A 52,449-nucleotide genomic window follows, 5' to 3' on the forward strand; every position below is an offset into this window, starting at 1 on the left:
CGGCCGGCCGGAACAGGCTCTCCGGCAGTCCCGCGCGCGCGGCGGCGCGCGCCAGCCGGTCCTGGGCGTGGGGCATCTGGTCCTCCACGGTGGTGAGGACCGGCAGCGGGACCGGCCGTTCGCGCGCCGCTCCGCGGCCACGGCGGGGCCGCAGGTCCTCCAGGTGGACCGCGCGAGGACGGCCGCCGGCCGGGGCGGGGGACGCTTCCTCCGGCGCGCCGGCGGGCGGCGCGGACGCCAGGCCGAGCGGCACGCGCAGCGCGGCGTTCTCCGGGGGGACCCGCAGCAGCGCGTACGCCAGGGAGCCGTCGGCCAGGCCCGCCTCCCGCTGGTCCGGCGGCAGTTCGCGCACGCCGAGCGTGGTGCCGCGCTCGGCGCCGGCGCGGATGATCCGGGCCAGCGCGGCGGGTCCGCAGTCCGCGGGCACCGCGACGGTCCGGACCGCCGACCGGCGGGCCGACTCGGCGACGTGCCGCAGCCGCTGCGCCCGGTCCAGCACGTCCTGGGCGTACGGCAGGAGGAGCACGCCGAACTCGGTGGTCGTGACCTGGCGCCGCGAGCGGTCGAACAGCAGGGCCCCGTAGTGCTCCTCCAGGGTCTTGATGCGCCGGCTCAGCAGCGGCTGGGCGATGCCGAGCCGGTCGGCCGCGCGGGAGAAGCTCGCCTCGTCGACGGCGGCGACGTACGCCTCGAGGTGCGCGAGGAGATCCATCCTGCAGTCATATCAATACGTTATGGCGCGTTCAAAGTTCACTCTTGGACATGGGTGGGGTCCGGCTGTTTCGCTGTCCTCGTCGAAGGCCCCCGGCCGGTGCCGGGAGCGGCACCGGTATCGGCATCGGCGTCGATACGGCATCGACATTTCCCCATCGGACGACGGATCACCTGGGAGACCTGTGCGCATGACCAGTGCCACCCCACTGCCACGACGCGGCCTGTTCAAGGCCGGCCTCGCCCTCTCCGCCGCCACGCTCGCCCCCGCCGTCGCGGCCCCGGGCGCCTCGGCCGACGCCGGTGCCGCGGCGCGCGGCGCGGAAGCCGGGCTGCGCGAGCTGGAGCGCCGCTACGACGCCCGCCTCGGCGTGTACGCCCGCAACGTCCGCACCGGTTCGGTCGTGGCCCACCGGGCGCAGGAGCGGTTCGCGATGTGCTCGACGTTCAAGGCGTTCGCCGCGGCGGCTGTCCTGCGGGACCACGGCCACTGCGCGCCGCTGGACAAGGTGATCCACTACCCGGACCGGGACATCCTGCCCAACTCGACGGTCACCGAGCGGCACGTCGCCACCGGTATGACGGTGGGCGATCTGTGCGCGGCCGCGATCCAGCACAGCGACAACACGGCGGGGAACCTGCTGCTGCGCCAGATCGGCGGGCCGAGCGGTCTCACCCGGTTCTTCCGGTCGATCGGCGACCAGGTGAGCCGGCTCGACCGCTGGGAGACCGACCTGAACGCCGCCGTCCCCGGCGACCTGCGCGACACCACCACGCCGCACGCCGTCGCGGGGGGCCTCGAGCAGCTGACGCTGGGCCGGGCGCTGGACGACACCGCCCGCGGGCACCTCGTGACCTGGCTCGAGGGCAACACCACCAGCAGCAGGCGGTTCCGTGCCGGGCTGCCGCAGGACTGGACCGTCGCGGACAAGACGGGCACCGGTGAGTACGCGACCGCCAACGACATCGGCGTCGCCTGGACGACCGAGCGGACGCCGATCGTGCTGGCCGTGCTGTCGTCCCGGGCCGACCGGGACGCGGCCGTGGACGACGCGCTGATCGCCGACGCCGCCCGCATCGTCGCGCGGACCCTCGCTCCGGGCGAGTGAGGTCCCGCCGTGTCGCCGCCCGCCGGCCCTCGGCGTGGCGGCGTCCGGCGGCCGAGGGGGGCGAGCGGGACCCGTCCCGTGTCCGGGGAACGGTCCGGCCCCTCCCGCCTCCCGCCGCCGACGGCGGGAGGCGCCGGGGACGGGCCGTCCCGGGCCGGCGGCCTCTTCGGGGAGGGTGGGGGGCCGCCGGCCCGGGAGCGTGTCCGCACCGCGCGGGGTCAGGTCGCGGTGCAGGAGACCGTCGGCCACGTCCAGGTGCCGTTGGCCTGGATGGTGACGCCCCAGGTGTTGCCGCTGCCGTTGGGCCGGGCGACGAGCACCTGGCTGCTGGGGTAGGTGGCGCTGACGTTCCAGGTGGCGATGGCCTTCGCCGGGGACGGGACGGTCATGGTGACCGTCCAGTTCCCGGACCCGGCGACCGAGACGTCGAGGTTGTACCGGTCGCTCCACCGCTGGCCCGCGGACAGGGTCGCGGTGCAGCCGCCCTCGCCACCGCCGCCTCCGCCGGTGCCGCCGCCGTCGGGGGCCACGGCACGGCCGGTCTGCGGGGAGATCATGCCCGCGCACAGTCCCTTGGCCGCGAGGGTCTGCGCGATGCGCGGGATGGCGGCGAGCGTGTTGGCGGGCCACTCGTGCATGAGGATGATCTGGCCGTTGCCGAGCCGGTTGACGGCCTGGACGATCGCGTCGGTGCTGGCTCCGTTCCAGTCCTGCGAGTCGACGTCCCAGAGGACCTCGGTCAGGCCGTACTTGGCCTCGACCTGCCTCAGCGTCGCGTTGGTCTCGCCGTAGGGAGGGCGGAACAGTTTCGGCGTGCCGCCGCCCGCGCCGGCGATGGCCTGCTGGGTCCGGGAGATCTCCGAGTCGATCTGCGCCTGGCTCTGCTGGACGAGGTGCGGATGGGTGTAGCTGTGGTTGCCGACCCACATGCCGGCGGCGACCTGGGCCCGCACCTGCGCCGGGTGGGCGGCGGCGTACTGGCCCTGGTTGAACATCGTGGCCCGCAGCCCGTTCTGCCTGAGCGCGTTGAGCAGGGCGGGCGTGCGGTCGCTGGACGGGCCGTCGTCGAAGGTGAGCCCGACGTACCCGTTGCAGGGGGCGGCGTAGGACGGGGTCGCGGTGACGGTGAGGGCGCTCGCCACGGTCAGCGCGGCGACGGCCAGGGCGGTGATCAGGGAACGCAGGGACGGAAGTGGTCTGGTGCGCATACGGGACAAGTCCTCCTCGCGCCGGCTGGGGTGACGGAGAGGTCCGTCGACCAACCGCAGTGTTGGCGTGCCCTCATCAACTGTCAATGATTTCGGCAGGGATTTCGAAACCTTCTGTTTCGAACGGGCCGCGTTTTCCCTGATCACTTGAGGGCTCATAGGAACAGACCTCGGAATTGACGACCCGTCATCCGATGAACGGATCGCGGAGAATCCGAAACTTTCGATCCGTCTTCCGGTAAGCGCGCCGCCCGGCCGTCCCGGCCGGCTCCCCCGCGCCGCCGGTCCGCCGGCGCCGCGGCCGACCACGCCCCCGGGCGGTGACGGCCGGCCGTCACCGCCCGGCGTCAGCCCGGGGAGACGAAGCCGGACTCGTACGCCGCGATGACCGCCTGCGTACGGTCCCGCGCGCCGAGCTTGGCGAGCACGGAACTGACGTGGGTCTTGACGGTCTCGATCCCCACCACCAGGCGTGCGGCGATCTCCGCGTTCGACAGGCCGCGCGCCATGAGCCGCAGCACCTCCGCCTCCCGCTCGGTCAGCGCGGCGCGCCTCATGGCCGCCCGGGCGGCGGTGTCGCCGCGGTCCGCGCCGAACGAGGCGGCCAGTCGCCGCACCGCCGCCGGGAAGAGCAGCGAGTCCCCCGCGGCCACCAGCCGTACGGCGTGCACGATCTCCGCCGGCCGGGCCCGCTTGAGCAGGAAGCCGTCGGCCCCCGCGCGCAGCGCCCCGTACACGTACTCGTCGTTCTCGAAGGTCGTCACCACGACGATCTTCGGCGGGTCCGGCACCGTGCGCAGCACGGCCCGCGTGGCCTCGATGCCGTCCATCAGCGGCATCCGTACGTCCATGGCCACGACGTCCGGGCGCAGCCGCCGTACCAGGGGGACCACCGCGGCCCCGTCGGCGGCCTCGCCCGCCACCTCGATGTCCGGCTGGGCCTCCAGCACGGCGCGCAGGCCCGCCCGTACCAGCGGCTCGTCGTCGACCAGGAGAACGGTGAGCGGCATCCCGCCAGTCTGGATCACCGCAGCGGCAGGTCGACGCGCAGCAGCCACTGGCCGCCGTCCCGGCCCGCCCGGGCCTCGCCTCCCAGCAGCGCGGCACGCTCCCGGATCCCGCGCAGCCCGCCGCCGCCCGCGCCGGTCACCGGTGCCGTCGGGGCCAGCGGATTGCGCACCTCCAGCCGCAGCCGCGCCTCCTCCACGGCGATGCGCACGCCGACCGGAACCGGGCCCGCGTGCCGCAGCACGTTGGTGAGGGCCTCCTGGAGCATCCGGTAGCCCTCGCGGGAGACCGGTCCCGGTACGAGCTCCAGCGGCCCGGTCACCTCGGCGTCGACCCGCGCGCCCGAGGACCGCGCGGACTCCAGCAGCCGGTCCGCCTCGTCGAGGGCCGGCCGGGCGGCGGCCGGCCGCGCCGGTTCGCGCAGCACCACCAGGACCCGTTCCAGGTCCTCCAGCGCGGCCCGTCCCGCCTCCTCGATGGTCTCCAGCGCCCGGCCGGTGAACTCGGGGTCGGCGGCCGCCCGGGCGGCCCCCGCCTGCACCACGGCCAGGGTCAGGGCGTGGCCGAGGGAGTCGTGCAGCTCCCGGGCGATCCGGTTGCGTTCCAGCAGCCGCTCGGTGCGCTCCTCCAGCTCGGCCAGCCGCTCCTTGGCCGACGGTCCGAGCAGCCGGCGGGCGGCCCGGGCCATGAGCGCGCCCGCCCCGGCGGCCACCCCGAGCAGCACCAGCACGGGCACCGGCGCCGGCAGGGCGTACGCCCACCCGGTACCGGAGACGTCCAGGAGCAGGTCGCCGACACCGGGATCGCCGGCGGCGGCCCCGGCGAGCGACAGCGAGAGCGCCATCAGCTGCCCCGTCAGCAGCGCGACGGCGAGTCCCGCCTCCAGGCGCAGCACCAGCCAGGCACCGGTCCTGGCCCGATCGCTCCACGAGGCGGACGGAGCGACGGAGACGCCCGGGTCCTCCTCGCTCCGCACGCGTGCGTGCGGCCCGGAGAACAGCATCAGCCGCGCCTGCAGCCCCTCCGCCCGGCGCACCGAGGGCGCCATGGCCGCGCCCAGGCCCAAGGGGACCGGGACGGCCGCGATCAGCAGCCAGTCGGCCGGCGACGGGCTGCTCAGCCCCGGATAGATCATGGCGCAGACGAACGGCACGATCGCCCCCACCAGCAGGTGGAGCCAACGGGTGTACGTGACCGCACGAGTGAACGGCAGCAGGAGGCCCGGCATGGCGTCATCGTGGCAGAGCGGCCGGGGCCGGCGCCTCCCCCGCGCGGGGGAGGCGCTCCGCTCCGGCGGGGGAGGCCGGCCCGCCGCGCACCCGGCCACGCTGAGGCCATGACCAGCATCGACCTGAAGGACCTCACGAAGGAGTACGGCGGCACCCGGGCCGTCGACCGCCTGACGTGCACCGTCGAACCGGGCCGGGTCACCGGGTTCCTCGGCCCCGACGGCGCCGGCAAGTCCACCACCATGCGCCTCGTCCTCGGCCTGGACCGTCCCGCCTCCGGCGCCGCCACGGTCGGCGGCCGCCCCTACGCGACACTGCGCGAGCCCCTGCGCACGGTCGGCGCCCTGCTGGACGCGCAGGCGGCCCACGGTTCCCGCACCGCGCGCGACCATCTGCGCTTCCTCGCCGTCAGCAACCGCCTCCCCGCCCGCCGGGTGGCCGAGGTCCTCGAGGAGACCGGTCTCGCCTCCGTGGCGCGCCGCCGCCTGGCTTCCGGACCGCGCCGGACAGCAGGTCCTGTACCAGGATCCGGCGGGACCCCTCGGCCCCTGGGCGGGCCTGGCGGTGGCGGCGCTGTGGGCGGCGGCCGCGCTCCTGGCCGGCCTGCGCGCGGTGCACCGGCGCGACGCCTGACGCTCCGGCCCCGCACGCCCGCGGACGTGCCGCGGCGCCGCCCCGGAGGCGGACGGGGCCGGCCCGGCCGGGGCTCCGTGCCGCCGGCGCGTCCGGCCGGCGGCGCGGAATCGGATGGACACCGCTCGGCACGGTGGCTCATGATCCCTCACATGATCCGAGCCGCCACCGTGGACGACGTCGCCGAGATCGGCGCGATGATCCGCGAACTCGCCGAGTACGAACGGGCCGTCGAACAGGCCCTGGCCACCGAGGAGCAGCTGCGCGAGGCGTTGTTCGGTGAGCATCCCGCGGCCTTCGCGCTGATCGCCGAGGACGACAGCACGGGCGACACCGTGGGCTACGCCCTGTGGTTCCCGCGTTTCTCGACCTGGACCGGCACCCGCGGCATGCACCTGGAGGATCTGTACGTACGGCCGCACGCCCGGGGAGGGGGCCACGGCAGGGACCTGCTCGCCTCCCTGGCCGCGCTCTGCGTGGAGAAGGGCTACGAGCGCTTCGAGTGGTGGGTGCTGGCCTGGAACGAGCCGGCGATCGGCTTCTACAAGTCGCTCGGCGCGGAACTCCTGGACGAGTGGACGGTGTGCCGGCTGTCCGGCGCCCCCCTCGGGGAACTCGCCGCCCGGGCCCCGGGGACGGCCGGTCCGGGCCCTGCCGCGTAGGGCCGGCGCGTCACACGGCGTCGCCCACGGCAGCGGGCGGGCCCGTCGGGTCCGGGACGGGCCGCCGCCCGGACGGCCGGCGCGCGGAAGGGTCGCGCCGCCTGCGGACACCCGCGGTCAGCGGCCCGGCTCCCCGGCCCGGCCGCGTTCCAGCACCAGGAGCGCGGCGTCGTCGTCGAGGTCGCCGTCCGCGTGTTTCAGCAGGTCGGCGCGCAGGCCCGTGACCAGGGCGGCGAGGGGCTGGGTGGCGCGGATCCGGGCGCGGGCGGCCAGATCGTGGAAGCGGCCGTCGCGGTCCCGGGTCTCGATGAAGCCGTCCGTGTAGAGCACGAGGCGGTCGCCCGGGGCGAAGGGGACGGTCTGCTCGACCTGCGGGGTGCCGATCAGGTCGCCGAGGCCCAGCGGCGCGCCGGGCGGCTCGGCGACGTGGCCGTGGACACGCCCCGCGCGGATGGTCAGCGGCTCGGGATGGCCGCAGTGGACGAACCGCGCCACCGGCTCGTCCCGCGGGACCTCCACCAGCAGGGCGGTCGCGAAGCGCTCGGTGAACAGGGCGCGGGGCTCCGCCGCCCCCGCCCCCTCCTCCATGGTGGCGATCTGCCGCCCGGCGCTCTCGTCGAGCCCGCGGGCCAGTCCCGCCAGCGACGCCTCCCGGTACGCCAGTTCGCGGAACGCGCCGAGCAGCGCGGCCGACGCCCCCACGGCGGGCAGTCCCTTGCCGCGTACGTCGCCGATCAGCACCCGGATGCCGTGGGGCGTGGGCAGGGCCTCGTAGAAGTCGCCGCCGATCCTGGCCTCCGCCTCGGCGGGCAGGTACACCCCGCACAGCTCCAGCGACTCCAGCCGGCGGGGCAGGGGATGCAGCAGCGCGCGCTGGGCGGCCTCCGCCACCGAGCGCACCTGGCGCAGCTCCCGCTCCCGGCTCCGGCGCAGCGCGCAGGCGCCGAGGCCGACGAGGGCCACCAGGGACACGCTCATCAGGGTCATGTCGGAGGCGGGCCGCCCCCACAGCCCGTCGGACCACTGCAGCAGACCGGTGGCGGCGAGGGCCGTGCAGGCCAGGACGGCCGTGGCCCACACGGGCAGGGTCATGGCCGCCAGCACGGGGACGGCGGCCATGACCGGTGCGGCGTGCAGCCGGCCGGGGATGAGCAGGTCGGCGAGGACGACGGCGAGCAGCAGCAGGACGGGGGCGAGCCCGCGCAGCGCTCGAAGCCCTGTCAGGCGGATCGCGGCACGCGCGGGTGCGGATGCGGCCCGGGGATGCTGGGTGTCGAGAGGGGCGTCGTGCATGGTGCTGGTGGGTGCTCCTCGGGGCCGCAGGGGCGGGCACGGCGGTGGTGAGGCGGGGCGGCGTCCGGGTGGTGCGGGCGAGCCGCGCGGGGCCCGGGGCCGGAGCCCGGGGCGTCGGCGGGCCCCCGGAGGCCCCGGCGGGTGGCGCCCGGGGCGGGGTGCGGCCGTCCGCTCCGGCAGCCGTGCCCGGGTCCGGCGGTCCGGCGCGCGCCCCCGTCCGTCTTCCGCACGGCGGTACGCCCTCCGGCCGCCCGTGGCCCGTGGCCGGCGGTCCGCGCGGCAGGACAGGGGCGGGGTGCGCGGCTCGCTCTCGCTCGGCGCGCGCATGCCGCACATCCTCCCGGTCGTCCTGGCCCGCGCGGCGATCGCCGAGTCACCGGGCAACGACGACCAGTTTAGTCAGACAAATAGGACATAAGGCAAGTAAATTCTTTTTCGCCGGGCCGCGCCCCGACGTCGCCGGGTCCCGAGGGACCCGCTCTCCGGCGGCGCCCACCAGCACGGACCCGGCCCGCCGGGCAAGGTGCCGGGGCGGCGCCGCCCCGGCCGTCAGGGCACGTCGCCCCGCCAGTCGAACCGGCTCCCCCGCGCGGCCCGGGGCGTGTAGACGGCGCGGCCGCCCGGACCGTAGCGGCCTATCTCGGTGCGCAGCGCGACACCGTCGCGCAGCTCGTGCTCGGAGCGGTCGGTGATGTCCAGCAGCAGGCCGTCCAGGGGGCCGCCGACCAGTTGCGCGTACACCCGCCCGGGCCGGGGCCCGGGGTCGTCGTGGTCGGCGCCGTAGACGCGGCCGCGCATGAACTCCAGCTCATCCATACCGGGCAGCTTCGCAGCCGCCACTGACAACCGTGCCCGCCGCGGGAGGCGGCGCCCGTCCGGGGACGGAGGGGCGCCGGCGTACGCGGCCGGACCGCGGGCGTACCGGTCCGCTCGGGCGCCCCGCGGCACCCGCCCGCGCGGGCCGGGGGCCGGAACACCTCGCACCGGGCGCGTGACGGGCCGGCCGGCGGCGGCCGGTCACCCCTCGGGAAGCGCGTCGGCCGTCCGGTCCGACGCCGGCCAGACGTACGGCAGGTCGTCCGGCACGCCGGGGAACAGCGGCGCGTACGTGGCCGGGTCCTTGCGCACCAGCGCCGACCGGTGGCTGTGGTGGAAGGCGTCGTCACCGAGCCAGGGGGGCAGTTCCCCGGCGTCCGCCAGCTGCGGCTGCGCCCGGATCGGCCCGGGACGGAACGCGGCGAGACCGGCGACCAGCGAGGCCGCGCAGCTGTCCTGGTGGCCGTGCTCCCGCCACACCTTGCAGATCTCCAGGCCGTACCGGACGAGGGCCTCCTCGTACCCGGCCCACATCCGCACGGCCGGATGCCGGCGCCACCCGTAACCCGGCACGGTCAGACCGCGGAGGACCTGCAACGACTCGACCCGCTGCTTGCCGAGCCGGCGGCGGTCCAGGACCAGCGCCGAGGCCCTGAAGTCGGGATAGGGCAGGAAAGTCTGCATGCCGTCGTCCCTCCGGGGAGCAGAAGGGGTCCGGGGCGGCCCGCGGGCGACCGTCGACGGGCGCCCGTGTCACGAAACGCGTCACCTGCTCGCCCGGTACGGCGTGCGGCGGCGGGCGACCGCCCGACGCCGACGCGTCCCGGAACCGGTTCCCGGCGAGTACCACGCCCGGGGCGGACGTCACCTCGCCCGGCCGCGGCGGCCTCCCCGCCGCGTCACCCGCCCGCCGCGCGGTCGGCCTGCCCGCCGGCGCCCAGGAGGCCCGTGGGGCGGAGCAGTCCCCGGGCCTCCAGCTCCGGCAGCTCGTGGCGGGACACCCGCAGCACGACGGGAGGCAGCGCCGCCCGCGTCAGCTGCGCCAGGCGCAGCCACGCGGGTACGTAGACGGTGCCGCGGCGGCGCGCCACCGCGCGCACCACCCGGGCGGCGACGACGTCGGCCGGATACACCCGGCGGGCCGGTCCCGGCAGGTGCGCCCGCAGTTGGCGCATCACCGGGTGGTGGTCGGCGTCCCGGATCATGTCGGTGTCGGTCCAGCTCGGGTAGGCGATGCCCACGGCCACCCGCTGGTGGGCCATTTCGGCCCGCAGCGCCTGGGCGAACGCCTCCACCCCGGCCTTGGAGGCGCAGTAGGCGCTCAGCATGGGCACCGCGCCCACCGACGCCAGGGAGGCCATCTGCAGGAAGTAGCCCCTCGTCGCTCTCAGGTCCGGCAGGAAGGCGCGGGCCGTCAGCGCGCTTCCGACGAGGTTGACGTCGATGACGCGGCGCCAGGACACCGGGTCCACCGCGGCGAACGGGCCGCCCTCCGCGATGCCCGCGTTGGCGACGACGACCGACGGCGGCCCGAGGCGCTGCCGCACCGTCCGGGCCGCGTCGTCCAGGGCCGCGTCGTCCGTGACGTCGGTCTCCAGGGCCAGTGCCGCGGTCGGCAGCCCGGCGGCCACCGCTTCCAGCACCGGTCCCTCATGTCCCAGCAGTGCCAGCCGCGCCCCGTGCCGGGCGAACTCGCGGGCCAGCGCGGCTCCCAGGCCTCGGGCGGCTCCCGTCACCACGACGGTGCGGCCGGTGAGCGGATCGTCTGCCACGGGCTTCCCTCTCTCGCGGGTGCGGCCTCGGCCGGGTTCCCGGCCGCTGTCGCGGACGCGGCCTCGGCGGGGTCCCGGCCGCCTCCCCGCCGGCCGGCCGGGGATTCACGCGCCGGGACGCGCGGTGTGGTCGGGGTGGCCGGCGGTGCGGCGGGCCTCCTTCATCTCCGCCTCGTACAGGTGGGTCCTGCCCCCGGCCAGGTCGTCCACGGCGGCACGTTCCAGGTCCTTGAAGGGCTGGTAGTAGGAGTCGTCGTAGGCCTCGACGATCTGGAAGGTCCAGTGGCCGGGGATGACGTTGCGTCCCAGGACCTCCGTCTCCACCCGGTCGGCCCACTCGTGGTGGCCCGCCTCCCGCAGCAGTTTCACCGCCCGGTCCAGTTCGAGGTCCGCGGTGCCGGTCAGCTGGTGGAAGCCGTACAGGTGGCCCCTGGCCCGCTCGGTCGTCTCCAGGGCCTTCGACAGCGACCCGAGGGCCTCCACCGTCCGGTCGCTGACGCCCGCCGGGCGCCGGTGGGCCCGGTCCGGGCCGTCGTCGTGGGCGTTCACGATCCTGTGTCTCCTTTCCTTCCCGGGGCTTTCCCCGGGGTGTTCTCCTCGGCCTTCTCCCCGGGCCTTTCGCCCCGGGCCCTTCTTCCCGGGCCGCCGGGCCCGGGAGCCTCGCTCCTGCCCTCCCACCCTGCTGCGCGTCGCCCGGACGCGCCTGCGGGGACGCCGCCCGGTCAGTGCGGCGCTCGTGCCCTCTCCCCCGTGCGGTCACGGCGTGCCAGAAGGCGCTGGGCGGCGCTCAGGCCGGGAGGCCGGTGGCGGCGCAGGGCGGCGCGCGCGGCGTTGGCGCCGGGCGCCCCGTGCACCCCACCGCCCGGGTGGGCCCCCGCCGAGGCGAGGAAGAGGCCGGGCACCGGCGTCTCGGGGCGTCCGGTGCCCGGGAGCGGGCGGAAGACGAGCTGCTGGTGCATCGCCGTCGTGCCGCCGTTGATGGCGCCGCCGTACAGGTTGCTGTTCAGCGCCTGCAGGGTGGGCGGGGCCAGGATCCTGCGGGCGCGGATCAGGGACCGGAAGCCCGGCGCGAAGCGCTCGACCTGGCGCTCGACGCGGTCGGCCATCAGCTCCTGCTCCCGGGCGTCCCAGGTTCCGGTCAGGCCCTCGTCGGCGGCGTCGGCCCGGATGTCGTGGGGGACGTGGGTGTAGGCCCACGCGGACTCGGTGCCGGCCGGGGAGCGGGAGGCGTCCGCGGTGGTCATCTGGCCGAACAGGCAGAAGGGCCGGTCGGGCACCTGGCCCATGGCGATCTGGGCGGCGAACCGGCTGAGCTCGTCGACGCCGTCGGCCAGGTGGACGGTGCCCGCCTTCGCCGCCGCCTCGGCCCGCCAGGGGACGGGGCCGTCGAGCGCCCAGTCCACCTTGAAGGTGGCGAAGTCCCACTGGAAGCGCTTCAGGTCGGTCAGGAGCTGGGCCGGAAGATGTTCCGGGTCGATCAGCTCGCCGTACAGGGCGGGGACGGACACGTCCGCCAGCACGGCCCGTCGCGCGGTGACCGTCTCCCCGTCGGAGGTGCGCACGCCCCGGGCCCGTCCGCCGCGGACGACGATCCGGCTCACGCGCTGCCCGCAGCGCAGGGTTCCGCCCCGGCTCCGCAGCCGCTGGACCAGGGCCGCGGTGAGGGCGCCGGAACCGCCGGCCGGCGCGGGGAAGCCGTAGGTCTGCCCGAGCATCGACATCAGCCAGCCGAACCCCCCGCTGCCCGCGGCCTCCGGCGCGAGGTCGGCGTGGAGCGCGTTGCCGGCCAGCAGGAGCTTGCCGCCCTCGCCGCGGAACTCCTCGTCCCCCATGCGGCGCACCGGCAGGACGAGGGTCCGGGCCAGCCGCAGGCCGCCCGCGCCCCGGAGGCGGACGGCCAGCCGGCCCGCGGCCCGCAGGGGCGGGAAGGGGGTGAACAACGCCTGCACGATGTCGGTGCGGAGCCGGTCCCACACCTCGTGCAGAGCGCGCCAGGCGGCTCCGTCGCCCGGGTGGAAGGCGTCCAGGGACGCCGCGGTGGCGGCGATGTCCCGGTCGAGGACCGCGCACCTGCCGTCGGTCAGCGGGTGGGCGAGGACGTGGGGGGCGTGGCTCCAGTGCAGCCCGTGGTCCTCCAGGCGCAGTCCGGCCACGACCGGGGACGCGGCGGCCAGGGGGTAGAAGGAGCTGAAGACGTCGCTGACGAAGTCGGGGTCGACGCCCCGGTCGTGCCGGACGGCGCCACCGGGTTCGGGCTGTTCCTCCAGCACCTCCACGCTCCAGCCCGCGTCCGCCAGCAGGTTCGCGGCCACCAGGCCGTTCGGCCCGGCGCCGATCACCACCGCGTCAGGCACGGTCACCTCCGCCGGGTCCCGCCGCCGCAGTGGTCGGCCGGCCGTTCGGCTCCGCGCGTTCGCACGTCTCGGCCAGGCGTCTGAGCATGGCGCGGTGCCGCAGCTGGAGCAGCACGTCGACGGCGGCGTTGTGGAGCGTGCCCCCCGCCCCCTGCAGCGGATGCTCGTCCACGATGACCAGCGTGTGCTCGCCCCACGGGCGCAGCTCCATGGCGACCCGCGCCGTGCCGAGGGCGCCCGCTTGCGCCTCCAGTTCCAGAACGGATCCCTCCTCGCAGCGCCGGACGACCGTCTCGTTGGTGAGGTGAACGGGGCCGATGGCCACCTCGTAGGCGATCGAGGCGCCCACCTGCGGCCACTGTCCGCGCAGCGGGCGCGACGCCGAGGTGCCCACCACCCACTCCGCGTACCGGCTGCCGTCCGCGAGAACGGCCCACACCGTCTGCGGCGGGACCTTGATCAGACGATGACGAACGGCCACATGTGCCTCCCACGATCCTTCCGCGCACTCACTGTCACACCTGAGTGCCCCGTCGTCCGCCGTCCAACCGGGACGGCCGCACGACGCCGGACGCCGGTCGGGGCGGGAGGGGCCGCAGCGGCAGCGGGGCGGGGAAACCGATGCGGTACGGTGCGCGGTGACCAGCGTGAAGACAAGTCCGGTCGCCGACGTGCAAGGATGGTCAAGTGACAATTCTCCGCAGGAACAACGTCCGTGTCGTCGGACCGGCGACGGGCCGGGCGGTGGTCCTGGCACACGGCTTCGGCTGCGACCAGAACATGTGGCGCCTCGTGACGCCCGCGCTCGCGGACCGCTTCCGCGTCGTGCTGTTCGACTACGTCGGCTCCGGCCGCTCGGACCTGTCGGCCTGGCGGGAGGAGCGCTACGCCACCCTGGACGGCTACGCCCAGGACGCGGTGGACGTGTGCGAGGAGCTGGACCTGCGGGACGCCGTGTTCGTCGGCCACTCCGTCAGCGCCATGGTCGGCGTCCTGGCCGCCGCCGCGGCGCCGGACCGGATCGGCTCCCTGGTCATGGTGTGCCCCTCGCCCTGCTACATCGACGAGGACGACTACCGCGGCGGTTTCAGCGCGGCCGACATCGAGGAACTGCTGGAGTCGCTGGAGGCCAACTACCTCGGCTGGTCGGCGACCATGGCCCCGGTCATCATGGGCAACCCGGACCGGCCGGAACTGGGCGCGGAGCTGACCAACAGCTTCTGCGCCACCGACCCGGACATCGCACGCGTCTTCGCCCGCACCACGTTCCTGTCCGACACCCGCCGGGAACTGGCGGCCGTGACCGTGCCCACCCTGGTCCTCGAGTGCGAGCAGGACGTCATCGCCCCCCGGGAGGTCGGGGCCTACGTCCACGCGACCGTCCCCGACAGCCGCCTGGTCACCCTCGCCGCCACCGGCCACTGCCCCCAGCTGAGCGCTCCGGAGGCCACCGCCGAGGCCGTCCTCGCGTTCCTGGAGGACATCGCGTGATGTGCCGCGCGGGGCCCGGTCCCGAGTCGAACGGCGGGGGGCAGCCGCACCTCGACGCGGAGTTCACCGCGCTGCTGGAGGACAGCGCCGAGGAGCTGTACGAGTCCGCCCCGTGCGGTTACCTGTCCACCCTGATGGACGGCACCATAGCCAAGATCAACCAGACGCTGCTGGACTGGCTCGGCCTCTCCCGGGAGACCGTGGTGGGCCGCATGCGCTTCAGCGACCTGCTGACGGTGGGGGGCAAGCTCTACCACGAGACCCACTACGCGCCGCTGCTGCGTCATGCAGGGCCGGGCGGGCGGGATCGCCTTCGACATGAAGAGCGCGGACGGCTCCCGGCTGCCCGTGCTGATCACGTCGACCGTGAAGACGGGCGAGACCGGCCGGCCCCTGCTGATCCGCACCACCGTCTTCGACGCCACCGACCGGCGTTCCTACGAGACCGAGCTGCTGCGCGCCCGCCACGCGGCCGACGAGGCCCGCCGCCAGGCGGAGGCCGACCGTGAACAGCTGCGCGAGGCGCTGACCGTACTGCAGCGGAGCCTGATCCCGTCCAGCCTGCCGGCCGTCCCCGGCATGGCAGCCGCCGGCTACTACCACATGGCTTCCCCGGTACAGCTCGGCGGCGACTTCTACGACCTGTTCCCCCTGGGCGACGGGCGCTTCGCCTTCTTCCTCGGCGACGTCTGCGGGAAGGGCCCGCAGGCCGCGGCCGTGACCTCGCTCGTGCGCTACACCCTGCGCACGGCGGCTCTGCACACCCCCGATCCGGTGGCCGTCCTGACCATGCTCAACACCGCGCTGCTGGACCGGTACGCCGCCGGGGACCCGCGGTACTGCACCGCCGTCTTCGGCGTCCTGGAACCCGAGGGCGAGACCGTCGGCGTCCACCTGGGCTCCGGGGGGCACCCGCCGGCCCTGCTGCTGCGGGCGGACGGCCGGGCCGACTATCTGCCGACGCCCGGCGGACTGCTGGTCGGAGCCCTGCCCGAGGCGTCCTTCGCCACCACCCGCACCACCCTCCACCCCGGGGACACCCTGCTGCTCTACACCGACGGCCTCACCGAGGCGCGCACGGGTGAGGGGAACGACCTGTACGGCTACGACGCGCTGCGCGCCTTCGCCGCCGGCCTCGCCCCCGCTCCCCCGCGCACGGTGATCGAGGCCTTCACCGGTCTGCTGACCAGCTTCGGTGAGGGGCTGAACGACGACACGGCCCTGCTCGCCCTGGGGCGCCCGCTCCCCTCCCACGCCGCCGGTCCCGCTCACCCCGCCCCGTGACCGGCCGTCCCCGCCGGCCCTTCGGACGGCGGCGTCCCGGCGCGGCCGGCCAGGAAGACCTCCGGCCACCGGGCGGGTCCGCGGCGGCCGGGCGGTGGGCGCGGCGGGCGGCCGGCACGGCTCAGCAGCCGCCGCAGTTGTAGTACAGGACGTCCCAGTGGTTGCCCTCCTCGGCGTAGACGTTGCCGGAGCCGGACCGCCACTGCGGGGCTCCGTCGCCGCGCAGCCCGATGTAGGTGAAGGTGTTCTTGATGTAGTTCCCGATGCAGGTGTACTTGCTGTAGTCGAGCTTGTAGCCGTTCCAGTGCGAGTACGTGCCGGAGGCGTGGCCGGTCTCGGTCCCGCCGGTGACGTTCAGCGCGCACCCGCTGGCCCGCCGCAGGGTCTGCGCGCCCTGGGCGGTGGCGAGGTTGAGCTGCTCGAAGGACGTGCAGGTGGGGTCATTGCGGTCGGAGCAGTTGCCGGAGGACGACCAGGTGATCCCGGCCTCGCGGAACATCGAGGTCGCGGTGGCGTGACTGATCTTGGTGACGGCGAACGCCTCGCCGGCGCCGCCGACCACGACGATCCCGGGGGCGACGACAAGAGCGAGCGCGGTCAGGACCGACCGGATCCTCATGCCCGTCAGGGCGGTGAAGGCCTTCATGCTGAACCCTTCCTGCGGTGAGTCGTGCGTCCTGGGGCGATCATGCGGGTGGTGCAGGGAGATGGTGCCCGAGGTCTACGCGCGTCGGCCAGAGGGCGGCGGGAAACGCCCCCGGCGGACCGGTCGGGACCGATGCGAGCCGCACCACGGCGGGACCGGTCCGAAACCCGCCCGGGGCGGCCCTCCACGGCGTGCCCGCGGTTGCGTGCCCCGAGCGGAATGCGCCTGGCGGCTCTCCTCACCCGGCGGTCCGGGCCGTCCTCCCCCTCCCGGCCGTCCCGGTCGCCGGACCACGCAGGTCGAAAGGTTTCCGCCCCCCGTTCGCCTCCCCACGCCACCCCCTTGCCGGCGCCGCGGGAGCGGGCGACGAGCGGACGCGGCACCCCTCGCAGGCCCTGTCCGTAGGTTCATACGACTTGCGGTGCTCCTCTTGCCCACCCCGCCCGGCGCACAGCTAGCTGGTGACACGGCCGCCGACCGCGAGGAAGGACGGCGGCGCCGCCTGACCCAGAGGAGAAGCCATGAAGAAGGCGTACGAGGCCCCGACGCTCGTCCGGCTGGGGTCGTTCCGCGAGAAGACCGGGCTGCTGCAGTTCCGCGGCAACGACCGTCTGATCCTCAGCAAGAACTGACGGCGGCCGGCGGACGGCCCGACCCCATGCCGACCATGCACGAGAGTGCGGTAACGGGCCCCGGCGACGCGCACTTCGCGGTCTTCCCGGACCGCGGGGAGGCCGCCGCCGTGGCCCGCTTCCTCAACCGCCCCGGAACACGCGTCCTCACCCATGCCTCGGGCCGTCCGTGGCTGGTCGGCCACTGGGCCGACACGGAGATCACCACCGCCCGGGCCGGACGGGCCGCCCTCGCCGTCGTCGGGTCGTGCCCCGTCGGCCGGGAGGAACTGGAGCGCCGCGCCGCCCGGTTGCGCGACCTCGCCGAACTCGACGCCCTCGGCCGGTCGCTGCCGGGCAGCTTCCACCTGGTGGCCGCCCTCGACGGGCAGCTCAGGATCCAGGGCACCGCCTCCGGGCTCCGGCTGGTCTTCCACGCGCCGGTGGACGGCGTCCAGGTGGCCGCGACCAGCGCCGACCTGCTCGCCGCGACCCTGGGCAGCGAACCGGACACCGCGCAACTGGCGGTCCGGCTGCTGTGGCCGGTGCCGCATCCGCTGTACGAGACCCCCGTCTGGCGGGGAGTCGAGGCCGTCTCCCCCGAGGACGCCCTGGTGATCTCCGCGGACGGACGCCGCGCGCGGCGGTCACGCTGGTGGTGGCCCCCGGAGCCGGTCCGCTCGCTCGCCCGGGGCGCGCCCCTGGTCCGGGAGGCGCTGGCCACCGCCGTGGACCTGCGCACCCGGCAGGGCGGCGTGGTCAGCTGCGACCTGTCCGGCGGCCTGGACTCCACGTCCGTCTGCTTCCTGGCCGCCCGCTCACCCGCCTCCGTGGTGGCGGCGACCTGGCCCGGACGGGATCCCGCCGACGCCGACCTGTCCTGGGCCCGGCAGGCGGCGGACCACCTCCCGGACGTCGCCCACGTCGTGTGGGACGCGGACGCGTCGGCGCTGGTCTACTCGGACCTGCTGCGCGTCGACGACCTGCTCGACGAACCGACCATCGGGGTGATGGACCGCTCCCGCGTCCTGCAGCAGCTGCCGTGGCTGGCCGGACGCGGCAGCCGCCTGCACCTCACCGGAATCGGCGGCGACCACGTCGCCTGGTGCTCGGAGGCGTACTATCACCGGCTGCTGCGCACCCGGCCGCTGTTCGCGCTGCGTCAGCTGCGCGGCTTCCGCGCCCTGTGGAACTGGCCGCTCGGCGCGACGGTCCGCGCGCTGGCCGACGTCCGGCCGTACCCGGTGTGGCTGGCGCACTCCGCGCGCGGCCTGCGCACCCCTCTGCCGGAGTCCTCGGTGGCCGGCGCCCTCGGCTGGGGGCCGGCGCCCCGCCTGTTCCCGTGGACGACCCGGGAGACGGAGCGGCTGGCCCGCCGCGCGCTCCTGGAGGCGGCCGCGCGGGCCCGGCCGCTGCACCCGGACCGGGGCCTGCACACCGACCTGGAGGCGATCCGCACCTGCACCCGCGTCATCCGCCAGTGGGAGCGGGCGGCGGCCCGCACGGGGCTCCCGATGGCCTCGCCGTTCCTGGACGACCGGGTGATCGAGGCGTGCCTGGCGGTCCGCCCCGACCAGCGCGTCACGCCGTGGCGGTACAAGCCGCTGCTCACCGAGGCGATGCGCGGTGTCGTCCCGGACGTGTGCCTGCGGCGCGCCAACAAGGCGGAGGCCGCGATGGACGCGTCGGACGGGCTGCGGCGCCACCGGGGCGACCTGCTGGCCCTGTGGACCGGCTCCCGGCTGGAACGCCTCGGCCTGGTCGACGGCGAGGCGCTGCGCCGGCTCGCGCAGCGGCCGTCCGCGCCGGGTCTGCGCGACGCGATCCTCTACTCGACCATCGCCTGCGAGGTGTGGCTGCGTGTCCGGGACCGCGCGCCGCACCCGAAGTCCGCCGTCGGCTGACGGCCGACGGCGTCACGGCAGAAAGGCATCGACCGTATGACTCTCCGATTCGGCACCGACGTCTCCACCGCTCAGACCGAGTACGGAACGGTGCTCCTCGACCAGCGCAGCGGCGACTACTGGGAGCTCAACCCCACGGGCGCGCTGGTGGTGCGGACGCTGATGGACGGCGGTGACGAGGCGGCCGCCGTCGCGGCGCTCGTCGCGCGGTTCGACGTCGACCGCGACCAGGCGGCGCGGGACGTGGACGCCCTGGTCCGCGACCTGCGGGCGGCGGGGCTGGTGTCATGACGACACCCAGCGCGCTGGACCGGCCCACCGGCCTCCCCCTCGCCCGGCGGCTGGCCGCCCGCCTCGTCCTGGTGCCGGCCCTGGCCCTGTCGTTCCTGCCCCCGCGGCACCTCCGCGCCGTGCTGGAACGGGTGCGCCGCGGGGCCCGGCCCGCCTCGCCCGCCCAGGCCGCGGCGGCGCGCGAGGCCCTGTGCGCGGTGAGCCTGCGCTGCGCCGGCCCCCAGGGCTGCCTGCCGCGGTCGCTGGGCGCCGCGCTGCTGTGCCGGCTGCACGGCACCTGGCCCACGTGGTGCACGGGGGTGCGCAGGCTGCCGCCGTTCTCGGCCCACGCGTGGATCGAGGCCGGGGGCCGTCCCGTCGGGGAGGGCGTCCCGGACGACTACTTCGCCCGGCTGCTGGTGGTGGCCCCGGTGCGGCGGGCGGGGACATGAGCGGGACCGTCGTCGTGAGGGGCGCCGCCGCCCCCGCCTCCCGGTCCCCGGTCCGTTGCGGGCATCGCGGCGGCGCCGAGCGGCACCTTCCGGGCCTGGGGCGAGGGCGGGAGCGGGACGTCACCGTCGCGCCGTCCTTCCACCGTCCGGAGCCCGGCGGCGGGCCGACGGGCGGGGCGGATGCGACGGCGGTGGGATCCACCGTGCGGAACCGGCGCGGGCCGACGTCCGGGACGGTGGCGGTGGCAGCCGGTTGACGAACCCGCCCCCGTCGACGGTCACTTGGGGGAGACACGTCGCCGGAACACGAGACGGAGGGCCACCGATGACCGCTCTTCACGTGACGGTGTGGGACGAGACCGGAGGCACGGGCGTGCCCGCGGTCTTCGTGCACAACATCTTCACCTGGGGCAGCGACGAGACGTACGGCTTCGCCGCCCAGCGGCCGCTGGCCGACCGTTACCGCCTGCTGCTGGTGGACCGCCGGGGCTATGGCCGCAGTCCCGACACCGACCGCAGCGACTTCGACACCGACGCCGACGACCTGGTGGAACTGCTGGAGCGGCAGGACGGCGGCGCGCATCTGACCGGTCACGGCAACGGCGGCCTGGTGGCCATGCTCGCCGCGGGGCGCCGCCCCGGCCTCGTGCGCTCCCTCACCCTGATCCAGCCTGCCGCGTTCTCCGCGGCCGCCGGTCACCCGGTGGTCGAGACCATGCTGCGCCGGGTGCGGGACAGCGCCGGTGTGCCGGAGTCGGTCACGCCGGAGCAGTATCTGCGCGCCTCCACCGAGGGTCTCGGGATGGCCATGCCCGCCCCCACCGCGGACCGTCTCCGCGCCGTGGCCACCTCCCTGCGCGAACGCCCGGTGTGGGAGGCGCAGGTGCCCCTGCGGCCGTTGCGGGACGCCCGGTGGCCGACGCTGGTGATCTGCGGAACCTGGCAGGACGCCCCGGAGCTGTACCGCACGTACGTGGGCGAGCCGCTGATCGCCTGTGCCGAGGCCGTGGCCGACGCGGTCGGCGCCCGGCTGCTCCGCGTGCCCGGCTACTACCCGCACACCCAGCAACCCGCCGCCGTCAACGCCGCCCTGCGGGAGCTGTGGGGGTAGCCGCCCGGCGTCCGCGCGGGGCGCGGACACCGGGACGGGCACGCCGGCCGTGCCGGACGTACGGCCGGTGGTACCGGGCGTGCCGGGTGTCCGCTCAGGGACGCCAGCCGTACTGCGGGGGGATGCGCACGTCGCCGCCCAGTTCGCGGGCGGCCCGCCGGGCCCAGGTGGGCTCGCGCAGCAGCTGACGGCCGATCAGCACCGCGTCGGCGTCACCGGCGGCGAGGATCTTCTCCGCCTGCTCGGGCTCGGTGATCTCGCCGACCGCCGCCACCGGCATGTCCGTTTCGCGCCTGACGCGGCCGGCGAAGGGCACCTGGTAGTTCGGGCCGACCGGGATGGTCACTCCGGCCGCGTTGCCGCCGGTGGAGACGTCCATCAGGTCCACGCCGTGCTCGGTCAGGACGCGGGCGAGGGCGACGGTGTCGTCGGGGGTCCAGCCGTTCTCCTCCAGCCAGTCGGTGGCCGAGACGCGGAAGAACAGCGGGAGGTCGTCGGGCCAGACTTCGCGTACGGCGTCGACGACCTCGACGGCGAACCGGATGCGGTTGTCGAAGCTGCCGCCGTAGGCGTCGGTGCGCCGGTTGCTGTGCGGGGAGAGGAAGTTGCTGATCAGGTAGCCGTGCGCGCCGTGGATCTCGATCACCTGGAATCCGGCGGCGAGGGCGAGCCGGGCCGAGGCGCGCCACTGGTCGACGAGCCCGCGGATCTCCTCGACGGTCAGCTCGTGCGGAACCTTCAGGCCCGGGTACGGTTCGGCGCTCGGGCCGACCGGCTGCCAGCCGTGCTCGTCCGGCCCGACCGGACGGTCGCCCTCCCAGGGCTGGCTGGTGGAGGCCTTGCGGCCGGCGTGCGCCAGCTGGATGCCCGCGACGGTGCCCTGGCTCTTGAGGAAGTCGGTGATCCGGCGCAGGCCCCCGGCCTGCGTCTCGTTCCACAGTCCGAGGTCGTGGGGGGAGATCCGGCCCTCGGGCGAGATGCCGGTGGCCTCCAGGATGATCAGTCCGGTGCCGCCCGCCGCGCGCGCCGCGTAGTGCTGGAAGTGCCAGTCCGTGGCCACCCCTTCCGCCAGGCCGTCGGGGGCGGCGGAGTACATGCACATCGGGGGCATCCACACCCGGTTGGGAATCGTCACGGAACGCAAGGTGTACGGCTCGAACAGGGAACTCACAGAAAACTCCTGACGATCGGAGGGGGTGGCGCCGCGTGACGCCGGGAGAGGACTCCGCTTAATACGATAAACACCGTATTACGCCATATGTCAAACTACGACGCTTCTCGTACAAAGGTGTGCGCGGGCACGGCGGGACGGCCTCCGGCTCCGTCGAGCCGGAGGCACTGCGACGTTCCGGCGAGCCCCCGGGCGCCCACCCCTGCGCCCGGGCCGCGCCGACCGGGCCGGGCGTCCCGGCGGTCGTCCGTCAGCCGACCCGGAGAACGATCTTCCCGCGGGTGTGACCGCTCCGGCTGAGCCGCCAGGCCTGCGCGGCCTCGGCGAGGGGAAGCACCCGGTCGACCGGCACCGTCAGCTTCCCCTCGTCGGCCATCGACGCGAGGAAGGCCAGGTCGGCGCTGTCGGGGCGCACCCACACGTAGCGGCCGCCCTTCGACGGCACCTCGGGGTCGACGATGGAGGCCAGCCGCCGCGGATCGTCGAGCAGGGCGAGCGAGAGGCCGACGGCCTCGCCGCCGACGAAGTCGAGAGCGGCGTCGACACCTTCCGGCGCCAGCTCCCGCACCCGGTCGGCGAGCCCCGGCCCGTAGGCCACGGGTTCGGCGCCCAGTTCCCTGAGGAAGGAGTGGTTGCGCTCGCTCGCCGTTCCGATGACCCTGGCGCCGAGCGCCGCGGCGATCTGCACGCCGAGGGACCCGACCCCGCCGGCCGCGGCGTGCACCAGTACGGTGTCGCCCGCCGTCACGCCGACGCGCCGGGCGGCCTGGTAGGCGGTCAGGCCGGCCAGCGGCAGGCCGGCGGCCTGCTCCCAGCTCAGGGAGGCGGGCTTGCGGGCGAGCATCCGCACGTGAGCGGAGACGAACTCGGCGTACGCGCCCAGCTGGACCTGGTCCTTGCGGATGTAGCCGAACACCTCGTCGCCGACGGCGAACTCCTCCACGTCGAACCCGACGCGTTCGACGACTCCGGCCACGTCCCAGCCGGGGATCAGCGGGAAGCGCACCTCCATGAGCGGGTCGAGGCCACCCTCCGCCAGCTTCCAGTCCACGGGGTTCACCCCGGCGGCCATCACCCGCACCAGGACCTCGCCCGGGGCGACCTTCGGTTCGGGATGCTCGGCGAGCCGCAGGGCGTCCGCCGAGCCGTACTGACTCATCATCACAGCTTGCACACGGAGACAATAACAAATCGTCCATACCCGCGCACACAAAAGCCAGCGTATGCAATTAATTGGTTCCGCGAGGGACTGCTCCTCCGGGGCGCCGGCCGTCCGCCCCCGCCGGGACGCGACGCGCGGCCGATCGCCCCCGCGATGTTCGCGGAACTCCCCGGGCTCCGCGAAGACGGACGCGTGGTGCCCGGCCGCTCAGTGCGGTCCGGCCGCCTTCCGCGCCTCCCGCTCGTCGGCGATCCGGTCCAACTCGCGCATCGCTTCGGCGTGGGCGCTCATCCGCCTGCTCAGACTGCCGCTCGTGAAGAGGGCCACGCCCACGACCGAGACCGGCACGGACAGTCCGAGCACGGCCAGGGCCTCGGGCCAGTCACGTTCGTTCTGGCAGTGATCCCCCGCCTGCAGGCCCTCGTTGGCCGTCCCGCGCTCCGTCAGCAGCCGCGACTCGCACTGCTCGGGGTAGGGGTCGTCGGGCTCCTCCTCGACTTCGTACGGCGTGAGGAGCAGCACCGCACACCACGCCCACAGCACCCCGGCCAGCCCCAGCAGTCCCATGCCCCAGGCTCGTGTCCGGCCGGCCCGGTCACGGAATCGGAGGTCGTACTCACGTGATCGCATGGCGGGTGAATCTAGCAGGGCCCGTCGCCCCTCATGGCCCGCGCTGCGGGGGTGACCTGCGGATTCCGGCCGCGTGGACCGCTCGCCCCGGCCCGTCCGGTCCGGTCCGGGGCGCCTCCCGTACCGGGCTCAGGGCCCGGCCCGCCGGGAGCACGCGCCCGGCGCCGCCGGGTCCCGCGGCGCGGGGCCGGTGCCCGGACCGGCGGCGCCTCAGTGGCGCACCGCGCCGCTCATGGCCGCTCGCAGCCGCTGGTGGCGGTCGAGGTCCTGCCAGGTGTCGCGGTCGGGCGGGCCGGGGTTGCGGCGGCCCGCGCTCCAGGCCCAGACGCTGGTGGCGATGCCGGTGGACAGCGGGACGAGCAGCCACAGCAGGGCGCTCACGATCGGACCTCCTTCGTCGTCGCTGACGTGCTCGTGCCGGCAGGGGACCGCCCTCGGACCGCGGGCCGCTCGTACCCGGCCGCGGGGCCGGTCCGCGTGCCGGGCGGGCCGAACCGGCCGCGGGGTGCGCGGCCGTCGCACCGGGCATCCGCCGGGAGGAGGGCGACGGCGTGCGTGAGGTGATGCGCGGGGCCGCCGGGATCACCTCCGCCGCGCCGGTCCGCGCAGACGTGCCTCTCCCCTCCCGCGCTCCGTGGACGGCCGGGTGCGGCCCGTCGGCCGGGGTCCCCGCTCTTTCCTATAACGGACCGCAGGACTCTTGACAAGTTCAGGCTGGGTGAAATTGACACCCAGCCGCTCAATTTAGCTGCGGACATCCCTTCCGCGCGGGTGGTGGGCTCACCGCCGGGTGCGGGCGGGGCTGTCCGCCCCGTCGGCGTGTCCGTCGGCGCCCGGACGCCTCGCCGGGCGCGCCCGGTCCCCGGCGGCGGAGACGGGCGTGCCCGGCCGGGCGGAGGCGGAGACGGGCGTGCCCGGCCGGGTGGGGGCGGGGAACCTCACGACGCCGCCCGCACCTCGCGCACGGCGTCCGGGTGGGCGAGTCCGAGGTGGTCGCGCAGGGTCGGGCCCTGGTACTCCGTGCGGAAGACGCCCCGTTCCTGCAGGAGCGGGACGACCGTGTCGGCGAACACGTCGAGGCCGCCGGGGGTGATGTGCGGGACGAGGATGAAGCCGTCGGCGGCGTCGGCCTGGACGAAGTCGTCGATGGTCCGGGCCACGGTGGCCGGGGAGCCGACGAAGGTCTGGCGGTTGCCGGTGTGGATGACCAGGTCGCGGATCGACCAGTTGCGGGCGGCGGCCAGTTCGCGCCACTCGCGGGCGGTGGCCAGCGGGTCGCGGTACATGCGCACCTGGGCGCGGCCGCGCGCGATGTGGTGCTCGCCGACGTCCGGGTCGATGTCGGGCAGCGGCCCGTCCGGGTCGTAGGCCGACAGGTCGCGGTTCCAGACGAACTCCAGGTGCCGGATCGCGGTGGCGCCGCTGACCTGCTGCCGGCGCACCTCGCGGGCCAGTTCCTCGGCCTCGGCGTCGGTGTCGGCGAGCACGAAGGTGGCGGCGGGCAGGATCAGCAGGTCCTCGCGGCGGCGGCCGTACCTGGCCAGGCGGTTCTTGACGTCCTCGTAGAAGGCTCGGCCCTCCTCGAGCGTGGCGTACCGGCTGAAGATCGCGTCGGCGTCGGCGGCGGCGAACTCGCGGCCCTCGTCGGAGTCGCCCGCCTGGAAGATCACGGGGCGGCCCTGGGGGCTGCGGGGGACGTTGAACCGGCCGTGGATGTCGAAGTGCTTCCCCCGGTGCACGAAGGCCCCGGCCCGCGCGTCCCGCAGGAAGGTGCCGGTGGCCTGGTCGGCGACGATCTCGTCACCGCGCCAGGAGTCGAACAGCTCGTTCGCGGTGGCCAGGAACTCCTTCGCCCGGGAGTAGCGCTCCTCCTGCGGCAGGAAGCCGCCGCGGCGGAAGTTCTCGCCGGTGAAGGCGTCCCAGGAGGTGACGACGTTCCACGCGGACCGGCCGCCGGAGAGGTGGTCGAGGCTGGCGAACTGGCGGGCCACCTCGTACGGCTCGTTGAAGGTGGAGTTGATGGTGCCGGTCAGGCCGAGGTGTTCGGTGACGGCGGCGAGCGCGGCGAGCACGGTGAAGGTGTCGGGGCGGCCGACGACGTCCAGGTCGTAGATCTTCCCGGCGTGCTCGCGCAGGCGCAGGCCCTCGGCGAGGAACAGGAAGTCGAACCTGGCGCGTTCGGCGGTCCGCGCGAAGTGGGCGAAGGAGCTGAACTCGATGTGGCTGCCGGCGGCCGGGTCGCTCCAGACGGTGGTGTTGTTGACGCCGGGGAAGTGGGCGGCCAGGTGGATCTGCTTCAGCGGCTTGCTCATGGTCGGGGTGTCCCCTCCTGGTCAGGCGGCGGCGTAGCGGTTGGCGGGGCGGGGCAGGCCCAGCAGGCCGCGCAGGGTGCCGGCCTCGTAGGCGCGGCGGAAGACGCCGCGGCGCTGGAGTTCGGGGACCAGGCCCCGGGTGACGGCCGGCAGGTCGTGGCCGAGGACGGCGGGGCGCAGCCGGAACCCGGTCAGGCCGGCCGCCTGGAACTCCTGGAGGAGATCGGCCAGTTGGGCGGGGGTACCGGTGAAGACGCGGGCGTCGCCGGTGTACGGGGCGCCCGCGAGGTCGTCGAGGCGGTCCCGGCGGGCGGCGGCCTCGGCGGGGTCGTCGTCGAGGAAGACGACCAGGTCGGCGAAGACGTGCAGCGGCCGGCCGGCGCGGCCGGCGGCCTCCTGCTCCGCCCGGATCTCCGCGACGATCGCGCGGGCCTGGCCGGGGTCGTGCGGGGTGACGTAGCCGACGTCGGCCGCGCGGGCCACCAGGCGGTACGGGATCGTGTCGTGGGCGAGGGCGGTGACGAGCGGCTGGCCCTGCGGCGGGCGGGGCGTGATCGAGGGTCCCTTGACGCTGAAGAACCTGCCCTCGAAGTCGATGTAGTGCAGCTTGTCCCGGTCGATGAAGCGGCCGGTGGCCACGTCCCGGATCTCCGCGTCGTCCTCCCAGCTGTCCCAGAGCCGGCGGACGACCTCCACGTAGTCGGCGGCCTCGTCGAACAGGTCGCTCACCACCTCCCGGGCCGCCGGGCTGTCGTACGCCTCGATGCGGGGGACGGTGCGGCGGCCGAAGTGCGCGGCCTCGCCGGGGCGGGCGGTGATCTGCACCCGCAGACCGGCGCGGCCGGTGCTGACGTAATCGAGGGTGGCGATCGCCTTGGAGAGGTGGAACGGCTCGGTGTGCGTGGCGATCACGGTGGGCACCAGGCCGATGTGCCGGGTCAGGGGCGCGACACGGGAGGCGGTCAGGACGGCGTCCAGGCGGCCGCGGACCTGGTCGGTGCGGTCGTCCGGGTCGAGGAAGTGCGAGGACTGCGGGCCGAGGGCGTCCTCGAAGGTCACGAAGTCGATCAGGCCGCGCTCGGCCTCGGCGACCAGGTCGGCCCAGTACCCGGCGGTGAACAGGTCCGCGGGCCGGGCCACCGGTTCGCGCCAGGAGGCGGGATGCCAGCCGGTGCCGTCCAGGGCGACGGCGAGGTGCAGGGGGGATGCGGGAGTCGAGGACACGAGGGTGCCTTCCTGGAGGTCCGTACGGGATCGCCGGCCCGGGCACGGCACGGGCGCACGGCGCGGGAGCGGCGGATCAGGAGCGACGTCCGGGCGGCGCCGGGGACGGGCGTCGGGGACGGTGGCGAAGCGGCGTCAGGAGCAACAGAGCGCGCCGGCCGTGCGCAGCAGGTCGATGTGCGGCCGGGAGTGGAGGCGGACGACGTGCGGCACACGGGTCACGTCCCTCGACCTCCTGGGCTCGGCGGGCGGCGCCTCGCGGATCTCGTCATGAGTCACAACGCCCGTGCCCCGGCGGATGTTCCCGGGCCGCGGAGTCCGCGGACGGCGGAGCGGCGGCGCGGGAGGGAACCGATCGGCTCGTGCCGGCGGATGGCCGCCGGGGCGGCGGGGGCGTGGCCGTCCGCCGGGCGCCGGGCGGCCACGCCGACGCGTTCGGCGAGGAGGGCGCGGGGCCCCGCCGCCCGGGCGGCGCCGGCGAAGGGGTGCGGTGCGGGCGCGGGCGGGGGTCCGCCGCCTCGGACGCCGGTCGGACGGGCCACGGAAGCGGAGTCCTTTCTTCTGCGGTGTGCGGGAAGGGGGGACGTTTCGAGGTGACGGATCGTCAGGAGTTGGTCAGCGGCAGTCCGGGCGGGTTCACCCGGGACTCGTCGACGGCTTCCGCGGAGAGGTTCCAGGCGGCGAGCCACTTGGCGTACTGGCCGTTCTCGATCAGGTGGTTGATGGCGTCGGCGAGGGGTCCGGCGAGGCCGCTGTCCTTCCTGGCGGTCGCGGCGATCAGGCCCTGGAGCGTCTCCCCGGCGCCGGAGAACCGCCCGGCGACACGGGTCGCCTGAGGGGTGCCGGCGGTCTTCGCGGCGTGGTAGGCGATGCTCGGGTTGGGGCCGAAGTAGGCGTCGATCTTGCCGCTGTTCAGCGCCAGGTACGTGCTGTTGCTGTCCTGGAAGTACTTGACGGTGAGCGTCTTGCCCTCCTCGGCCAGCTTCTCCTTCCACTCCAGCAGGATCTTCTCCTGGTTGGTGCCGCTGCCGACGGAGACCGTCCTGCCGGCGAGGTTGCGGTGGTCGCCGCCGAACTCCCAGGAGTCGTCCTTCTTCACCTCGAAGGCGAGGTCGTCCTTGCGGTAGGAGGCGAACTCGTACTTCCTCTTGCGCTCCTCGGTGACGGTGATGTTGGAGAAGCCGACGTCGGTCTTTCCGCTGTCGATGCCGAGGAACAGGTTCTCCCAGGTCGACCGGCGCACCTCGGGCTTCAGGCCGAGGACGGCGGCCACCAGCCGGCCGAGGTCGACCTCGGCCCCCGTGAGCGTCTTCTGGTCGCTTCCCACGAAGCCGAGCGGCGGGTTGTCGGACGGCAGCGTGCCGGATCCGATCACCAGCTTGCCGCTCCTCCTGACGGCGTCGGGCAGCCGGTCGCTGATGGACTTCACCTCCTGGACCTTCAGGGTGGTCTGCCGGGCCGCGCCGTTGGACAGCCGGCCCACGGTGACCGTGCCGGCGGCGTCGGTCGTCGTGGTGGCGGCGTCGCTGTCGCCGCCGCAGGCGGCGAGGCCGGTGGTGAGGACGGCGGCGGCTGTCGCCGCGGTGATGCCGCGCAGCAGGGCGCGTCGGGGAATCCGGGTGGGCATGGCTGTCCTTGTCGTTCGCGGCGGGTGTCGGAGGTGGCGTGGGGGGCGGTGGGGCCCGGCGCCGGGCGGGGTCAGAGCACCTTGCTCAGGAAGGCCCTGGTCCGCTCGTGCCGGGGGGCGTCGAGGACGTCGGCGGGCGGTCCCTGCTCGACGATGCGGCCGCCGTCGAGGAAGACGACGCGGTCGGCGACCCTGCGGGCGAAGCCGATCTCGTGGGTGACGACGACGAGCGTGGTGCCGCTGGTCGCCAGGTCCTCGATGACGGCGAGGACCTCGCCGACGAGTTCGGGGTCGAGGGCGGAGGTGGGTTCGTCGAAGAGGATGACGCCGGGGCGCAGGGCGAGGGCGCGGGCGATGGCGACGCGCTGCTGCTGGCCGCCGGACAGCTGCCGTGGGTAGGCGCCGGCCTTGTCGGTGAGGCCGACCCGGGCCAGCAGTTCGCGGGCCAGTTCCTGCGCGTCGGTCCGGCGCAGCCTGCCGGTCGCCACGGGGGCGGCGGCCACGTTGTCCAGCACGGTCAGGTGCGGGAAGAGGTGGAAGTTCTGGAAGACGAACCCGATGCGGCTGCGCTGGGCCAGGATGGCCCGCTCGCTCAGCTCCTTCAGCCGGCCGCCGTCGCGGCGTACGCCGATCGGCTCGCCGTTGACGCTGACGTAGCCGATCTCGGGTTTCTCCAGGTGGTTGACGACCCGCAGCAGGGTGGACTTGCCGGAGCCGGACGGGCCGAGGACCGCGGTGACCTCGCCGGGCCGCACGGTCAGGTCCACGCCGTTGAGCACCCGGTGGGCGCCGTACCACTTGTGCACGCCGTGCACCTCGACGGCGGCGGGACGTACGCCGGGGGACGCGGTGCTCATACGGCGGCCTCCTCGCGCATGCGGTCCCGCAGATCGCGCAGACCGGCGCGGAACTTCTGCAGCGGGGTCGGCGGCAGGGTGCGGGTGGCGCCCCGGGCGTAGTACCGCTCGACGTAGAACTGGACGACGGAGACGAGGCTCGTGAGGATCAGGTACCAGACGGTGACGACCAGCAGCAGGGGCACGATGTCACCGGGGTGGGTGGAGCCCATGCTCTGCGCGGTGCCGAACAGGTCGAGCAGCGACACGTAGAACACCAGGGACGTGCTCTTGACCAGGCCGATGAGCTGGTTGACGTAGTTCGGGGTGATGGAGCGCAGCGCCTGCGGGAAGACGATCCTGCGGAACTGGTAGCCCTTCGGCAGGCCGAGGGCCGCCGCCGCCTCGTGCTGGCCCTGGTCGACGGAGAGGATGCCGCCGCGGACGACCTCGGCCGCGTACGCCGCCTCGTTGAGGCTGAGGCCGACGACGGCGACGACCATGTCGGTGGCCAGGCGGGACTCGTCGAAGGTGAAGAAGGCCGGCCCGAAGGGGACGCCCACGCTCAGCGTCTTGTACAGGGCGCTGAAGTTGTAGAGGAAGAGCAGGACCACGATGAGCGGGACCGAGCGCAGCGCCCAGACGTAGGTCCAGCTGACCGCGCGCAGCACCGGGCTCCCGGAGAGCCGGGCGAGCGCGAGCAGGATGCCGCCGAGCAGGCCCAGTACGGCGCTGTAGGCGGCCACTTCGAGGGTGACGAGCAGTCCGTCGAGGATGACCGGCCGCAGGAACCAGTAGCCGAAGCGGTCCCACTGGTAGAACGGGTTGGTGACCAGGCCGTGGACGAACTGGGCGACCAGGACCAGTACCACGGCGGTGACGATCCAGCGGCCGGGCCGGCGCAGCGGCTGGACCCGCTGCGCGGTGGGTTTTTCCGGCGGGGTGGGGGCGGGCGACGCCTCGGCGAACGGGACGACGCCGCCTGGGAGTTCACTCATGAGGGCTCCGGCGGGGTCGGACACCCCGGCGGGCCGCGGCGGGCCGGTGCGGCTACGACGGCTGGGGAACGGCGCGACGCGGCGCACCGGGACGCACGGTCACCGGGGGCTGGACGGGCGGCGCGCACCGGTCGGACGGTGTGCGCCGGGGACGCGGGGGGTGAAGGGAGTCAGCCCCGACAACGGGCACGGCCCGGTGCGGTACACAGCGCGCTGTTGACGCGGAGCAGATCGACGGCGCGGTCGGCGACGAGGATGCCGGCGTGCGGCAGCGCGCGGCTCTGCGGGCGGCGCACGGCCGTCCGGGGAGTCGCGTCCATGTCGTCACTCGCTTTTCCGGCCCTCGGGGCCCTCGCGCTCGCCGCAACGTCAGCGGCCCGGCCGTCACCTGGGGCGCCCCACCGCGGCGCGGGGGCCGCCGGCCGGCAAGCCAGGGTCTGTCGCTGACGCCCATGACCGTTCTGGCCCGTAATTAAGGCAGTCGCCCGGCCGGATGTCAACGGCTGCTCAGGGGCTGGAACGGCCGGACGTGCTCCGGGCCGTGCCGGCCGTCCGGCGGCGCCGCCGGACGGAATACCCGGCCCGCCGCCGTGGCGATATACCGAAAGGAAAAACTCATGGCCTTTGGGGTGGTTGGCTTCGCAGGTCCGCCTTGGGGCGAATCGATTTCACCGCCCCCCGGCCGAAGTTCTGTGAATTTTCTGTGATCGTCCGGCGTGCGAAAGCCATTGTTGCGGCGTCCGGTACGGCCCGGAAGGATTCGGCTCCCGGCGAGGACTTGCGGCACTATCTTCTGTGCAGTACCTAGATGAATCATGAACTTGTTCAACCGCGGTGCGTCACTCCGCCGCCAGGCACCGCCCGCCGCCCCGCCGTTCGCCGAGGGTCCGCCCGCGTCCGCCCCGGCCGTCGTGCCGGATCCCGCCCTGGCGGCGCTGACCGGGGAGTGGGTCGTCGACCCCGCGCACAGCCGGATCGGCTTCTCCGTCCGGCACGCCATGGTCACCACGGTGCGCGGCGCCTTCACCGAGTACCAAAGCCGCCTGTACTTCGACGGCCGGGACCCGGCCCGCTCCGAGGCGGAGATCGTGGTGTCCACCGCCAGCGTGGACACCGGTGTGCAGCAGCGCGACGCCCATCTGGTCGGCCGTGACTTCCTGGATTCCAGGACCTACCCGCACATGCGTTTCGCCAGCACCGCCGTGCAGATCGCGGGTCCCGACGTCTATCGCATGACCGGCGACCTCACCATCAAGAACACGACCCGCCCCGTCGTTCTCGAACTCACCTACATAGGGCATGTCACCGACCCGTTCGGCTATGAGCGGGTCGGTTTCGACGGCACCACCACCATCAACCGCTCCGAGTGGGGGCTGGTCTACAACTCCCGGCTCGCCGAGGGAGGCGCCATGGTGAGTGAGAAGGTGCGGCTCCAGCTCGACATCGCCGCGATCCGCACCGCTCCCGCCGTCTGAGCGGTCAGGCGGCGGGTTTCTCCCAGACCGAGACGTGCCGGCCGCTGTCGCCGGTGAACGGCGCCCGGGTCCAGCTCTCCCAGCGGTCCCGCAGCCGCAGTCCGGCGAGCCGGGCCATCAGGTCCAGCTCGGAGGGCCACACGTACCGGAACGGAATCGACCGGTACTCGGCGCGCCCGTCGACGATCGTGACGTAGTGCGAGCTCATCGCCTGAGTGGCGGTGTCGTACGTGTCGAACGCCCAGCGCGTGGGGCTGATGTGGAACGGCACCGCGTTCTGTCCCGGCGGCAGGCGGCGCAGGTCCGGCACCCCCGCCTCGACCACGAAGCAGCCGCCGGGCCGGAGGTGGTCCGCCGCGTTGCGGAAGCAGGCCACCTGGGCGTCCTGGGTCGTCAGGTTGTTGATCGTGTTGAAGACGAGGCAGACCACCGCGAACGCGCCGTCCACCCGTGTGGTCGCGAAGTCGCCGATCGTCGTGCCGACGGCTTCGCCGCCTGGCTTGGCGCGCAGCCGGGCCACCATCGCCCGGGACAGGTCGATGCCGTGCACGGGAACGCCGCGGGCGGCCAGCGGCAGCGCGATCCTGCCGGTGCCGACGCCGAATTCGAGCGCGCGGCCGTCGCCGGCGAGACCGGCCAGCATGTCGACCGCCGGATCCACCACGTCCGGGCGGAACATGTCCGCCGCCGACTCGTCGTAGGCGGCCGCGACGTTCTCTCCGAAGTGACCGTCGTCATGGGGCATTCCGGGACGGTACCGCCCGCGGTCCCGCGGGAGCACGCGGATTTTCCCGGCCCGGCGCTCCCGTCACCTGCGGCCGCGGACCGGCCGGCCGCTGCCGATGCCCGCGACGTGCAGGGCCAGCAGGGTCAGGCCGACGAGCATGAAGTTGGTCGAGGTGAAGGTGTCGTTGGTGGCGATGTCGGCGGCGTTGATCAGGAAGGCGATGAAGAACAGGACCGCCGAGACGATGGCAAGCATGGTGTCCGCCCCCTTGGATCGGGTGAGTTCGGTGTCGTGCTGTGCGGATGCCCCGGTCCGCCGGCCGAACACCGGGGGCGGGTACGGCGGTGGGCCGCCGCACCCCGGGAAGCGGCCGGACCGGCGCGGCCGGCCGGGTGTGCCGGGATCGCGCGGGCTCCTTCCGGCCCCGGTCCGCGGCGCGCGCGGCGCGGAGGAGCGGATCCCGCCGCACGAGGCCCCGGCGAAAGGGCTGCCCGGGCCGATCGGCGATCCGGGTCCGGCCCCTTTCGGGAGCGGACCTCACCGCACCGGCCGGCCCCCTTCCGGCCGGGCCGGTCCGGTGCTCCTGGAGTTCTTCGCGTCCTCCACCGCCCGGCGCCCCGGCCCGGCCCGGGTGACGGTGGACCGGAACCGGGCCCGGTAGGCGGACGGGGCGACACCGAGACGCTGCTGGAAGACCCGGCGCAGGGTCTCGGAGGAGCCGAATCCGGCCAGCCGGGCCACCTCCTCCAAGGTGCGGGCGCCGCTCTCCAGCAGGGCCTGGGCGGCCTCCGTGCGAACGGCCTCGACGTACTGGCCGGGCGTCATCCCGGTCTCCGCGCGGAACAGGCGGCCCAGGTGGCGGGGGCTCACCCCGGCGCGCCGGGCGAGGGAGGGCAGGTCGTGGCCGGCGGCCGGGTCCGTCACCACCGCGTCCATCACCCGGCGCACCACCGCGCTGTCGGAGCGGTGGGTGACCAGACGCGCGCTGAACTGCGACTGCCCTCCGGGGCGGGCCATGAAGACGACGAGCCGGCGGGCGGTGTCGCGGGCCGTTTCCGGGCCGTGGTCCTCCTCGACCAGGGACAGGGCCAGGTCCACGCCCGCGGTCACGCCGGCCGAGGTGGTGATCGACCCGTCGCGTACGAACAGCGGATCCGCCTCCACCCGCACGCCGGGAAAGGCCCGGGCCAGGTCCGCGGCCAGTTCCCAGTGCGTGGCGGCACGGCGGCCGTCCAGCAGCCCGGCCGCGGCCAGGACGAACGCGCCGGCGCACACGGAGGCCGTGCGCCGGGCGCGCCCGGACAGCTCCGCGGTCAGCGCGGCCAGGCCGGTGTCGGCGACCGCGTGCCGCCAGTCACGGCGTCCCGGGACGATCAGGGTGTCCAGGCATTCGGGCAGGGCCGCGGGGGTGCCCTCGACGCCCAGGCGGACGCCCGACGAGGTACGGACGTCCCGCCCCGTGGGCGACACCAGGCGCACGTCGTAGCGGGCGCCGAAGGAGTTGGCCGTGGTGAGGACCTCGGCCGGGCCGGTGACGTCGAGGAGCTGCACGTCGTCGAAGGCGACGACGGCGACGACGCGGCGGCCCGGCCGCGCGGCGGGCGTCACTCCTTCCACGGGGAGCCCAGGACGGTGTCCACGAAGTCGCCCCGTTCGAAGCCGGGCACGAACCGTGCCAGGACGTCCGCCTTGACGTTGCCGAACGTGGTCTCCGGCTTGGGACGGACGCCTTCGGTGAAGGCGGCGAGGATCCGGCGCTTGAAGTCGGGGCGGGGGTGCAGGGCGACGATCGCGGCCCGGTCGGCCTCCGGGATGTCGTCGTAGCCGATGCCGAGGACGTCGTACTCCACGCCCGCGGTCACCAGGGCGACCTCCGGTTCCATGAACGCGGGGATGCCGGGGGTGGTGTGCAGGGCGATGGCGGTCCAGACGCGGCGGATCCCGTCGGCGGGCACGTCGTGGGCCTGCAGGAAACGCCTGGCCTCCTCGGCGCCGTCCACCTCGAACCTGCGCCCGCTGGCGTGGAACTCCTCGTTCAGCCCGACGTCGTGGAACATCGCGCCGATGTAGAGCAGTTCCGGGTCGAACGCGAGGCCGCGGTTGCGTCCCTGCAGGCTGCCGAAGAAGTACACGCGGCGTGAGTGGTGGTAGATCAGCTCGCTGGTGGTGTCCCGGATGAGTTCCGTGGCCTCACGCGCGAGCGCGGTGTCGGGGATCTGCACCTCTGCGGCACGGGAGCTGGTCATGGCGTCCGCCTTCGGATCGGTGGGAGGGGGCCCGCGGCCCCCGGTGCCTTCCAGCATCGTCGCGCCGGCCGGGAACGGCCATGTCCCTCGCGACAGGTGTCCCACAGATGAGGACATGCCGTCCGCCCGGCAGGCCGCCTCGTCCGGCCTGCCGGGCGGACGGCGTGGGCACGGGGCGCCGCGCGGCCGCCGGTCCGCGGACGCCGGCGACCTGCGTCACCCGTCCGCCGTGTCCCCGGGCTCCCAGCGCAGGAGGTCTCCCGGCTGGCACTCCAGCACCTCGCACAGGGCGGCGAGCGTCGTGAAGCGCACCGCCTTGGCGCGGCCGTTCTTGAGCACGGCCAGGTTGGCCGGCGTGATCCCGACGCGGTCCGCCAGCTCCCCCACGGACATCTTCCGCTTGGCCAGCATCACGTCGATGTCGACCGCGATCGGCATCAGATCACCGCCTCCAGCTCGGTCTCCATCCGGGCCGCCTCGACGTCGCGCGCGACGGCCTGGGCGAGCAGCATCCGCAGCACCAGCACGATGAGCGCGACTCCCAGGAGCGCCACGACCACCCCGCAGACCAGCAGGACGACGCCCGGGGCGACGGCCTCGCCCGGCGCCAGCAGGACCGCGAGCGCGAACACCAGCAGGGCGGCCGCCGTGAACGCGCCGATCACGGTGTGCACGTACCGGAAGGCGGCGTGGGAGAAGACGGTTCCGCGGCGGACCATCGTCACCAGCCGCCACACGCAGACCAGGACGACCTGGGCCGTCACGACGCCCAGGAGGACGACCACGACGTAGGCGGCGGGCGGGTGGGCGAGGTCCTCGGCCCCCTCCAGGTCGGCGGCCAGCAACGGCACCATCACCGTCTGGAGGAACAGCGAGCCGGCGAGCAGCACCGCGAGCACGGCGCGCAGGGCAAGCACGGTCAGTTTTCCCATCGCCTCTCCTTCGATCGAACAGCGATAGGAATCTATCGAAATTCGATAGGAGCGGCAAGGGTGACGCACCCCCGGGGACGCCCCCGGCGGAGTGAGCGCCGTGTGCGGTCCGGCGAGGGAGACACCCCCCGGCGCCGCCGGTGCCGAGGATGGCCGAGGTTCTCCCCCTCGCCGGTGACTGATCTCCCCGTCACGGGGGACCTGCGTACTCACCCTTGACCACCCGGGAGGCACGAAGGTGACATTCAATCCCCTGGAACAACGCGGTATCCCGCTGGACCGTCAGCTCAGGAACTGGCGCGAGCTGAACGTCACCCCCATCGACCCCGACCACTGCGACCCGTACACGCGCTGTCGTGTCATCACCATGAACGGCATCGAGGTCGAAGCGATCCTGTTCAGCCATCAGCTGGCCCGCCACACCGCCGACCCCGACGTCAAGCGTCAACTCGCCGAGGTCCGCTACATCGAGCACCAGCAGCAGAAGACCGTCAACTGGCTGCTGCCCGGCGTCTCGTCGGTGCTGGAGACGACCATCGCCTACGAGCAGGTCGCCGTCGACCTCACCGCCTGGGTCGCCCGGATGGAGCCGGACCCCTACCTCAAGCAGGCGTACCAGTTCGGCGTGCTGGAGGACTTCGACCACCTGTACCGGTACGCCAACCTCTACGAGATGATCGAGCACCGCAAGGCGGACGCGATCGTCGACGGTCTCACGGAGGTCATGCCGGGCCGCCCGACGAAGTTCCACCACCGCCACCCGGCCGACAACGTGCGCGATCCCTACGACAAGACCCGCACCGACCCGCTGTCCAAGCTGCACGCCCTGACGATCATGTCGGCGGAGCAGCAGACCATGAACTTCTACATGAACGTCGGCCCCCAGTACATGGAGCCGATCGCCCGTCAGCTCTACCAGGAGATCGGGCTGATCGAGGAGGAGCACGTCACCCACTACGAGTCGCTGGTCGACCCCGGCGAGACGTGGTGGGAGCAGCTCGTCAACCACGAGTACAACGAGTGCTACCTCTACTACTCCTTCATGGAGCAGGAGAGCGACCCCAAGGTGAAGGCCATCTGGGAACTGCACCTGAACCAGGAGCTGGAGCACCTGCACCTCGCCTGCGACCTGATGCGCCGTCACGACGGCCGGGACCCGGAGTCGGTGCTGGCGCCGCACCTGCCCGACGTGCTGACCTTCGAGCCGAACAAGGCGTACCTGCGGGAGCTGCTCGACACGCAGATCGACCTGACGACGCTCGGCGCCGGCTACGTCCGGGAGGCCCATGAGCGGTTCGAGCGGATGCAGGAGCAGATCCACGGCGGCGAGGAGCCGCCCAGCGAGCGGGTGATGGCGCAGCACGACGAGATGTTCGGGCGCGAGTACCGCCTGGTCACCGAGGGCGAGCACCCCGACCCCAGCCTGCGCGAGAAGTGAGGAGGCCCGCCGTGTCCGAGATCCGCACACCGCAGGCCGGCGACGACGCCGCCCCGGACGACGACGTGGTGGCCCTCCTCATGCGCCAGCACGGGGACATCCGCAACCTCTTCGACGAGGTCGAGGCCGCCGAGGGCGACGCCCGCAAGGAGGCCTTCCGCCGGCTGGTGCGGCTCCTCGCCGTCCACGAGACGGCGGAGGAGGAGGTGGTGCATCCCTACGTCCGCCGCAACGTGACGGGCGGTGAGGAGGTCGTGGCGGCCCGCCTCGCGGAGGAGCGGTCGGCCAAGGAGACGCTGAGCGCTCTGGACGAGATGGACACCGCCGACCCGAAGTTCATGCCGCAGCTGCTGGCGCTGCGGGCCGACGTCCAGGAACACGCCCGGGCGGAGGAACGCTACGAGTTCGTCCACATCCGGCGCGGCACCGACGCCGCGACACTCGCCTCACTGGCCAAGGGCGTGAAGGCGGCCGAGGCCATGGCGCCCACCCGGCCCCACCCCGGCGTGGAGTCCGCCGCGGCCAATGTCGCCCTGGGCCCGGTCGCCGCTCTGATGGACCGCACCCGCGACGCGGTCCGCAAGGCCATGGGCCGCGACTGACCCTGCGCCGCCGCCCCACCGGCGTCCGGCCGCCGGTGGGGCGGGCCCGGCCCCCGCTCCCCCGACGCGCCGGGCCCGCCCCGCCGGCGCACCGCGCGTCACCGGTGCCCTCCGCCGTCGGCGCCCGACGCGTTCACCGCTCCGGTCCGCCGGTGTGACGTGGCTCCTACACGAACTCCGCGCCCGTGCGAAGAATGCCGTGTCCGGCCCGTTTCCGGACAGGACGCACGGGAAGGAAGTCCGCTCATGCCTCAGCACGTACACGTCCGTATCACCCGAGGGCTGGCAGTCACCGAGCACGGTGAGCTCGTGGAGCACTCCCACTGCCGCTGCGGGGCCACCTGGACCAGGACCTACGAGGTCCGGGAGGACGACTCCGAGTAGGCGGCCGGCGGTCGGCGCCCGCCGCCCGGTGCGCCGCGGAGCCGCACGACGCCGGGGCCGCTGTCCGCCCTGTCCGCCGCCGTGCGGCAGGATGGGGCCATGAGCGTAGTGAAGATCAATGTGCTGACCGTCCCCGCCGAGCAGCGGGAGACGCTGGAGAAGCGCTTCGCCTCCCGCGCCCACGCCGTGGAGAACTCCGACGGGTTCGAGTGGTTCGAACTCCTCCGGCCGGTCGAGGGCACCGACACCTATCTGGTCTACACGCGGTGGCGCGACGAGGAGTCCTTCCAGGCCTGGATGGAGGGCCCCATGAAGGCGGCCCATCAGGGCGGCGGCCCGGAGAGCGGCGAGCGTCCCAAGCCGGCCGCGAGCGGGTCCACGCTGTGGTCCTTCGAGGTCGTGCAGCAGGCCGGGCCCGCCGGCGCCTAGCCGGACCGGCCGTGGCGGACCGGCGGCCGGTCCGCCACGGCCCGCCCGCAGCCCGGCGAAGAGGATCCGCGGCCGGCCGGTCCGCCGCTCCCGCCGGCCGCGGCCGTGCGGCGCCGGAGTCCCGCGGTCAGCGGCCGGTGCGGATCAGGCCCGTCAGATAGCGCCACAGCGAGGAGCGCTGCCGGGCGGCCGGGTCCGGCAGCGGCGTCCCGTCCGCCCCCGGCGCCGGGTCGGACGCCGACGGCGGCTGCTCGGGCGCCGCGGCGAGTTCGTACCGCACGGGCAGCGACCGCAGGCCCCGCATGAAGGGCGAGGAACGCCACGGCAGCTGGTCGGCGGGGAGGGCGAGGTCCAGGTGCGAGCACCGCTCGAACAGGCGGCTCACCCCGGCCGCCGCGACCGACAGCGCCAGCTCGCGCGCGGGGCACTGGCGGGGGCCGGCACCCCAGGACAGGTGCGCCCGGGTGCTGATGGCGGTGTTCGGCGCCACGTGGGTGGAGAAGAGCGGGTCGGCGTGTGCGGCGCCGGCGGAGACCCACACCGGGTCGCCCTGCCTGATCAGGTAGTTGCCGAGCGGGGTGTCCTTGGCCGCGAAGCGCGGCACGAAGTTCACCAGCGGCGGCTTCCGCATGACCACCCGGTTCATGGTCTCCCTGACCATCCCGGCGGACAGGCTCGCCCGTACGCCGCCCTCCTCGCCCGAGACGACCTCCACCACGGTGTTGGAGATGAGGATGCCGACGTGGTCGGACGTCATGCCGAGCAGCATGAACAGCTCACGGGCCAGCTCGTCGAGGGAGAGCTCGGGGTGCGCGGCCAGCAGGAACGAGGGGAAGTCGTCCCCCGGCTCCTCCAGTTTCACCGCCGCGAGGTCCGCCAGCGCCGCCAGCAGCCGCTCCAGGGCGGGCTCGGCGTCCGGTCCCGCGTCCAGCACCCGCCACATGTCCATCAGCGCGTCGTCGCCCTGCGAGCCGGGGAAGCCGAGCAGATGGCTGGCCACCATCAGCGGCAGCGGCCGGGAGAACTGCGCGGACAGGTCGGCCACGCCCGTGCTGCCGCCCTGCCCCACCAGGGAGATCAGTTCGTCGGCGTAGGCGGTGACGGCCGTCCTCAGTCGCTTCGCCTGGGGGTGGCGCGGGTCCTGGAACGGTTTGAGGGCCGCGTCCCACGCGGTCCGCAGCCTCCGGTATCCGGGGCCGCCCTGGATGAACACATGGTTGACCTCCAGAGACGGTCCGAGCGGCCAGTCGGCCGGCACGCGGCCCTCCGAGCGGGCCCGCCAGTTCTCCAGCCCCTTGGGCCACCCGTCGTTGTCCTGGAGCACCTCCAGGGCCTCCCGGTAGCCCAGAACCAGCCAGGCGGGGACACCCAGCAGGTCCACCGGCGCGACCGGGCCGTGCCGCTGCCTGAGCCGCTCGTACACCAGCGAGGGGCGTGTCTCGTAGTCCCGGGTCAGGAGCGGTTCCGGAGTCATCTCTTCCAACCGGGTGTCGTCCAGGTCCACGGATCCGCCCTCACTCACCTGGGATTCCATCGTCTTGCTGCCCTCCGACACTCCCCGTACCCGCGCCCCATCAGTCGGTAGCTGGAAACGGAGGGGACCCTACCCCAGGCCGCACACACAAGCGAACGGCGGGTGCCCCCGACTCGCGGCCACGGGCACCGCGGTGTCGTTCCCGGTGGCGCCGGGGGCCGGGGCGTGGCGGGCGGAGCACGTCACCTGGCGTTCCGCGCGCGGAGCACCGGAGGTAACGTCGGCCTGCCCGCACGTTCCCCGCAGCTCCCAGGGCCCCGCGGGATGCGCCGGCAGGGCCGCGGTGACACCGCGCTCCGATGTCGGGACGAGTTGGAACAGGACACCGAGATTTCACTTCACCACAGCAAAGCAAGCGCCTCGGCGGACCCGGCCGACGGCAGCGGACCCGGCCCGCGGGGCGCCCGCGCGCGCGTCGCCCGTGCCCATCGGGGAACACCGGAACCAGACACGAACGGACGCCGACCGCACCACGGGGCCTCCGGTCGGAAGGCGAGAACATGACCGAGAGCACGGCAGCGGACACGGCCGGCGAGCAGGTCCGGGAAGACGCCCCGGACGCGCTCGCCGCGACACTGGACGCTCTGGGCACCGGCGCCTACCTTGCCGACGAGCAGGGCTGCATCCTCGGCGTCAACGCCCGGGCCGAGCGGTTCCTGGGGCGGCCCGCGGCGGCGCTGGTCGGCCGGGACGCGCACGACCTGCTGCACCGCAACCAGCGCGGGGAGCTCCTGCCCAGGACGCAGTGCCGGATCCGGGGAGCCACCCTGTCGGGCCGCACGGCACAGGGCGGCGACGCGTGGATGGAGTGCGGCGACGGCTCACTGCTGCCGGTGTCGTGGCTGGTCACGTCGTACGCCCCCGCCGACCGCCCCGCCGTCACGCTGGTGATCTTCCATCCCCGTGACGACGCCGGGACGGAGGGCGGGGAGCCGGAGCCGGTCACCGCGTCGCTCACGGAGCTGGAACGGCTCGCCCTGCTGGCGCAGACGACCACGCTGCTGACCTCCACCCTGGACGTCGACGAGGCGCTGCACACGCTGATCGGCCTGGTCGTGCCCCGGCTGGCGGACTGGGCGGTCATCGACCTGATCACCGAACGCGACGAGGTGTGGCGCTTCGCGGTCGCACATTCGGAGGAGGGAGGCCTGACGTACCGGGAGGATCTCCAGGGACCGATGCCGCCGGTGCCGCAGGAGTCCCCGATGCCGCTGTCCCGCGCCCTGCGCGGCGTGGCGTCCGCGCTCGCCGGGCCCGAGACCTACCAGGGACCGCCGGACTCGGGCATCGCGGTCGAGCAGCGCCGTCTGTTCGAGGCGACCGGCATGCACTCGGCCGCCATCGCCCCCATCCGCAGCCTGCGCGAGGTCCTGGGCGCTCTCACCCTGGGCCGCTCGGAACGGCCGGAACGGTTCACCCCGTCCGACATCACCCTGCTGGAGGACATCGCGCGCCGGGCCGGGCTGGCCCTGGAGAACGCGCGTCTCTACCAGCGGCAGCGCAAGGTCGCCGAGACCATGCAGCGTCATCTGCTGCCCCAGCTGCCGCGGGTGCCGGGGCTGGGGATGACCGCTCGTTACCTTCCGGCGCCCGACGCCTCACAGGTCGGCGGCGACTGGTACGACGTGTTCCCCCTGGCGGACGACGTCACGGCCCTGGCCATCGGCGACGTCGTCGGCCACGACCTGGACGCCGCGGCCGGCATGGCGCAACTGCGCAACATGCTCCGCGCCTACGCCTGGTCGCAGCAGGAACCGCCGAGCAAGATCGTCGAGTGGCTCGATCACGCGTCCCTGCACGTCACCGAAGTGTCCATGGCCACCATGATCTTCGCCCGGCTGACCGTCGCCGACACCGGGCAGTACGAGCTGTCCTGGACCAACGCCGGGCATCCACCGCCCCTGCTGATCACCCACGACGGCGTGGCCCGCTACCTCACCGACGGGCACGGCATCCTGCTGGGCGTCGCGGCCCACCGGGTCCGGCCCGACGCGACCGCGGTACTGCCTCCCGGATCCACCCTCCTGCTGTACACCGACGGGCTGGTCGAATCGCCGGGGCGCTCCATCGACGAGGGCCTGGACCGCCTGCGCCGGCACGCCGCGGCGCTGGCCCACCGGCCCCTGGAGTCCCTGGCCGACCGTCTCCTCGCGCAGGTCCGCCCGCCGCTCAACGACGACGACGTCGCCCTCCTGGCGGTGCGCATCCCCTCCTGACCCGGCGCGGACGTGCTGCCCGCCGCGTCCGGGCCCGCGGTGCGGGGCGGCGACGTCGTCCCGGCGTCCCGCGCCGCGGGCCGGTGAGGAGTCCGTCGCGGAACGCGTCGAGAGGGTCGCGGCCCGGCCCGGCGGCGTCCGCCGAGCCGGGCCGCGCCGTGCCGGGCGGTTCGCCGCGGCGTCGGGCGGGACCGCGCGGTCGCCTCCGGTCCTCGGCGCAGGCGCGCGGCGGGGCCGGGGACCGGACACGGCCATCCGCGGTCCCCGGAACGGGCCGGCCGGCGCCGCGGAGCGTGCGCACCGGTCGGGACGCCGTCAACGGCCGCACACTCGCCATCCCGTCGGAGTAACCGATCAACCTTCTTGCAGATGATTCACCGGCGTGAAGCACATGCCGATCGTCCACGCCGTCGTTGGAACGGACGAACCCGGCTCCGCGGCCGGGACCGACCCGACGGAAGGAAACCGACACAGATGTACGGCGCACGGCGTATCGCGGTGATGGCTTCGATGGTGGGGATGCTGATGGCGGCCCCCGCCGGCATGGCCACGGCCCATGCCGCTGACGGCGACGCGGGGGCGGGCGGTGTGCTGTCCAACCTCTCCGGCCGGAACTCCTCCGGTCACGCCAACCTCTGCGGCACGGGCAAGCTGGCGCTCTTCAAGGAGCGCACCTGTGTGACCAAGGACCACGGCAACGGCGGCGGAGACGTGGCCGGCCCCAGCGGAGGCGTCCTGTCCAACCTCCTCTTCGCCCGCAACGCCTCGGGCCACAGCAACAACTGCGGCAACGAGACGGTGGCGGTGTTCAGCCGGACCACCTGCATCACCGTGGACCACTCCGGCCACTGAGCGGCCCCGACGGGGGGTGAGGGGGCCGGTGTCCGGGGCTCGGCGTCCGCCGGCGCCGCGGCACCGGCCCCCTCCGCGACGGGGAATCCGGGAAGACCCAACGAGAAGGACAGGCGGTTCGTCAGCCGAGATGTCGTCGAATTCCTTGTGTTTAGGCGTGGTGGCGCCCCTGACGGGGCGGCTGGCCCCGCTCGGGACGCCGTTGTCGTACGTCCTGCGGGCACTGGCGCCCCGGCTCGCGCACGTGCGCAACGGCGGCCGCCGCTACGACGTGACCGTCGCCGTGCGCGACAGCCGATCCGATCCGGAGGCGGCCCGGGCCGCGGTGCGCGATCTGGTCCGTGCGGACGGGGCGCACCTCGTGCTCACCATGGCCGGGACGCGGGTACTGCCCGCCGTCACCGACGCGTGCGAGGCGGCGGAGGTCCCCTGTGTGTCGACCACCTTCCCCTGGCAGGCGTACGTCCACGCCCGCGGCGCCGATCCCGGGCACCGCTTCCGGTGGACGTACCACTTCGCCTGGGGACTGGACGGCATCGCGAGCGTCTTCGCCGACCTGTGGGAGGGGGTCGACGGCCACGCTCCCGTCGGCTGCCTCTGGAACGACGACCTGCAGGGGCGGCTGCTGCGCCACGACCGGTACGGCTTCCCCCCGGTGGCGTCCGCGCGCGGACGCTCCCTGGTCGATCTCGGCCCCTACCGGGAGCCGGCCGACGACTTCGGGACGCAGGTCGACCGGATGCGGGAGCACGGCGTCGGTCTCGTCACCAGCGCCGCCACCGCCACCGACCTGGCCCTCTTCCACCGGAAGGCCCGTGAGGCGGGACTGCGGCCCCGGCTGATCACCTGCTCACGCTGGCTGACCTATCCGCACACGCACACCGCTCCCGCCCCCGGCGTCCACGGCGAACTCGCCGACGCGCGCGTGGCCACCCTGGTCTACTGGAGCCCCGGGCACCCCTACCGCTCCAGCCTGGACGGCACCACCTGCGCCGAACTCGCCCGCGCCTACCAGCAGGCCACCGGCGCTGCCTGGCTCCAGCCCCTGGGCCTGGCCCACGCCCTGCTGGAGACCGCCCACCACGCCCTCACCGCCGCGGACGATCCCACCGACCGCGCGTCCGTCGCACGGGCCGTCGCCGGATCCACCGTCGACACCATCGCCGGAACCCTGGACTGGACACGGGGGCCGACCCCCAACATCGCCCTTCTGCCGCTGGTCGGCGGCCAGTGGCAGCCCGGCCCGAGGGGGCCGCGCCTGGCCGTCGTCAGCAATGCCGCGCACCCGGACGTCCCCCTCACCGGCGACCTCGCTCCGGCGCACTGACACGGTCTCGTCCGCCCCGGGAAAGCGCGGGCGGAGGACGTCCGGGCCGGCCCGGACGTCGGACCGGACGAGGTCGAACCGGTCCGGGTCCATCGCCTCGTCCCACGCGGCGACGGAGGTGCCGCACGAACGCCTCTTCGCGTCGTCGCTCGCGCGGGACCTCCACGGGCGCGCGGCTCGGACACGTGCCGACCGGTGGAAGACGGTCTCAGATCACCGGTTCCTCGCGGGCCGCCGGAGGCTCGGCGGGGGTCGGGGCGGCCGGGCCGAAGAGGACGGCCCGCGCCACCGGAGGGGTGAACAGCACGGTCAGCGGCGCCGCCAGGCTCAGTACGGACCGGAAGGCCGCCCCGACCACGGGGTCGCCGGGGTAGCGCTCCTGGACCCGGCGCAGGTACCACCCGGTGGCGCGGTCCGCGGCGCCGCCGGTGACCGCGGTGCCGGTGGCGCCGGGCATGTGCTTGTCGGCTCCGGCCGAGATGTCCCAGGCCTGCCGGGACGACGACAGCAGTGCCCGCTGCACGCGGCGTGTCGTGGGCGTACGGCGTGGATCGGCCAGGGCGTCGCGGAGGGCGACCGCGTTCATCGCGGCGACGGCCATGCCCTGCCCGTAGATCGGGTTGAACGCGCACAGGGCGTCGCCGGTCGCCAGGAATCCGGCCGGGCTCCGGCCCGGCAGGTCGTACCGGCGCCGGACGTTGGCGGTGTTGCGGAAACCGAACACCGGGGAGAGGGGCTCGGACGCGCGCAGCCACCGGTGCACGAACGGATGCGGCAGCTTCTCGGCGTAGGCCGTGAACCCCTCCTCGTCCGTGGGCGGTTCGTCACCGCGCAGCCCGGAGAAGGTGACGAGATGGGTGCCGTCCCCCAGGGGCAGGACGACGGCGCCGCGGGTCTGGGACGGGCCGGGGACGACGTGGTAGCCGAGGGTGCCGGTGCCGAGGATGCCGCTCGTGTCGCGGTACATCCGGGTGGCGTACGCGAGACCCGTGTCGATGGTCTCCTCCCGCGGAGCTCGCGCCCCGAGCGCCGTGAGCCACCGCGGAGCCTTCGTGCCCCGGCCGGAGGCGTCCACGACCAGGTCGGCCTCGACCGGCCGGGGCTCCGTGTCCGCCGCGTCGCCGCGTTCCCTCAGCAGCACGCCCCGCACCCGGGAGGCGTCGCCCAGGAGACCGACGGCTTCCGTGCCCTGCACCACGGTGATCGACGGATTGGCGAGGACCCGTCGCCGCACGAGGTGCTCGAGCCGGGCACGGGAACCGGTGTGGATGTACGTCGACGCGGGCAGCCGGCGGAACCAGCACCCGTTCTGCCACTGCACCATGTCCGCCGGCATGCCCACCCGCGGCGCGCCCGCCGCCCGCAGCTCGTGCAGGAAGCCCGGCAGCAGTGACTCCAGGGCCGACTGCCCGCCCTCCAGCAGGACATGGATGTGCCGGCTCTGCGGCACGCCGGGGCGCGGCTCCGGCTCGTCGGGGAACCGGTCGCGCTCGACGACGGTCACCCGGTCCGCGTGGGCGGCGAGGACATGGGCCGCGAGCAGGCCCGCCAGACTGCCGCCGACGACCACCGCATGACGCCCGATCCGGGTGCCGCCCGGCTCTCCGTCCGCGTTGCGCGCAGTGTGCACCGATTCCGCTCCCCTGGTCGGCAGGTCGTGAGGAAAGCATCAGTATCGTGGTCCCGCGGGGGCGGGTGGTCGTGTTTCGGCCCTTTTCCAGGGGACGGCGACGGCCGCGGCGGTCCGCTCCGGGGCGGTGCCGCCGGCGCCGGCCGCGGGACGGATCGCCGTGCTCCCGACGGCCCCCGCCCTCGCCGCGGTCGGCCCCTCCGCCGCCACGGCGCCCCGGGAGGACCGCGCGGTGCCCGGCGCCGACGGCTCCGGCGGGCGGCCACGGCACCGGCGCCCGCCCGGTCCGGCGCATCCGGCCCACGAGGCGGCGCGGCGCGAGGGAGCGCGCCGGCCGGCGGGTGCGGTGGGCCGCGTCCCGCCGGCCGGCGCGGGGCCGGGTCAGGCTCCGGGGTCCTCGGTGACTCCCTCCCGCAGGACCCCGACGTAGTCGCGGGCCCAGCCCTCGATCGTCGAGCGGTCCCACAAATCGGCCGAATACTCGATGAAGCCCGCCAGTTCGTCCCCGGCCGGCACGAGCCCGAAGGTGAGGTCGGTCCGGGCGGCGGCGGGGGCCAGGTCCTCGACCGCCGTGGTCAGGCCGGGCAGTTCGACCTCGGTCTCCAGGGAACTCTGGTACGCGAAACCGACGTCCAGCCGGTCCGGCAGGTCGACGCCCTTCCGCCGCCGCATGGCCGGGGCGATGCGGCGGATCGGCATGGCGTGGTCCATGCTCCGCGCCGCCGTGCGGGAGACCCGGTCGGTCACGGCGGCGAAGGAGCCGGCCGCCGCCTCGCGCACCCGCAGCGGGAACCCCGTGACCGTGCAGGCGAGCAGCGACTCGAACGCGCGGCGCTCGCGATTGGCGTAGGAGACGTTGAACAGGACGTCCCGCCGGCCGGACTTCCGCGTCAGCGTCCGGCCCAGGGCCGCCGCGGTGACCACGAAGGGGGTCGTGCCGCGCTGCCGCGCGTAGCGCTCCACGGCGGCGCGTACCTCGGCCGGCACGGTGAACGTCACGACGCCGCCCCGTCCGCTCGCGGCACCGGGCCGGGGCCGGTCCGGCGGCAGGCCGGACGTGCAGGGCACGCCGTCGAGCTCCCGCAGCCAGAACTCCAGCTTCCGCTCGTCGGCGGCCGGGTCGGCGTGCTCCCGCTGCCAGCGCGCGTACGCCGCCGGCTGGTACGGCTCGGGCGGCAGGGTGACGGGACCGCCCGTCACGGCGGAGCCGTAGAGCGCGGCCAGTTCCCTCAGCAGCAGGCTGACCGACCATCCGTCGCACGCCGAGTGGTGCAGGACGAGCAGCAGGACCCAGGAGCTGTCGCCGGTGCGCAGCAGGCGCAGGGCCGTCGGGGCTCCCCCGGTGGGGTCGATCGGCGTCTCGGCGGCCTCGGCGCAGGCCCGTTCCGCGGCGGCCTCCCGCTCCCGCGCCGGACGGCCGGTGAGGTCCTCGACGGGCAGGTCCACCGGCCGGGGTGCCAGCACCTCCTGCTGCCAGTCCTCGCCGTCCCTCACCAGGCGGGTCCGCAGTCCCTCGTGCCGCTCCACGAGCCGGGTCAGGGCGGTGCGCAGCGCCGCCACGTCCAGGGTCCCGGTGAGGGTGAGCCGCAGGGCCACGTTGAAGACCTGGGGAAGGGGGTGGGAGTCGTGCACGGAGGCGAAGCGGACCTGCTGCTCGGTGGCGGGGGCCCGGCGCACCACCGAGTCGGCGCCGGGCTCCGCCGTCCCGCCCGCGGTGCGGGCCAGCTGGTCCGTCATGGCCCGCGGGGTCGGCTCCTCGTAGAACCGCGCCATCGGGAACTCCGTGCCGAACTCCTCCCGGACCCGGTTGACCAGGCGCATGGCGGTGATCGAGTGACCGCCGAGGTCGAAGAACGAGGCGTCGTCCCCGATCCCGTCGGCGTCGATGCCGAACTCGGCCGCCCACAGCTCGCGCACCCGCCGCCCGAGGTCCGTGCGGCGGCCGACTTCCGGCTCCGCGCCGGTGCCGCGCGGCTGCCGGTGCGGCACCGCGGCGACCAGGTCGGGCGGGGGCAGCGCCGCGCGGTCCAGTTTGCCGTTGCCCGTCAGGGGCAGGGCGATGAGGACGTGCCAGGCGCGCGGCACGAGGTACTCCGGAAGCCGGTCCGCCAGTTCCCCGGCCGCCAGGTCGGCGAACGCCTGCCGGTCGGCGGCCGCTTCGCCCACGGGGCCGGCGGGGACGGCGTAGGCGGCGAGATACGCCTCGCCCCGGTCGTCGCGGCGGGCCAGCACGGCCGCCTCCCGTACGCCGTCCAGGCCGTTGAGGACGCGGGAGACCTCCTCCGGTTCGACCCGGAAGCCGCGGATCTTCACCTGGTCGTCGGCCCGGCCGCGGAACTCCAGCCGTCCGTCCCCGGTCCAGCGCACCAGGTCGCCGGTGCGGTACAGGCGGGCGTCCGGGCCGCCGTCCGGGTCGGGCAGGAAGCGTTCCGCGGTGAGGTCGGGCCGGCCGCGGTAGCCGAGGGCCACCCCCGGGCCGCCGACGTACAGCTCCCCCACGGCGCCGACCGGAACGGGGTCGCCCGCCGCGTCGGCCACGCGCAGCCGCACGTTGTCGACCGGGCGGCCGATCGCGATGCCCTCCCCCGTCCCGGTCGCTCCGCGGTCCTCGGGGGTCACGGTCTGCACGGTGCACAGCACGGTGACCTCGGTGGGCCCGTACACGTTCACCGTCTCGTACCGCGCCTCGGGCCGCGGCCGGGTGCGCAGCACGTCACCGCCCAGCAGCAGGAAGCGCAGCGGCGGCTGGTCGTCCGGCGGCAGCCGCAGCACCTGCTCGCCCAGGGCCGTCGGCAGGATGGAGAAGGTGATCCGCTGCCCGGCGTACCACCGGACGAGGGCGAGCGGATCCCTGCGGACCGTCTCGTCGGCGACGGCGACGGTCGCGCCCGCGGTCAGCGCCGGCCAGATCTCCAGGATCGACGCGTCGAAGCTCTGGCTGCACACGACGGCGCTGCGGTCGGCCGCGGTGAACGCGAACCGCCGGTGGTGCCACCGGCACAGGTCGACGACGCCCCGGTGCGGCACCTCGACGCCCTTGGGCGTGCCGGTGCTGCCCGAGGTGTAGACGACGCAGCACACGGACGGTGCGCCGCCGGCGGCCGTCCCGGCGGGCCGCGGACCCTCGGGCACGGCGTCGGGCGCCACCGCGGTCACTCCCCGGGGCAGCGGCAGCGCGGCCGCCTCGGCCGGCCGCGCCACCACGAGCCGGGCCCCGCACTCGGCGATCACCTGCGCGGCGCGCGCCCGGCCCAGGGACGGGTCGAGCGGCACGTAGGCGCGTCCCGCCTTGAGCACGGCGAGCAGTGCCACGACGAGGTCGGCGGAGCGCGGCAGCCACACGGCCACCACGTCACCGCCGTCGTGCGCGGCGTCGTGTTCGCGGAGCACGGCGGCGAGCCGTTCGGCGCGCTCGTCCAGGTCGCCGTAGGTGAGCCGGGTGTCGCCGCTGATCACGGCCGGGTGGTCCGGCTGCGCGGCGGCCCGCCGGGCGACCAGGGCGTGGACGGTGGTGTCCTCGGGCGGACGGGACGGGCCGTGCTGCCAGGAGCGGGGCACGGGCTCCCCGTCGGCGACCCGCGCGGCGAGCCGGGACAGCGGTGTCCGCGGTGCCTCGACGGCGGCGGCCAGCAGGTCCCGGAAGACGGCGAAGAACTCCTCCACGGTGCCCGGGTCGAACAGGTCGGTGTTGTACTCCAGGTGGCAGCGGATGCCGTCCGGCCGGTCGGTGAAGTAGACGGTGAGGTCCGTCAGCGCCTTGTCCGGTCCGGCGTCCAGCGGTGTGGCCCGGACGCCGGGCAGGTCGAACCGGAACGGCTCGGCGGACTGGAACTCGGCGAGCACCTGGAACACGGGGGTGCGGTCGGTGCTGCGCTGCGGGGCGAGCGCGCGCACTACCGTCTCGAACGGCACCCGGGAGTGGTCGTAGGCGTCCAGCGCGACGGCGCGCACCCGGTCCAGCAGCGTGTCGAAGGCGGGGTCGCCGGACAGGTCGAAGCGCAGGGCGAGGGTGTTCACGAAGAAGCCGAGCAGGTCCCCGGCCCGCTCCGGCCGGTCCGAGACCGGCGTGCCGACGATGATGTCCTCCTGCCCGGTGACCTGGTGCAGCATCGCCGCGTACCCGGCGAGCAGGGTCATGAACAGGGTGCTGCGGCGGGCGCGGCTCAGTGCGCGCAGCCGCCGGGACAGGTCCGCGTCGAGGGTGCGGAACACCGCGCGGCCGTGGGAGGTCATCGGCGAGGGCCGGGGCCGGTCGGTGGGCAGGTCGAGGACGGGCAGCTCGCCGTCGAGCGCGCGCAGCCAGTAGGCCAGGTCCTCCTCGGTCCCGGGACGGTCCGCGTCCGCCGCCCGCTCCCGCGCGTAGTCGGCGTAGGACCAGGTCAGCGCGGGCAGGCCGGGGTCGGTGCCGTCGCGTTCGGCGCGGTAGAGGGCGGACAGGTCGCGGGCCAGGACGGTGGCGGAGGCCGCGTCGACGACGATGTGGTGCAGGGACAGCACGAGGACGTGCTCCTGCTCGGCGAGCCGGACCAGCCGGGTGACGAACAGCGGGCCGGCCGTCAGGTCGAACCGGCGCGCGCTCTCCGCCGCCAGCACCTCCTGGACCGTTCGCGGGCCCCGGCCGGCGCCGTCCACGACCTCGAAGTCGGGCTCGGCCGGGGCCCGCACCACCTGCCGCGGCTCGCCTCCGCTCTCCCGGAAGACGGTGCGCAGTCCCTCGTGGCGGGCGACCAGCCCGCGCACGGCGGCCCGCAGGGCGGGCACGTCGAGCGGGCCGTCGAGGCGGATCGCCTTGACCTCGTTGTAGGCGGTACGGCCCGGGAGCAGGCGCTCCAGGAACCAGATGCGCTCCTGGCCGGGGGACAGCGGCGCGTCGTGCGGGGCGGCACCGGGGCCGGGCGGGGCGAGGACGGCGGTCCCCTCCCGGCGCCCGCGGTCCTCCCGGCCGGCAATGCTCTCCCGGTAGTGGCGGCACAGCGCGTCGAGGCGGGGCAGGCCCGCGCGCAGGGCGTCCGGCGCGACGCCGAAGTCGACCAGGGCGACGACCTCGTCGGCGCCCGCCGCGGCGACGGCGTCCACCACCGGGCGGACGCTGTCCGGCGTGCCGATCAGGGCCCGCTGGTCGCAGTAACGGCCGTACGCGCGGCGGAACACGGTCTCGAGGTCGTCCTCGCTGAGGGCGGCCAGGTCCACGCTGTGCCCGAGGCTGTTGGTGACGCCGCTGAACAGGGACAGGGACGCGCGCATGTAGCGGGACAGCGGTTCGTACGCCTCGGTCCGCGCGCCGTCGTGGTCCCCGGCGAGGTAGGTGTGCAGCAGCACGGCCACCCGTCCGGCGCCGGGGTCCAGCCCGTGCCGGGCCCGGGCGTCGCGGTAGCGGGCGATGTTCTCCCGGAGCTGTTCCACGCTCTGGGTCATCAGGTTGGTGACGACGCCGAGGTCGTGGCGGGCGGCGAGTTCGTACGACGCCGGGTTGGCGACCACCGCGGTGTACATCGGCGGGGCGTCCTGCACGGGCCGCGGGAACAGCCGTACCTCGGCCTCGCCGTCGCCGGTGGTCCGCCGCAGCGGCTGCCCGCGCCAGAACCTCCGCACCTGCTCCAGCTGTTCGTACATCGTCTCCCGGTGCCGGCCGAAGCGGTCGGGGAAGAAGACGAAGTCGTTGGCGTTCCAGCCGCCGGCGACGCCGATGCCGACGCGTCCGCCGGAGAGGTTGTCGACCATCGACCACTCCTCCGCGACCCGGATCGGGTCGTGCAGCGGCAGGACGACGGAGCCGGCGTTGAGGCGGATGCGCCCGGTCTCGCGGGACAGCGCGGCGGCGAGCACCGCCGGGTTGGGGAACAGGCCGCCGAAGGAGTGGAAGTGCCGCTCGGGCATCCACAGCGCGTGGAAGTCGTGCCGGTCGGCGAACCGGGCCACCTCCATGAGCAGTTCGTAGCGGCCGGGGCCGGAGGCGTCCCGGTCCTGCGGGTAGTCGCCGAAGAAGTAGACGCTGAAGTCGGGGGCGCGGGGGGTGTCCTCGCGCGCGGGTGCCGTGCGGGAGGTGGTGACGGCGGCGGCGTTCCAGGCCAGGGCGGCGGCCGGGGCGCGTTCCGGTTCGTCCGCGGCGGGCGGCTGTTCCAGGACGACGTGG

At 74.6% G+C, this 52,449-nt stretch carries 48 protein-coding genes, 3 pseudogenes and 1 riboswitch; of the genes and pseudogenes, 19 read left to right on the plus strand and 32 right to left on the minus strand.

Annotated elements, in window-relative coordinates; all coding sequences use genetic code 11:
• Window positions 1-712, minus strand: a 712-nt coding sequence (locus ABD363_RS26665) for a LysR family transcriptional regulator (RefSeq protein ID WP_344607966.1), incomplete at its 3' end; no start/stop codon positions are given.
• Window positions 713-902: 190 nt separating this feature from the next.
• On the opposite strand from ABD363_RS26665, the gene bla reads away from it, so the two are divergent.
• A complete protein-coding gene (bla, locus tag ABD363_RS26670) occupies window positions 903-1,820 on the plus strand; it encodes a class A beta-lactamase (protein WP_344607968.1) in 918 nt (305 codons plus the stop codon).
• Between the two features lie 218 nt (window positions 1,821-2,038).
• On the opposite strand, the gene ABD363_RS26675 is transcribed toward bla, so the two are convergent.
• The 3 genes from ABD363_RS26675 to ABD363_RS26685 all read right to left on the minus strand — a co-directional run bounded on the left by ABD363_RS26675 (window position 2,039) and on the right by ABD363_RS26685 (window position 5,264).
• Window positions 2,039-3,028 (minus strand): polysaccharide deacetylase family protein, encoded by a 990-nt coding sequence (locus ABD363_RS26675; protein ID WP_344607970.1) that lies wholly within the window; start codon window positions 3,026-3,028, stop codon window positions 2,039-2,041.
• Between the two features lie 347 nt (window positions 3,029-3,375).
• Window positions 3,376-4,038: a response regulator gene (locus ABD363_RS26680; protein WP_344607972.1), complete on the minus strand. Its 663-nt coding sequence runs from the start codon at window positions 4,036-4,038 to the stop codon at window positions 3,376-3,378.
• 14 nt (window positions 4,039-4,052) lie between these two features.
• Entirely contained in the window at window positions 4,053-5,264 is a 1,212-nt protein-coding gene (locus ABD363_RS26685) for a sensor histidine kinase (RefSeq protein ID WP_344607974.1), read from the minus strand.
• 108 nt (window positions 5,265-5,372) lie between these two features.
• On the opposite strand from ABD363_RS26685, the pseudogene ABD363_RS26690 reads away from it, so the two are divergent.
• The 3 genes and pseudogenes from ABD363_RS26690 to ABD363_RS26700 all read left to right on the plus strand — a co-directional run.
• A pseudogene (locus tag ABD363_RS26690) lies at window positions 5,373-5,754 on the plus strand (ATP-binding cassette domain-containing protein); the annotation flags it as partial.
• Window positions 5,743-5,898, plus strand: a pseudogene (locus tag ABD363_RS26695) (ABC transporter permease); the annotation flags it as partial. The pseudogenes ABD363_RS26690 and ABD363_RS26695, both read left to right, overlap by 12 nt.
• A gap of 152 nt (window positions 5,899-6,050) precedes the next feature.
• Window positions 6,051-6,560 (plus strand): GNAT family N-acetyltransferase, encoded by a 510-nt coding sequence (locus tag ABD363_RS26700; RefSeq protein ID WP_344608053.1) that lies wholly within the window; start codon window positions 6,051-6,053, stop codon window positions 6,558-6,560.
• Between the two features lie 117 nt (window positions 6,561-6,677).
• On the opposite strand, the gene ABD363_RS26705 is transcribed toward ABD363_RS26700, so the two are convergent.
• The 7 genes from ABD363_RS26705 to ABD363_RS26735 all read right to left on the minus strand — a co-directional run bounded on the left by ABD363_RS26705 (window position 6,678) and on the right by ABD363_RS26735 (window position 13,276).
• Window positions 6,678-7,853: a PP2C family protein-serine/threonine phosphatase gene (locus tag ABD363_RS26705; protein WP_344607976.1), complete on the minus strand. Its 1,176-nt coding sequence runs from the start codon at window positions 7,851-7,853 to the stop codon at window positions 6,678-6,680.
• A 549-nt stretch (window positions 7,854-8,402) separates the two neighbouring features.
• Window positions 8,403-8,669 (minus strand): hypothetical protein, encoded by a 267-nt coding sequence (locus tag ABD363_RS26710; protein ID WP_344607978.1) that lies wholly within the window; start codon window positions 8,667-8,669, stop codon window positions 8,403-8,405.
• A gap of 201 nt (window positions 8,670-8,870) precedes the next feature.
• The gene (locus ABD363_RS26715) at window positions 8,871-9,353 is read right to left on the minus strand and encodes an MSMEG_6728 family protein (RefSeq protein WP_344607980.1); all 483 of its coding nucleotides are present in this window, start codon (window positions 9,351-9,353) and stop codon (window positions 8,871-8,873) included.
• A 215-nt stretch (window positions 9,354-9,568) separates the two neighbouring features.
• Window positions 9,569-10,441: a short-chain dehydrogenase/reductase gene (locus tag ABD363_RS26720; RefSeq protein WP_344607982.1), complete on the minus strand. Its 873-nt coding sequence runs from the start codon at window positions 10,439-10,441 to the stop codon at window positions 9,569-9,571.
• Window positions 10,442-10,546: 105 nt separating this feature from the next.
• Entirely contained in the window at window positions 10,547-10,990 is a 444-nt protein-coding gene (locus ABD363_RS26725; RefSeq protein ID WP_344607984.1) for a hypothetical protein, read from the minus strand.
• A gap of 173 nt (window positions 10,991-11,163) precedes the next feature.
• Entirely contained in the window at window positions 11,164-12,795 is a 1,632-nt protein-coding gene (locus tag ABD363_RS26730) for a phytoene desaturase family protein (protein WP_344607986.1), read from the minus strand.
• Window positions 12,788-13,276, minus strand: coding sequence for an SRPBCC family protein (locus tag ABD363_RS26735; RefSeq protein WP_344607988.1), 489 nt, complete (start codon window positions 13,274-13,276; stop codon window positions 12,788-12,790). The genes ABD363_RS26730 and ABD363_RS26735 overlap by 8 nt, the downstream gene beginning before the upstream one ends.
• A gap of 206 nt (window positions 13,277-13,482) precedes the next feature.
• Between ABD363_RS26735 and ABD363_RS26740 the strand changes: the two genes are divergently transcribed.
• Both ABD363_RS26740 and ABD363_RS26745 read left to right on the plus strand, forming a co-directional pair.
• Entirely contained in the window at window positions 13,483-14,286 is an 804-nt protein-coding gene (locus tag ABD363_RS26740) for an alpha/beta fold hydrolase (RefSeq protein ID WP_344607990.1), read from the plus strand.
• Window positions 14,286-15,570 (plus strand): annotated as a pseudogene (locus ABD363_RS26745) (PP2C family protein-serine/threonine phosphatase). Before ABD363_RS26740 ends, ABD363_RS26745 begins: the two are co-directional and overlap by 1 nt.
• A gap of 121 nt (window positions 15,571-15,691) precedes the next feature.
• On the opposite strand, the gene ABD363_RS26750 reads toward ABD363_RS26745, so the two are convergent.
• Complete coding sequence (locus ABD363_RS26750) at window positions 15,692-16,189, minus strand: hypothetical protein (protein ID WP_344608055.1); 498 nt, start codon at window positions 16,187-16,189, stop codon at window positions 15,692-15,694.
• Between the two features lie 548 nt (window positions 16,190-16,737).
• Here ABD363_RS26750 and ABD363_RS26755 point away from each other — a divergent pair.
• The 5 genes from ABD363_RS26755 (at window position 16,738) to ABD363_RS26775 (ending at window position 20,564) form a co-directional block, all read left to right on the plus strand.
• Window positions 16,738-16,848, plus strand: coding sequence for a keywimysin-related RiPP (locus tag ABD363_RS26755; RefSeq protein WP_344607992.1), 111 nt, complete (start codon window positions 16,738-16,740; stop codon window positions 16,846-16,848).
• 26 nt (window positions 16,849-16,874) lie between these two features.
• Entirely contained in the window at window positions 16,875-18,731 is a 1,857-nt protein-coding gene (locus ABD363_RS26760) for a lasso peptide isopeptide bond-forming cyclase (protein WP_344607994.1), read from the plus strand.
• A 36-nt stretch (window positions 18,732-18,767) separates the two neighbouring features.
• The gene (locus ABD363_RS26765) at window positions 18,768-19,022 is read left to right on the plus strand and encodes a lasso peptide biosynthesis PqqD family chaperone (protein WP_344607996.1); all 255 of its coding nucleotides are present in this window, start codon (window positions 18,768-18,770) and stop codon (window positions 19,020-19,022) included.
• Window positions 19,019-19,453 (plus strand): lasso peptide biosynthesis B2 protein, encoded by a 435-nt coding sequence (locus tag ABD363_RS26770; RefSeq protein WP_344607998.1) that lies wholly within the window; start codon window positions 19,019-19,021, stop codon window positions 19,451-19,453. The genes ABD363_RS26765 and ABD363_RS26770 overlap by 4 nt, the downstream gene beginning before the upstream one ends.
• A 325-nt stretch (window positions 19,454-19,778) precedes the next feature.
• Window positions 19,779-20,564 (plus strand): alpha/beta fold hydrolase, encoded by a 786-nt coding sequence (locus ABD363_RS26775; protein ID WP_344608000.1) that lies wholly within the window; start codon window positions 19,779-19,781, stop codon window positions 20,562-20,564.
• A gap of 94 nt (window positions 20,565-20,658) precedes the next feature.
• Here ABD363_RS26775 and ABD363_RS26780 read toward each other — a convergent pair whose 3' ends face one another.
• The 11 genes from ABD363_RS26780 to ABD363_RS26830 all read right to left on the minus strand — a co-directional run bounded on the left by ABD363_RS26780 (window position 20,659) and on the right by ABD363_RS26830 (window position 30,844).
• Window positions 20,659-21,735 (minus strand): NADH:flavin oxidoreductase/NADH oxidase, encoded by a 1,077-nt coding sequence (locus ABD363_RS26780; RefSeq protein WP_344608001.1) that lies wholly within the window; start codon window positions 21,733-21,735, stop codon window positions 20,659-20,661.
• 250 nt (window positions 21,736-21,985) lie between these two features.
• A complete protein-coding gene (locus ABD363_RS26785) occupies window positions 21,986-22,894 on the minus strand; it encodes an NADP-dependent oxidoreductase (protein WP_425578029.1) in 909 nt (302 codons plus the stop codon).
• A gap of 210 nt (window positions 22,895-23,104) precedes the next feature.
• On the minus strand, window positions 23,105-23,527 hold the full coding sequence (locus ABD363_RS26790) for a hypothetical protein (RefSeq protein WP_344608005.1): 423 nt from the start codon (window positions 23,525-23,527) through the stop codon (window positions 23,105-23,107).
• 210 nt (window positions 23,528-23,737) lie between these two features.
• A complete protein-coding gene (locus tag ABD363_RS26795; RefSeq protein ID WP_344608007.1) occupies window positions 23,738-23,908 on the minus strand; it encodes a hypothetical protein in 171 nt (56 codons plus the stop codon).
• 557 nt (window positions 23,909-24,465) lie between these two features.
• The gene (locus tag ABD363_RS26800; RefSeq protein ID WP_344608009.1) at window positions 24,466-25,839 is read right to left on the minus strand and encodes an NtaA/DmoA family FMN-dependent monooxygenase; all 1,374 of its coding nucleotides are present in this window, start codon (window positions 25,837-25,839) and stop codon (window positions 24,466-24,468) included.
• Window positions 25,840-25,860: 21 nt separating this feature from the next.
• Window positions 25,861-27,063, minus strand: a complete 1,203-nt coding sequence (locus ABD363_RS26805) for an LLM class flavin-dependent oxidoreductase (protein ID WP_344608011.1) — start codon at window positions 27,061-27,063, stop codon at window positions 25,861-25,863.
• A gap of 135 nt (window positions 27,064-27,198) precedes the next feature.
• Window positions 27,199-27,342, minus strand: a complete 144-nt coding sequence (locus tag ABD363_RS26810) for a putative leader peptide (RefSeq protein WP_344608013.1) — start codon at window positions 27,340-27,342, stop codon at window positions 27,199-27,201.
• 325 nt (window positions 27,343-27,667) lie between these two features.
• Window positions 27,668-28,690, minus strand: a complete 1,023-nt coding sequence (locus ABD363_RS26815) for an ABC transporter substrate-binding protein (protein ID WP_344608015.1) — start codon at window positions 28,688-28,690, stop codon at window positions 27,668-27,670.
• 71 nt (window positions 28,691-28,761) lie between these two features.
• A complete protein-coding gene (locus ABD363_RS26820) occupies window positions 28,762-29,547 on the minus strand; it encodes an amino acid ABC transporter ATP-binding protein (protein ID WP_344608017.1) in 786 nt (261 codons plus the stop codon).
• Complete coding sequence (locus ABD363_RS26825; RefSeq protein ID WP_344608019.1) at window positions 29,544-30,524, minus strand: amino acid ABC transporter permease; 981 nt, start codon at window positions 30,522-30,524, stop codon at window positions 29,544-29,546. The genes ABD363_RS26820 and ABD363_RS26825 overlap by 4 nt, the downstream gene beginning before the upstream one ends.
• A 170-nt stretch (window positions 30,525-30,694) precedes the next feature.
• Window positions 30,695-30,844, minus strand: a complete 150-nt coding sequence (locus tag ABD363_RS26830) for a hypothetical protein (protein WP_344608021.1) — start codon at window positions 30,842-30,844, stop codon at window positions 30,695-30,697.
• A 29-nt stretch (window positions 30,845-30,873) separates the two neighbouring features.
• Window positions 30,874-30,982, minus strand: a riboswitch (SAM riboswitch).
• Between the two features lie 357 nt (window positions 30,983-31,339).
• Here ABD363_RS26830 and ABD363_RS26835 point away from each other — a divergent pair.
• Window positions 31,340-31,999 carry a YceI family protein gene (locus ABD363_RS26835; RefSeq protein WP_344608023.1) on the plus strand — a complete coding sequence of 220 codons (660 nt, stop codon included), beginning with the start codon at window positions 31,340-31,342 and terminating at the stop codon, window positions 31,997-31,999.
• A 4-nt stretch (window positions 32,000-32,003) separates the two neighbouring features.
• Here ABD363_RS26835 and ABD363_RS26840 read toward each other — a convergent pair whose 3' ends face one another.
• The 6 genes from ABD363_RS26840 to ABD363_RS26865 all read right to left on the minus strand — a co-directional run bounded on the left by ABD363_RS26840 (window position 32,004) and on the right by ABD363_RS26865 (window position 35,904).
• On the minus strand, window positions 32,004-32,744 hold the full coding sequence (locus ABD363_RS26840; RefSeq protein ID WP_344608025.1) for a class I SAM-dependent DNA methyltransferase: 741 nt from the start codon (window positions 32,742-32,744) through the stop codon (window positions 32,004-32,006).
• 63 nt (window positions 32,745-32,807) lie between these two features.
• Entirely contained in the window at window positions 32,808-32,981 is a 174-nt protein-coding gene (locus ABD363_RS26845; RefSeq protein WP_344608027.1) for a hypothetical protein, read from the minus strand.
• A gap of 282 nt (window positions 32,982-33,263) precedes the next feature.
• The gene (locus tag ABD363_RS26850; RefSeq protein ID WP_344608029.1) at window positions 33,264-34,334 is read right to left on the minus strand and encodes a GlxA family transcriptional regulator; all 1,071 of its coding nucleotides are present in this window, start codon (window positions 34,332-34,334) and stop codon (window positions 33,264-33,266) included.
• A complete protein-coding gene (locus ABD363_RS26855; protein ID WP_344608031.1) occupies window positions 34,331-34,972 on the minus strand; it encodes an HD domain-containing protein in 642 nt (213 codons plus the stop codon). Before ABD363_RS26855 ends, ABD363_RS26850 begins: the two co-directional genes overlap by 4 nt.
• Before the next feature lie 216 nt (window positions 34,973-35,188).
• The gene (locus ABD363_RS26860) at window positions 35,189-35,410 is read right to left on the minus strand and encodes a helix-turn-helix domain-containing protein (RefSeq protein ID WP_344608033.1); all 222 of its coding nucleotides are present in this window, start codon (window positions 35,408-35,410) and stop codon (window positions 35,189-35,191) included.
• A complete protein-coding gene (locus tag ABD363_RS26865; protein WP_344608035.1) occupies window positions 35,410-35,904 on the minus strand; it encodes a DUF2975 domain-containing protein in 495 nt (164 codons plus the stop codon). Before ABD363_RS26865 ends, ABD363_RS26860 begins: the two co-directional genes overlap by 1 nt.
• Window positions 35,905-36,142: 238 nt before the next feature.
• Here ABD363_RS26865 and ABD363_RS26870 point away from each other — a divergent pair, with 238 nt between their 5' ends.
• The 4 genes from ABD363_RS26870 (at window position 36,143) to ABD363_RS26885 (ending at window position 38,757) form a co-directional block, all read left to right on the plus strand.
• Window positions 36,143-37,342, plus strand: a complete 1,200-nt coding sequence (locus ABD363_RS26870; RefSeq protein WP_344608037.1) for a hypothetical protein — start codon at window positions 36,143-36,145, stop codon at window positions 37,340-37,342.
• 11 nt (window positions 37,343-37,353) lie between these two features.
• A complete protein-coding gene (locus ABD363_RS26875) occupies window positions 37,354-37,944 on the plus strand; it encodes a hemerythrin domain-containing protein (RefSeq protein WP_344608039.1) in 591 nt (196 codons plus the stop codon).
• 246 nt (window positions 37,945-38,190) lie between these two features.
• Entirely contained in the window at window positions 38,191-38,328 is a 138-nt protein-coding gene (locus tag ABD363_RS26880; protein ID WP_344608041.1) for a hypothetical protein, read from the plus strand.
• Window positions 38,329-38,427: 99 nt separating this feature from the next.
• Window positions 38,428-38,757 carry an antibiotic biosynthesis monooxygenase family protein gene (locus ABD363_RS26885; protein WP_344608043.1) on the plus strand — a complete coding sequence of 110 codons (330 nt, stop codon included), beginning with the start codon at window positions 38,428-38,430 and terminating at the stop codon, window positions 38,755-38,757.
• 127 nt (window positions 38,758-38,884) lie between these two features.
• Here the strand turns inward: ABD363_RS26885 and ABD363_RS26890 are convergent, their stop codons facing one another.
• A complete protein-coding gene (locus ABD363_RS26890; RefSeq protein WP_344608057.1) occupies window positions 38,885-40,291 on the minus strand; it encodes a cytochrome P450 in 1,407 nt (468 codons plus the stop codon).
• Between the two features lie 500 nt (window positions 40,292-40,791).
• On the opposite strand from ABD363_RS26890, the gene ABD363_RS26895 reads away from it, so the two are divergent.
• The 3 genes from ABD363_RS26895 to ABD363_RS26905 all read left to right on the plus strand — a co-directional run bounded on the left by ABD363_RS26895 (window position 40,792) and on the right by ABD363_RS26905 (window position 44,686).
• Window positions 40,792-42,507: a SpoIIE family protein phosphatase gene (locus ABD363_RS26895; protein ID WP_344608045.1), complete on the plus strand. Its 1,716-nt coding sequence runs from the start codon at window positions 40,792-40,794 to the stop codon at window positions 42,505-42,507.
• Window positions 42,508-42,981: 474 nt separating this feature from the next.
• Window positions 42,982-43,359 (plus strand): hypothetical protein, encoded by a 378-nt coding sequence (locus ABD363_RS26900; protein WP_344608047.1) that lies wholly within the window; start codon window positions 42,982-42,984, stop codon window positions 43,357-43,359.
• A 157-nt stretch (window positions 43,360-43,516) separates the two neighbouring features.
• Window positions 43,517-44,686, plus strand: a complete 1,170-nt coding sequence (locus ABD363_RS26905; RefSeq protein WP_344608049.1) for an ABC transporter substrate-binding protein — start codon at window positions 43,517-43,519, stop codon at window positions 44,684-44,686.
• Between the two features lie 208 nt (window positions 44,687-44,894).
• Here the strand turns inward: ABD363_RS26905 and ABD363_RS26910 are convergent, their stop codons facing one another.
• Together ABD363_RS26910 and ABD363_RS26915 are read right to left on the minus strand one after the other, a co-directional pair.
• Window positions 44,895-46,256, minus strand: coding sequence for an NAD(P)/FAD-dependent oxidoreductase (locus ABD363_RS26910; RefSeq protein WP_344608059.1), 1,362 nt, complete (start codon window positions 46,254-46,256; stop codon window positions 44,895-44,897).
• 441 nt (window positions 46,257-46,697) lie between these two features.
• The coding region (locus ABD363_RS26915) for a MupA/Atu3671 family FMN-dependent luciferase-like monooxygenase (protein ID WP_344608051.1) at window positions 46,698-52,449 on the minus strand (5,752 nt) is incomplete at its 5' end.

Origin of the sequence: Streptomyces glaucus (genome assembly GCF_039533365.1) — a bacterium.
In the GTDB taxonomy this organism is placed as follows: Bacteria; Actinomycetota; Actinomycetes; order Streptomycetales; family Streptomycetaceae; genus Streptomyces; species Streptomyces glaucus.

Bases quoted from the DNA above. Each gene is read 5' to 3' on its own strand.
- bla (WP_344607968.1), top strand. From the start codon at position 903: ATGACCAGTGCCACCCCACTGCCACGACGCGGCCTGTTCAAGGCCGGC.
- ABD363_RS26675 (WP_344607970.1), bottom strand. From the start codon at position 3,028: ATGCGCACCAGACCACTTCCGTCCCTGCGTTCCCTGATCACCGCCCTG.
- ABD363_RS26680 (WP_344607972.1), bottom strand. From the start codon at position 4,038: ATGCCGCTCACCGTTCTCCTGGTCGACGACGAGCCGCTGGTACGGGCG.
- ABD363_RS26685 (WP_344607974.1), bottom strand. From the start codon at position 5,264: ATGCCGGGCCTCCTGCTGCCGTTCACTCGTGCGGTCACGTACACCCGT.
- ABD363_RS26700 (WP_344608053.1), top strand. From the start codon at position 6,051: ATGATCCGAGCCGCCACCGTGGACGACGTCGCCGAGATCGGCGCGATG.
- ABD363_RS26705 (WP_344607976.1), bottom strand. From the start codon at position 7,853: ATGCACGACGCCCCTCTCGACACCCAGCATCCCCGGGCCGCATCCGCA.
- ABD363_RS26710 (WP_344607978.1), bottom strand. From the start codon at position 8,669: ATGGATGAGCTGGAGTTCATGCGCGGCCGCGTCTACGGCGCCGACCAC.
- ABD363_RS26715 (WP_344607980.1), bottom strand. From the start codon at position 9,353: ATGCAGACTTTCCTGCCCTATCCCGACTTCAGGGCCTCGGCGCTGGTC.
- ABD363_RS26750 (WP_344608055.1), bottom strand. From the start codon at position 16,189: ATGAGGATCCGGTCGGTCCTGACCGCGCTCGCTCTTGTCGTCGCCCCC.
- ABD363_RS26755 (WP_344607992.1), top strand. From the start codon at position 16,738: ATGAAGAAGGCGTACGAGGCCCCGACGCTCGTCCGGCTGGGGTCGTTC.
- ABD363_RS26760 (WP_344607994.1), top strand. From the start codon at position 16,875: ATGCCGACCATGCACGAGAGTGCGGTAACGGGCCCCGGCGACGCGCAC.
- ABD363_RS26765 (WP_344607996.1), top strand. From the start codon at position 18,768: ATGACTCTCCGATTCGGCACCGACGTCTCCACCGCTCAGACCGAGTAC.
- ABD363_RS26770 (WP_344607998.1), top strand. From the start codon at position 19,019: ATGACGACACCCAGCGCGCTGGACCGGCCCACCGGCCTCCCCCTCGCC.
- ABD363_RS26775 (WP_344608000.1), top strand. From the start codon at position 19,779: ATGACCGCTCTTCACGTGACGGTGTGGGACGAGACCGGAGGCACGGGC.
- ABD363_RS26785 (WP_425578029.1), bottom strand. From the start codon at position 22,894: ATGAGTCAGTACGGCTCGGCGGACGCCCTGCGGCTCGCCGAGCATCCC.
- ABD363_RS26790 (WP_344608005.1), bottom strand. From the start codon at position 23,527: ATGCGATCACGTGAGTACGACCTCCGATTCCGTGACCGGGCCGGCCGG.
- ABD363_RS26800 (WP_344608009.1), bottom strand. From the start codon at position 25,839: ATGAGCAAGCCGCTGAAGCAGATCCACCTGGCCGCCCACTTCCCCGGC.
- ABD363_RS26815 (WP_344608015.1), bottom strand. From the start codon at position 28,690: ATGCCCACCCGGATTCCCCGACGCGCCCTGCTGCGCGGCATCACCGCG.
- ABD363_RS26820 (WP_344608017.1), bottom strand. From the start codon at position 29,547: ATGAGCACCGCGTCCCCCGGCGTACGTCCCGCCGCCGTCGAGGTGCAC.
- ABD363_RS26825 (WP_344608019.1), bottom strand. From the start codon at position 30,524: ATGAGTGAACTCCCAGGCGGCGTCGTCCCGTTCGCCGAGGCGTCGCCC.
- ABD363_RS26830 (WP_344608021.1), bottom strand. From the start codon at position 30,844: ATGGACGCGACTCCCCGGACGGCCGTGCGCCGCCCGCAGAGCCGCGCG.
- ABD363_RS26835 (WP_344608023.1), top strand. From the start codon at position 31,340: ATGAACTTGTTCAACCGCGGTGCGTCACTCCGCCGCCAGGCACCGCCC.
- ABD363_RS26840 (WP_344608025.1), bottom strand. From the start codon at position 32,744: ATGCCCCATGACGACGGTCACTTCGGAGAGAACGTCGCGGCCGCCTAC.
- ABD363_RS26845 (WP_344608027.1), bottom strand. From the start codon at position 32,981: ATGCTTGCCATCGTCTCGGCGGTCCTGTTCTTCATCGCCTTCCTGATC.
- ABD363_RS26855 (WP_344608031.1), bottom strand. From the start codon at position 34,972: ATGACCAGCTCCCGTGCCGCAGAGGTGCAGATCCCCGACACCGCGCTC.
- ABD363_RS26860 (WP_344608033.1), bottom strand. From the start codon at position 35,410: ATGCCGATCGCGGTCGACATCGACGTGATGCTGGCCAAGCGGAAGATG.
- ABD363_RS26865 (WP_344608035.1), bottom strand. From the start codon at position 35,904: ATGGGAAAACTGACCGTGCTTGCCCTGCGCGCCGTGCTCGCGGTGCTG.
- ABD363_RS26880 (WP_344608041.1), top strand. From the start codon at position 38,191: ATGCCTCAGCACGTACACGTCCGTATCACCCGAGGGCTGGCAGTCACC.
- ABD363_RS26885 (WP_344608043.1), top strand. From the start codon at position 38,428: ATGAGCGTAGTGAAGATCAATGTGCTGACCGTCCCCGCCGAGCAGCGG.
- ABD363_RS26890 (WP_344608057.1), bottom strand. From the start codon at position 40,291: ATGGAATCCCAGGTGAGTGAGGGCGGATCCGTGGACCTGGACGACACC.
- ABD363_RS26895 (WP_344608045.1), top strand. From the start codon at position 40,792: ATGACCGAGAGCACGGCAGCGGACACGGCCGGCGAGCAGGTCCGGGAA.
- ABD363_RS26900 (WP_344608047.1), top strand. From the start codon at position 42,982: ATGTACGGCGCACGGCGTATCGCGGTGATGGCTTCGATGGTGGGGATG.